Source organism: Paenibacillus sp. YN15, assembly GCF_003285005.1.
GTDB lineage: Bacteria > Bacillota > Bacilli > Paenibacillales > NBRC-103111 > Paenibacillus_AR.
The window spans coordinates 57672-101309 of the sequence record NZ_QMFA01000024.1 but is presented as its reverse complement, the minus strand read 5'-3'; the positions used below and the strand labels follow the sequence as shown (position 1 = coordinate 101309).

Genomic DNA, 43638 nt, shown 5'->3' with positions numbered 1-43638 from the left:
TGGATGTCGTATAACTATTATTGCACGACATCCTTCGATTGTCCTATAAAAAGATGGAGAAACTTGGATGGCTTAAGGTTGTGTATTTCCCTGTGATCACATTTTCTGGATAATAAATACTTCTTTGGCGCAGGAGGCGGCAATGAACGGGAAAATATTGGACTTCAGAAAGAAGAGCCGTGTGAAATACCAGGATGATGCTTTGGCAAACCTATTGGCTATCTTAAAAAGAAAACATTCGGAAAACTATCATCATTCCGTCCGAGTGGGGAGAATCGGCCAGGCGTTGGCCCATACTCTGAAGTTTAGCCAAGAGGATCAGGAGAAGCTGCTGCTGGGCTGCCTTCTTCATGATATCGGCAAACTGATGGTGCCGAATGATATTCTCGACAGCGACAAACGTCTGACGGAAGACCAGTGGCGTATTATGAAGCTTCACCCGATTATCGGGACGGAGTTGGTCTCAAACCTTCTTCCTTTATCCGAGGACATTCTCGGCATTATCCGCCATCATCATGAACGCTGGGATGGAACCGGTTACCCCGCCGGTTTGAAGGGGGAGGAAATCCCGCTGAATGCGCGGATTTGCGCTGTGGCCGACGCTTTTGACAGCATGGTATCCCACCGGCCCTACAATAACCGCAAAAGTTTCGACGAGGCGCTTCAGGAACTGCAGGAGCATGTGGAAACCCAGTTCGATACCGCTATTGTGATTAAATTCAGCAGCATCCTTGGCTGCATCCGGGATATTTATCCCCAAGGCGGGGAGAGCAAACGGACTACTTTTTGTGAAGAGGGATGACATATGCAGGCGGTTCTGAAGGAGCAGTACGTGCAGTTCAGCATTCATGAGGAAAATTACTCCATTCGGATATCGGGCATCCATGAAATTATTCGTATGCAGACCATTACTTCCATACCCAATTCGCCGGGATATTTGAAGGGAGTGATTAATCTGCGCGGGGCGATCATTCCGGTGATCAGTCTGAGAAGCCTTTTTCTGATGGAAGAGGTGGAGCCGACCAAGGCCTCGCGCATCATTGTGGTGAATTACCGCGATAAGCCAATGGGGATTGTCGTGGACAAAGTAGACAAGGTGGTGGTATTCTCCAAGATTCATGAAGCCCCCTCCCAATACGGAAGCGGGAGCATGGCATGTATTTCCGGAATCGGCATTGCCGCCGGCGAATTAGTCGGCATCATAGACCTGGATAAAATGCTCCTAGAGACTTAAAAAACCATTGCAGATACAACAAGGAGTGAAAAACATGATGTGGTTTGCTAACATGAAGACGGGTACAAAGCTGATTTCATCCTTTTCAGTATTGGCGGTTATTGTCGCGGTAGTGGGGTTGTTCGGGTTGATGAATTTGAGCAAAATCAATGAAAGTCTGGATGACATGTACATGAACCAGCTGATGGCGGTGCAATCCCTGGAGCAGATCGACGGAGCCATCCAGGAGGCAAGGCATGAGCTGCGCAAAATTTATATGGTGACAGAGAAGGAGCGCGCCGGAGTCAGAGACGGGGCGCTAAAGCTGTTGGATGACGCGGACAAGGGGCTGCAGCGCTTTAGGCAAACGGAGCTTTCCGCCGCTTCCGCCGACGAATTGCCGGTGCTGGAGAAGGCGCTGGCTGAATACAGGACGATTTACTTGAAGGCGGCTCAGGAAGGGCTCGACAATAATCTGGAGCGTATGCTCGAAATGATTGACGGGGGAGAGATCGGGACCGTCCGGACCAGAATGCTCGATTCGCTGGACAGGCTCCGGCAGATCAACAATAACGAGGCGCAGCATGCCCGCAATGATGGGGTGGAGCTGTACACGGATTCCCGCAATTTGACCATAGGCGTGATTATCGGGGCAGTGTTCCTCAGCGGATTATTGGGCTTGATCATTTCCCGGGCCATTTCCAACCCGTTGAAGAAGGTGATGGTGATTGTCGGCGATGTGGCCGGGGGCGATCTCCGCCGCACCTCCGATATCCAAAGCAAGGATGAAATCGGACAATTGGCCCAGGCGGTGGACAGCATGGTGCTGAGCTTGCGCGGAATTGTCGCCGCCATTCTCGCCAACGCCCAGAATGTGGCGGCTTCCGCCCAGCAAATTTCCGCCAGCAGCGAGGAAATTGCCGGAGGCAGCGCCAATCAAGCGGAGGCGGCCCAAAGCATCAGCGAGCTGTTTAAGGAGCTGTCGGCGGCGATCCATTCCGTGGCGGCGAATACGGAGCAAACCTCCGAATTGGCGGAGGAATCCATCCGTTTGGCTATGGAGGGCAGGGACGTGATCCAGTCGTCCATGACATCGATGGAGGCCGTCAGTACCCAAATGGCCAAGCTGGAGGATGATTCCCACAAAATCGGGGAAATTCTCGACGTGATTGAGGATATTGCCGACCAGACCAACCTGCTGGCCTTGAATGCGGCCATCGAAGCGGCCAGGGCAGGGGATCAGGGGCGCGGGTTTGCCGTGGTCGCCGATGAGGTCCGCAAGCTGGCGGAACGCAGCCGGGAAGCCACCAAGCAGATCACCGGCATTATCCGGGTGATGCAGGACAATACCCGCCAGAGTGTGGCTACGGTGCAGGAGAGCGGCAATTTCTCGAAGCAGTCGGGCAACTCCTTCCATCATATCTCCAAGATGGTGAACGACGCCGGCGCCAAAATTTCCGAAATCGCTGCAGCCAGCGAGGAGCAGGCGGCCCAAAGCGCCAATGTGCTGCATGCGGTAGAGAATATCTCCGCCGCGACGGAGGAGGGGGCGGCAGCCAGCCAGGAAATGGCGGCAACGGCCCAGTCCTTGTCCCTCTTGGCGGATGAGCTGCAGAAAGCCGTTATCTGGTTCAAAATGCCGGCGGCTTAGCAGAGCGGCAGTTCCATACATAAGCGCTATCCCTATTGCCGGGAGAAGCGCTTTTTTTACCACATCAGAATGTTTAAGTTCTTTACAGCGCTAAAGCGCGTAAGATAAACATTCTGATTGGCGATAAAAACTTCCGCTAAACGCGGTCGCTCATCTTCGAGATACTCCGATAGGAGTTTTTCTCACAAGTTTTTCTCACGAAACGAATGTCTGTTCCATCCCCCTTCCAAATGATATACTTGTGATGGATTGAACCATTCACAACCGGGAGAAGAAAGCCATTATGGAGAATATGCATATCCGCAACAAGCTGGCTCTTTTGCCGNTATGCATATCCGCAACAAGCTGGCTCTTTTGCCGGACAAACCCGGCTGCTATCTGATGAAAAACAGCGAAGGCGCCATCATTTATGTGGGCAAGGCCAAGGTGCTGAAAAACCGGGTACGGTCGTATTTCACCGGCAGCCACAACATCAAGACCCAGAAGCTGGTAGGCGAAATTGCCGATTTTGAATATATTGTCACCAAGAACAATATGGAAGCCCTGATTCTGGAATGCAATCTGATCAAGCAGTACCATCCCCGCTACAACGTGCTTTTGAAGGATGACAAGACCTTCCCTTATATCAAAATCACCCATGAAGCCCATCCGCGGCTGGAGGTGACCCGCAAGGTGCTGAAGGACAAGGCCAAATATTTCGGCCCGTATCCCAATGCCTACGCCGCCCAGGAGACCAAGAAGCTGCTGGACCGGCTGTATCCCTTGCGCAAGTGCAAGGTGCTCCCCGACAAGGTGTGCCTGTATTATCATCTGGGACAATGCATTGCCCCATGCGAGTATCCGGTGGCCGAGGGGGAGTACGAGCGGATGACCGGGGAGATTGCCCGTTTCTTAAACGGCGGGCATGAGGCTATCCGCGACGAGCTGGAGAAGAAGATGCTGGAGGCGGCGGAGGAGCTGAATTTTGAGCGGGCCAAGGAGCTGCGGGACCATATTGCCAATATTGACGCCGTGATGCAGAAGCAGACCATTACCACCATGGACCTGACGGACCGGGATGTCTTCGGCTATTGGACGGACAAGGGCTGGATGTGCGTGCAGATTCTGTACATGCGCCAGGGCAAAATGATCGAACGCCGGGCTACGGCTTTCCCTTACTACGGGGAGGCATATGAGGATTTCCTGACCTTTGTGACGCAGTATTACAGCGAAAATCCCGCCTTGCCCCGGGAGATTTTCCTGCCGGCCCAGGAGGCGGATGAGACCGCCGGGGGTGACGCGCCGGAGCAGCCTGCCGATGCGGCGTCCGATGAGCAGCTGGATGTGAAGCAGTCGCTGGAAAGCTGGCTCAAGGTAAAGGTGTACGTGCCCCGCAGAGGGCCCAAGCGGAAGATGGTGGATATGGCCTGCGACAATGCCCGCGTCTCCCTGGAGGAGAAGTTTAAGCTTATCGAGCGGGAGGAGGAGCGGACTGTCCGCGCCGTGGAGAACCTGGGCAGCTGGCTGGGCTCGGATGCCGTGCGGAGGATCGAGGCCTTCGACAACTCCAATATCCAGGGCTCCGATCCCGTCTCCGCCATGGTGGTGTTTACCGACGGCAAGCCGGACCGCAAGGAGTACCGCAAGTACAAGGTGCGCACCGTTCAGGGGCCGGATGACTACGAAACCATGCGCGAGGTGATCCGCCGCCGCTACGAGCGGGTGCTGAAGGAGAATTTGACGCCGCCTGATCTGGTGGTGGTGGACGGCGGCAGAGGGCAGATTGCCGCAGCCGTGGATGTGCTGGAGAACGAGCTGGGCCTGTATATTCCCGTATGCGGGCTGGTGAAGGACAACAAGCACAAAACCGCCCAGCTTATGGCCGGCGACCCGCCCGAGGTAATTCCCCTGCCGCGGGACAGCCAGGAGTTTTATCTGCTGCAGCGCATCCAGGATGAGGTGCACCGGTTCGCCATTACCTTCCACCGGGAGACCCGGGCCAAATCCATGATCGCCTCCCAGTTGGACGCTATCCCCGGTGTAGGCGAGAAGCGGCGCAAGGCATTATTGAAGCATTTTGGCTCCCTCAAAAAAATCAAAGAGGCCGGAATTGAGGATTTCCGGCCCCTGGGAATCGGGGAGAAGCTGGCCCGCACTATCCTTGCGGGACTCCATAAGGAGGCTCCCCCGCTTCCGGAGAATGCAGCTGCCGAGGACCTCCAAAGCGCGGATGAAGATAACGGATAAGGAAACCGATCAGCACCGGCAGGATGATATAGAAAATGCCGGCCAGGATGTGGGGCAGCGAGGGCTGCTCCACCATCAGATAGATGGACATCAGCAGGCTGTCCATGATGGCATGGGCGAACACGGCGGTGAAAAAGCCGTAGCGCAGAAATACGTAGCCGAAGATGATGCCCAGCACGGTTACCTCCATCAGCCGGGTATAGCTGGGGAAGATGGAGTAGCCCGTATGGCCCAGCCCCCAGATGAAGCTGGAGACCAGCACCGCGGGGAAGGTGAAGCGGAACAGGCGCTTCAATACGGTTACGCCGAATACCCGGTAGATGGCCTCTTCCATAATCGCCGCCACCCAGGCGGAAGCGGGGAACAGCACGGCCCATTTCATGTTCCAGGTGGATTGGGAGGGATCATTGATGGAGAAGGAATCGAAGGCCAGGCCCGCAAGCAGAAAAGCCGCCTGCTGGATGCCCAGAATGAACAGGCAAATCAAGTAGCCCCGGCCCATGCCATAAAAGACATCCCGCCCGAACTCAGGGTCCCGCCAGCGCGGCCATAACCGCAGCTTCAGGCGGCGGAGCTGCTCCTCGCCGGACAGGAGGCTGAACCAGACGGCCAGGGCCAGCAGCAGGGCCAGCGCTGCAATAATGATGTTCATAATTATCCAGGCGATGGCCTCCATGGTTGACGATGTGGTTTCCGCCATCAGCATCGCCTGGGTCACATTGAAGTTCTGGATCAGGAACAGCGCCAGGAAGATGCCGGTGAGCAGCAGCCCTCTGGACCAGGTAACCCGTTTGCGGTTCACAATGGCCAGAACCAGCGCGGCAATTCCCATCACAGCCGTGAACCCGAGGAAGCCAAAGGAGGTCAGGCGGACAATCCGCTCTTGCTCTCCAATCCAGTCCATATAGGTTTGCGGCAGCTGCAGCCCGGGATTCACCGCTACTGCCCGGTCGCCGCTGACCTTCACCGTAACGGCAAAAGGAGCGTCGCCGGCCGTCAGGGTTTGGGAGATGAAGGTGAAGCTGACGCGCTTTTGAGAGGCGGCGGGGTCGTCGTCGGGTTGGAGATCCTGGGGATTGTAGCCGGCTTGGGCCAACGCCTCCGTTGCCAGAGCCAGACCTTTGGCGGAGGCTGCTTGCAGGGGCTGTCCCGGAAGCAGCTCCCAACCCAACACCTCCGGCTTATCCAGCCCTACCTTCAGCCGGAGCTTCTCTCCGTTGGGTAGATTGGCGGTCACCAGCCAATAATCCAGGAGCATGTACTCCGCCAGATTTTGCTCATAGGCTTCCTTCAGGTTATGCTTGGTGATGAAGCCGCTGGCGTATTTGTCGGACTGAAGCGCCGCCTCCGGCAGCTCCGCCTTCAGGTTCAAGCGGCTTGCGGCGTATTGCAGCGCGGCTTCGCCGGCTTGCTCCGGCTTCACCGCCGGGGTTCCCAGCCCTTCCTCCGCCGAACTGCCCTTCAGCGCGGAGAGCGCAATGTTGGAGCCAAAATAGAGAATAATTCCGAGAACAGCAAGCATAATCAGTTTTTTATTCCATTGGATAGGGATCACGGGAGGGTTCCTCTCTCATCTGAATATAAATTTCGGCTAAGTCGAAGGCCAAATTCTTGAAGGGCTTAAAAAAGTTTCTGCCGCTGATGCTTACGAAGCCAGCTTCTTCGGGGCGCTTCAATAGGAGCTTTATTTAACATATCACAGCAAGCAGGCGGTTTCCAACTGCCGGGAAACAGGATAAGGAGCATAACTATGAAGAAAATGCAATATGCAGTAATCGGTTTGGGCCGGTTTGGCTCCAGTCTCGCCAAGGAGCTGATGAGCCTGGGCTACGAGGTGCTGGGCATCGATAAGCGGGAGGCCAATGTGGACGACATGAGCGGCATACTGACCCATACGGTGCTGGCCGACTGGAACGATGAGGAGGTCTTCAGATCCTTGGGTCTCCGCAACTTCGATTGTGTGGTCATCGCCATCAGCGAGGATATCCAGGCCAGCATCCTGGCGGCCATTCTGTGCAAGGAGCAAGGAGTGAAGAAGGTGGTGGCCAAAGCCATGTCCGATCTCCATGGGCGGGTGCTGGAAAAGATCGGGGTGGAGCGGGTGATTTTTCCGGAGCGGGACATGGGAGTACGGGTGGCGCATCTATTGGCTTCGCGCAGCCTGCTGGATTACATCGAGCTGTCCAATCATTACACCATCGCCGAGCTGGCCGTACCGCCCAAAATCTCCGGCAAAACCCTCCGGGAGCTGAATTCCAGGGAAAAGTTCGGCTGCACCATTTTGGCCATCAACAGGCCTGGAGAGGTGATTGTGTCGCCGTCTGCGGAGGACCGCGTATATGAAAAGGATGTTATGGTGCTGATCGGCACCAATCAGATGATTGAGCGCTTCGAGAACGCCATTCATTGAAAAGTCCGACCGGCGGCGGCCAAGTCTGCCGCTGCGGCGGGAAGGGCCGCAAACCTCCAGGGCAGCTCCACCCCTTTGCTGATGCCGATCCGCGGCGTGGCGGTCCAGGGCAGGGAGGCTCCCGGCAGGATCATTAGCTCCTCCTGTCCCGGATCAGCCAGATCCAGGCCGTTGGCAGTTAAGTTGATGCCGAAGGCGGCCGTCAGCTTGCCCGGGCCGTTCATCCACTGTTTTTCCGGCGCGTTGGGGCGGTTGGCGCGGAAGTGGGTTTGCCCCTGCAGCGGGACGGCTGCCCGGAGCAGCACAGCCCCCGGCTGCCCCTCCTCCTCTGTCACCACATTCATGCAATGATGCATGCCGTAGCTGAAATAAACATACAGCCTGCCCGCTTCCCCGAACATGATCCGGTTGCGGGGAGTTTGGCCCCGGTGGGCATGGCTGGCGGGATCATCCGCCCCCCGGTAGGCTTCCGTCTCCGTAATCACCGCCGCCGCTATTTCCTCCCCGAATCTCCGCGCCAGAATGCAGCCGATCAGGCTTTGGGCCACCTCCACCGTATTTGTACAGAAAAACTCCTGGCCCAGCCGCTCCATATCCTTCACACATCCTCTGTTTGAAAATGACCCGGTCCGCGCTGACAGCCGGACTAGGTTAGGTAGAACTCGCAATCGGCAGAGCCGATTTGCTGCGGGGCAGTTCCCGCGTTATCGCATCCGCAGCCGGGCCGGGCTCTGGAATAGCGGAAAATTCTTTCCGCTATTCGGTTTCGCCGCGGTACCGGCCTGGATAGCGGAAGCATCTTTTCTGCTATTCGGGTTGCGCGGCCATGCTGGCCCAGATAGCGGAAGTCTCTTTTCCGCTATCGTCCCGCAGGCGGGGGTTAAGGGTGGCAAAAGGAGGCGATAGCGGAAAACACCCTTCCGTTATTGCGCGATTTGCTTGCTTCCGCCTGAAATAGCGGAAAGTCCCCTTCCCCTATCTGCTGCTCCTCTGCCTGGCCGGCCGCGTTGGCGACATGGACACTTGCAATGATGTTATATAACGTTACATGAACGGAGCCGAAAACTGCAAAAATCCTGCAATAGAGTGTCCAATGAGCGGGATTACCGCCTCTCCGAATTGAAAAGGCTTTCCTGAAAAGCCCCATTTTCCAGTCTTCAACTCGCACTATTTCTCGCAATCCCAAATCAATGTTCGTTTTTTAAAGCGTATACATCTAATTGAGAAGCTATATCAGTAGAGAAAAACAGCAAAACCCGAACGTTTGAAAATAATGAAAGGGCTTCACGGCACATTTATGTTATATAACCTAACATAAATTATGTCCGATTTTTTACAAGTCCGCTTTTTAGCGGGAAAACCGTTGACCCTTGGGGAGAGCCGGAGTAAGATGTGATTAATCAAGCAAGAGCTTATGTGTTAGAAAAACTAACATAAACAAGGAGGTGGTTGAATGGAACCGATCGGTTTTCGTCATCCCTGCTATGACGAAGACGCACATCATTATTTCGCCAGAATGCACGTGGCGGTGGCGCCGGCCTGCAACATCCGTTGCAAGTACTGCAACCGCAAATACGATTGCGTCAGCGAAAGTCGTCCTGGTGTAGTCAGCAAGGTGCTAAGCCCCGAGCAGGCTTGCGCAAGCGTGGAGGAAACTTTGCAGACGCTGCCTCAGCTGACGGTCGTCGGCATCGCCGGACCGGGGGATCCCCTGGCTAATCCCGATGCCACATTCACAACCTTCGGATTGCTGAACGGTCAGATTCCCGGACTCAGCCTATGCCTCAGCACCAACGGCCTGCGGCTTGCGGAATTCGCCGATGAGATTGCGGCGGCGGGCATCAACCATGTGACCGTCACCGTCAATGCCGTTGACCCTGAGGTTGGCCAGCACATCTATGATTGGGTGGCCGACAAAGGAAAGATTTACCGCGGCAAGGATGCGGCGAAGCTGCTTATCGAACGCCAACTGGAAGGCATCAAGGCCATGGCGGAGCGGGGAGTCGGCTGCAAAATCAACTCGGTGCTGATCCCCGGCGTCAATGACGGCCATCTTCCGGCAGTTGCGGAAAAGGTCAAGGAGCTGGGAGCCTTCACCCACAATATCATGCCCCTTATTATATCACCGGGCAGCCCCTACGAGAAAGCCGGCATGAAGGAGCCTTCTCCGCTCAGGGTGCTGGAGGTGCAGGAGAAATGCGCCGAGGTACTGCCCATCATGCGGCATTGCAGGCAATGCAGAGCGGATGCGGTGGGGCTCTTGGGGGAGGATACCAGCGTAGCGGACAAGGGTAAACGCAGCACCGCCGTGAAGCGGGTATATACCCCGGAGCAGCGGGAGGAGAAGCTCAAGGAGCTGGATCAGCTGCTGGAGGCCAGGCGCTCATCCAAATCGGCTGTGGTTCACAAACCCGGAACCCCGTCAGTCAGGGTGGCGGTGGCCACCAGAGGCGGAGGCAAGGTCAATGTCCACTTCGGCCACGCCAAGGAGTTCCTGATCTATGAAGTGGCAGGCAAGAGCATCAAGCTTCTGGGCGTCCGCAAGGTTCAGGCCTATTGCAACGGCACGGCGGACTGCAGCAATGCCGACGGCAAACGGACGATTCTCGGCGACACGGCCACTATGCTGGCCGATTGCGAAATTCTCCTCTGCTCGGGAATCGGGGAATCGCCAAGCCTCAGGCTGAAGGAGAAAGGGATTGCTACCGTGGTCCGGAAAGGCGATATCGACGAATTGCTTTTGGAAAGTGTCAAGTTCCACCAGTATTTTGCCGGAGGCTGCGGCGGTGCGATGACCGTATCGTGAGCTAACGCAAGGAAATCCAGTGAATCAGGCCTTATTTTATTAATAAAAATCAGAATATTCAAAAAATGGAGGATGAACATGATGGCAAAAAAACTGAGACAAATCGCATTCTATGGTAAGGGCGGCATCGGCAAGTCCACCACCTCCCAGAATACCCTGGCCCAATTGGCTACCACCTTCGGACAAAAGATCATGATTGTCGGCTGTGATCCCAAGGCAGACTCCACCCGCCTCATTCTGAACACCAAGGCGCAACAAACCGTTCTCCACCTGGCAGCCGAACGCGGCACCGTGGAGGATCTGGAGCTGGAGGATGTGGTGGCTCCCGGCTTCGGCGACATCCTGTGTGTGGAGTCCGGCGGTCCGGAACCGGGCGTCGGCTGCGCAGGCCGCGGCATCATCACCTCCATCAACTTCCTGGAGGAGCAAGGCGCTTACGAGGATATGGACTTCGTATCCTACGACGTATTGGGCGACGTTGTATGCGGCGGTTTCGCAATGCCCATCCGCGAGAACAAGGCTCAAGAAATCTACATCGTGTGCTCCGGTGAAATGATGGCTATGTACGCAGCCAACAACATTGCCCGCGGTATCCTGAAATATGCAAGCACCGGCGGCGTCCGTCTGGGCGGCCTGATCTGCAACTCCCGCAAGACCGACCGCGAAGATGAGCTCATTATGGAGCTGGCCCGCCGTCTCAATACCCAAATGATCCACTTCGTGCCCCGCGACAATGTGGTGCAGCACGCCGAGCTGAGAAGAATGACCGTTACCCAGTACAACCCGAACCACGGTCAAGCCAACGAATACAAGCAACTGGCCGAGAAAATCCTGTACAACGATATGATGACCATCCCTACCCCCATCGAAATGGACGAACTGGAGCAGCTCCTCATCGACTTCGGTGTGGTGGAGGATGAAGAAACCGCTCTGAAGAAGCTGGAAGAGAAGGAAGCGGCCGGCCAATAAATAGCGATGGGAGCCCGGGGCTTAGCCCGGCGGAGAACGGATTGCCCCGGCAGCTCCCGCATACGAGAGGGGAGGCGTACTGATGAGTACAGCTATGGACAAATTGACCGTGGAGACGCGCAAGAAAATCGTGCAGGAAGTGCTTGAGGCATTTCCGGAAAAAACAGCGAAAGACCGCGCCAAACACTATGAAGTTGCAGAAGCGCCAACCATTGAAACCGGCAAATGCGCATTGAAATCCAATACCAAATCCCGCCCCGGCGTAATGACTGCCCGCGGCTGCTCCTATGCCGGCTCCAAGGGTGTGGTATGGGGCCCCATCAAGGATATGGTGCACATCAGCCACGGTCCTGTGGGCTGCGGCCAATACAGCTGGGGCACCCGCCGGAACTACGCCAACGGAACCCAAGGCGTTGACGTATTCGGGGTTCTCCAGGTAACCAGCGATTTCCAGGAGCGCGACATTGTATTCGGCGGCGACAAGAAGCTGGAGACCATCTGCCGGGAAATCACCAATATTTTCCCCTTGGCCAAAGGCATTTCCGTGCAATCCGAATGCCCGGTTGGTCTGATCGGCGATGATATTGAGGCTGTAGGCAAGAAGATGGCCAAGGAGCTGGCCATGCCGGTTATCCCGGTGCGCTGCGAGGGCTTCCGGGGCGTCAGCCAATCCCTGGGCCACCATATCGCCAATGATGCGGTGCGCGACCACCTGCTGGGCAAAGGCGAATTCGAGGACACCACTCCTTACGATATCAATATGATCGGCGAGTACAACATCGGCGGCGACACCTGGGCCTCCCGGATTCTGCTGGAGGAAATCGGCCTCCGCGTCATCGGCCAATGGGCGGGCGACGGCACCATGAACGAGCTGTCCATCTCCCACAAAGCCAAGCTGAACGTCCTGCACTGCTACCGTTCCATGAACTACATCTGTACGACCATGGAAGAGCGCTACGGTATTCCCTGGATGGAATACAACTTCTTCGGACCGACGAAGATTGCCGAGAGCCTCCGCGCCATCGCCGCACATTTCGACGATACCATCAAGGAAAATGCGGAGCGTGTCATCGCCAAGCATCAGGCTGAAGCCGATAAGGTGATCGAGAAATACCGTCCCAAGCTGGAAGGCAAGAAGGTGATGCTGATGGTTGGCGGTCTGCGCGCGGGCCATACCATCGGAGCCTACGAGGATCTGGGCATGGAGGTCATCAGCACCGGCTATGAGTTTGGCCACAAGGATGATTACCAACGGATGATCAAGGATGTTCAGGAGGGTACCATCATTTATGATGATCCCACCGCATACGAAATGGAAGCACTGGCTGAGAAACTGGGCACTGACCTGGTCGGCGCAGGCGTTAAGGAAAAGTATGTGTACCACAAGATGGGAATTCCCTTCCGTCAAATGCACTCATGGGATTACAGCGGACCGTACCATGGCTACGACGGCTTCAAGATCTTTGCCCGCGATATGGATATGGCCATTAACAGCCCGGCCTGGAATCTTGTGAAATCGCCATTTTAGGAAAAGGAGGGGAAAACTATGGCAAATAACGAGATCGAATACAGAGACCATAATACATTGTTTGAGACGGCCCCCTATGTGGAATCCGCCGAGAAGAAAAGAGTGTTTGAAGCAGCCTGCTCCCGCGAGCAAGCCAAGGAAATCGAAGAATTTCTGAAGACTCCCGAATACCAGGAAATCAACTTCGCCCGCAAAGAAACGGTGATCAACCCCGCCAAGGCCTGCCAGCCGCTGGGTGCGGTGCTGGGGGCGCTGGGCTTTGAAGGCACGCTGCCCTTTTCCCACGGCTCCCAAGGCTGCATTGCCTACTTCCGCAGCCATCTGGCCCGCCACTTCAAGGAGCCTGTGCCTGCCGTTTCCTCCTCCATGACGGAGGATGGCGCCGTATTCGGCGGCATGAAGAACCTGATCGAGGGTCTGCAAAACGCTACCGCTCTTTACAAGCCCAAGATGGTGGCCATTCATACCACCTGCATGGCCGAGGTTATCGGCGACGACCTGAATGCCTTCATCGGCAACGCCCGCAAGGAAGGCGTCATCTCCGAGGACTTCCCGGTTGCCTACTGCAATACTCCCAGCTTCGTAGGCTCCCATATCCTGGGCTACGACCATATGATCAAGGGGATTATCAGCTACCTGACGGAGCGCCACGGCGACCTTCGTCCGGCTGATGCGCCCAAAACCGAAAAGCTCAACCTGATTGCGGGTTTTGATACCTATACGGCGAATTTTGCGGAAATCAAGCGCATTTTGGAGCTGTTCGGCGTGGAGTACACCTACCTGGGCGACCACAGCGACAGCCTGAACTCCCCGGCGGACGGCAACTACAAGTATTACTACGGCGGCACCAAGCTGGCGGATGTTCCTCTGGCTCCCGGAGCACAAGCTACCCTGGCCCTGCAAAAGTATTCCACCAAGAAAACCCGTGAATATATTGAGGAGTCCTGGAAGCAGCCGACCTCCGCGGTTTATTCGCCCATCGGCATTACCGCCACCGACAAGCTCCTGAAGGAAATCTCCCGGATCACCGGCAAGCCGGTGCCGCAAGAGCTGGTCAAGGAACGCGCTCAAGTGGTGGATGCCCTGACCGACTCCCATCCGTACCTGCACAACAAGCGCGTGGCGCTGGTGGGCGATCCCGATCTTCTCTTGGGCCTCATCTCCTTCTGTCTGGACGTCGGCCTTGAGCCGGTGCATATTCTGTGCTCCAACGGAGACAAGGAGTTTGAGGAAGAAGCCTACGGGCTTCTGAAGGCCTCGCCGCACGGTCTGGACGCCAAGGTTTATGTGGGCCATGACCTGTGGCATCTGCGGTCCCTGCTCTTCACGGACCCGGTTGACTTCGCCATCGGCAGCACCCATCTGAAGCAAAACTGCAAGGCGGCGGGCATTCCGCTGGTCCGCATCGGCTTCCCGATCTTTGACCGCCATCACCTGCACCGCTTCCCCATTCTGGGCTATCAAGGCGCTCTGCACGTGCTGACCACAGTGGTCAATACGCTGCTCCAGCAGCTGGATGACCAAGTGGAGCCCCACAGCTTTGACTTTGTAAGATAACGGAACGTAAAGCGATTTGCGATAGCCGAAAAAAAGCTCCAGCCGCCAACCCGCCACGGGTGGCGGCTGATGGCAAATCAAGGAGGGGATTATCGTGGGCACAATTGAAAAAACGGGATGGATTCCCGAGCCGGATTGCCAGCACAGCACATCGGCGAAAAAAGGCTGTCCGAAGCCTAAGCCGGGGGACTCGGCAGGAGGCTGCTCCTTCGACGGCGCCCAGATCACCCTCCTGCCTATCGCGGACGCGGCCCATCTGGTTCACGGGCCGGCCGGCTGCGCAGGCAACAGCTGGGAAGGCAGAGGCAGCCTTTCCTCCGGGCCAACCCTTCACCGCTACGGCTTTAATACGGATTTGACGGAGCAGGACATCATTATGGGCGGTGAACAAAAGCTGCGCCAGGCGATTGATATGATCGTGGAGCGGTTCCGTCCCCCGGCCGTGTTTGTGTACTCCACCTGTGTGACGGCTTTGACCGGCGAGGATTTGGATGCGGTATGCTCTGCGGCCTCCGCCGAGTGCGGGGTTCCCGTTGTGCCGGTTCACAGCCCGGGTTTTGCGGGGAACAAGAATTACGGCAACCGTCTGGCCGGCAATGCCCTGTTCAAGCATGTGATCGGCACTGCGGAGCCGGATGAAGGCACGCTGACGCCTCTGGATATCAATCTTATCGGAGAGTACAACATTGCCGGCGAGCAATGGGATATCGAGGAGCTGCTCGGCAAGGTTGGGGTTCGGGTGTTGTCCCGGATTACCGGGGACGGCCGCTTCCAGGATATCCGGTATGCCCACCGGGCCAAGCTGAACGTGGTGGTCTGCAGCAGGGCGCTGATCTCGCTGGCCCGGAATATGAAGGAAACCTACGGCGTCCCTTATGTGGAGGCGTCCTTCTACGGAGTCAAGGAAACCAATTTCTCCCTGCAGCAGATTGCCTATGAGCTTCAGAACAGTGAACTCGATGAACGGGTCGGCAGGCTGATCCGCCAGGAAGAGGATGGGTTGGCGCGGGAGCTGGCGCCCTACAAGAAGGTTCTCCGCGGCAAGCGGGTGGTGCTTTATACGGGAGGCGTCAAAAGCTGGTCGGTGATCAGCGCCCTTCAGGAGCTGGGCATGAAGGTAGTGGGAGTCGGCACCAATAAAAGCTCGGATGAGGATATTTCCCGGATCAAGGAGCGGGTGGGCCATGAGGCGGAGCTGATTCCCGAGGGCGGCGCCGCCCGGATTCTGAAGGTGGTTCGGGACCGCAAGGCGGATATCATTGTAGCCGGCGGGCGGAACATGTACGTATCCCTGAAGGAGCAAATCCCCTTTCTGGACATTAATCAGGAGCGGCATGTGGCGTATGCGGGTTATGCGGGGCTGCGGAGAATGGCCAGGGATTTGACGGCCGCTTTGGAAAATCCGGTATGGAAGCTGGTCAACCGTCCGGCGCCATGGCAGGGGGGAGAAGCCTATGGGATGGAAATGTAGCGCGAAGCCGGTCTCCATCAATCCGTTTAAAACCGGGCAGCCTATGGGAGGCGTTCTGGCGCTGCAGGGCTTTTACCGGTCCATGCCGCTGATTCACGGGGCGCAGGGCTGCTCGGCCTTTATCAAGGCCATGATGACCCGGCATTTCCGCGAGCCTGTCGCCTCCCAAACCACGGCTCTTCAGGAGTTCAATGTGATTTTTGGCGGGGGCAAAAGTCTGAGGGAGGGACTGGATACGGTTATTGAAAAGCACCGTCCGTCCCTTGTTGCCGTTTTGAGCACGGCTCTCACGGAGGTGGCGGGAGAGGATGTGGAGGGGGAGCTCCGCCAATACCGCAAGGAGCGGGGGGTGAAGGATACCCTCCTGGTGGCGGCGTCCATCCCTGATTTTACGGGATCGCTGGAATCCGGCTATGCCAAAACCACGGAGGCTGTCATCAGCGGAATTGTGGATCTGGCCAAGGATGAGCGTCCCCGCAAAAAAAGCAAAAGCCGGGTCAATCTGCTGGTAGGCTCCCACTATACTCCGGCGGATGTGATGGAGCTAAAGGAGATCATTTCCTCCTTTGGACTGGAGGTCATTGCCCTTCCGGACATCTCCACCTCCTTGTCCGGGCATCTTCTGACCGGCCATACCCCCTTGTCCCGGGGCGGGCTGCCGTTGGATTATGCCCGGCATCTGCTGACGGCGGAGGTCACTATTGTGGCCGGAGAAAGCATGATACCGGCTGCGAAGCTGCTGGAGGTGGAGGCGGGCATTCCCTATAAGGTGTTCCCCGGTCTCATGGGGCTGCAGGCGACGGACCGGCTGTTTGCCTATTTGGCATCCCTGAGCCGCCAGGAGGTGCCGGTGCGCTACAAGTGGGAGCGGGAGTTTCTCTTGGACAGCATGCTGGACGCCCATTTTGTTTATGGCGGCAAGCGCGTGGCCATGGCGCTGGAGCCTGACCATCTCTACAGTATGGCGGGCTGGCTGAAGGAAATGGGGGCTGTTCCGGGCGGGCTGGTGGCTCCGGTGGTTTCCCCGCTGTTTGACCGGATGGAGGAGGAAGTGGTGATTGGGGATTTAGGCGATCTGGAGGAGTTGGCGGAGCGCTGTCATGCGGATGTTTGGATCAGCTGCTCCCATGGCGAGCAGGGGGCCGGCCGGCTGGATATGCCGTTTTATCCCTGCGGCTTCCCCATCTTTGACCGGTTCGGGGTTTCCATGAATGTGAGTGTGGGCTATAAGGGCGCCACTCAATGGGTGAACGGACTGGGGAATGTACTGTTGTCGGGCGAGAGGAGGATTCATGCGTGAAGGTGGCATTTGCGACAGAAGACGGAAAACGGGTGGACTCCCATTTTGGGCGGTGTATGGTTTTCTCTGTATTTGAAGTGGATGAGAAGGGTTATAAATGGCTGGAGGCCAGAGGGGTTTCCGAGCAAAGTGTCCAGGTGGAATCGGAAAAAAACGAGAGACGGGTGGAGCTGGTTAAGGATTGTACGCTGCTGTTTATCTGCCAGATCGGTCCCTCGGCGGCGGCCAAGGTTACCCGCGCAGGCGTGATGCCGCTGAAGGTGGAGGAAGGAACAGAGGTTGTTGGCCAATTGGAGCGGCTGCAGGCCATGCTGGCCCATAAGCCCCCATTGTGGCTGGTCAAGGCTATGCGCAAAGCGGAGGAGGAGGCGTAAATGCCGGAAAACACCGCAACACAAGCCGGATCAACAGGCAGCGAGGGTTATCCGTTCATCAACTGTGTGCTGAGCATTCTGGATTCTTACGACAAGTTCGGACTGTGGGCCCGGAAGCCCAAGGAAGAGCGGTTGAAGAAGTATTTCCTGTTGGACTCGGATGCCTTCAAAGGAGCGGATACCCTGTGCGGCGCCGATTCGGCTCCTATCAGAAGGCAGGCGACGGTCTTTTTTCAGGCGGTGGCCATGGCACTGGAGATTCGGACGGGAACCCGCATCGGCAGTATTGTGGAGATGGATGATGAAGGCTTGGGCCGGGCGGTGGTATACAGCGGCAGGCTGGTGCTGGCGGTTCGCGGCTGGCGGCAGGGGCAGTTCGGGTTTACCTCCATGGAGAAGGCTGTGGAGGAGGGCGAACGGTTTATTGCGGCAGGTATGGAATGGCTGGAGAGATACCCGGAGATCGCGCAATTGTAACGGATAACGGGGAGGATTTCGGATGGAGAAAGAGAGTGGGACGTTTCAGGAGGATATGAGCCCCTTCGCCAGACAGCTGAAGCTTGTGGGCGAAGAAGGGCAGAAGCTGCTGGAGAAATCTACGGTGTTTGTGGCGGGTATCGGAGGGCTGGGCGGCACGGCGGCGCTGTATTTGGCTGCGGCAGGTGTGGGCAAGCTGATTCTGGCCCATGAAGGCATCATCAAGCCCCCGGATTTGAACCGGCAAATTCTCATGGATGCCTCGCGGATCGGAGAAACCAGAATTCCCTGTGCGGTAGAGAGCATTAAGCGGATCAATCCCCGTGTGGAAATTGAAGCTTATCCGGAGCGGATTACGGTAGACCGGGCTGTGGAGTGGGCGGCTGCCGCGGATATTGTGATTGATGCCCGCTATGATTTTCCGGAGCGGTACGCCTTGAATGAGGCTTGCCGGCAGGTGGGGACGCCCATGGTGGAAGCGGCCATGTACGCCTTTGAAATTTCGCTGTCCGTTATCGTGCCGGGTCAAACCCCTTGTCTGGAATGCCTGTATCCCATAAGGGATGCCAATTGGGAGCCCTTGGGCTTCCCGGTGCTGGGGGCCACCTCGGGCATGGCGGGCACCATGGCTGCGCTGGAAGCGGTGAAATGGATTACCGGCATCGGCCAGCCTGCTGTCGGCGAGATGGTGCGCATCAATACCCTGGATTTGAGCTCCGTCCGGATCAAACTGGAGGATACCCCATTATGTCCCGCATGTGCGGAGAGGAGGCATATTCATGCCGGAATACATCAAATTGCCCGATAAGGCAATGGAAGTGGAAGAGTTTCTGGACTACTGCGGCATTCCGTATACCGCCGAATCTCTGGAGGGCAAGCGGATTCCGGTGATGCTGCGGTTCCGGTTCTATCTGGAGGCGGTGGAGCTGGAGGGCAAGGTAACGGCGGAATCCACGGAGGAGGAGCGCTTCGCGGCCTTGCGCTGGTGCTTGGAGAAGGCCTACAGGGACCTGGGGGGCGACCGGTATGGCGGCCAGGAGCTGGCCTCCTGGTCGTCGGGCTGCTTCGGCACCTCGGCCTGCGCTTCGTGCAAAGCGGGCTGCAATTAGGCATTAGGCGGAGCGGCCATAGGGGAGCGATGAAATTAAGCCGGGACTAAGGCAGCAGCCTGGCAACAGTGAACGGCGCGAGCCGCATTGTCCGGTTAACGTCCGGATGATGCGGCTTTTCTCAACCGGCGGTTAGGGAAAGCCGTGCCATTTCAAATTGAAAACGCTTAATGTGATGATAATGTTAATTTACATGACACGATTTCTGCCAAAGTTAAAAACATGGAAAAGAGGGATTGAGTTTAAGTATGTTACAACTTATTATAATTAAATATAAGTAGTTATAGTTTATGTGGGTTTAGGCATGGAATGCAGCAGCGGGTTCCCAAAAAAGGAGGGATTGTGATGCCGAAAGAAGGCGCAAATTTGTTTGTCGAACCGGCTTGCGAACATAACTCGCAGGAGCATAAGGGCTGCTCCCGGCCGAAGCCGGGCGAATTGATTAAGGGCTGCGCTTTTCAGGGCTCACAGGGCGCTTTGCTGCCTGTATCCGACTCCGCCCATCTGGTGCACGGCACGCCAGGCTGTCTGGAGAACAGCTGGGGGATGCTGCTGCGCGGCTCCTTCGGCGTTTCGTTGACGAAGCATGCCTTCACTACCGCCTTGACCAAGGAGGACATTGTGCTGGGGGGAGAAAAAAAGCTGCTCCGGGCCATCGGCTACATTGCCGAGCAGTATCATCCCCCTTGTGTATTCGTGTATGCCACCTGCATTACCCTGCTGGCCATGGAGGACTTGGATGCTGTTTGCACGGAAGCCGAAAAGCGCTGGAAGCTTCCGGTGATCGCTGTTCATAACCCAGGCTTTGCCGGCAGTATGAATATGGGCCACCGGCTGGCGGGGGAGGCGCTGTTCGAGAAGGTGGTCGGCGCCGGAGCGGGCAAGCCGGAGAAGCCGGCGGCCTACGGGATCAATTTGATCGGAGAGCATCATTTCGCCGCGGAGGGAATGGAGATTGAGGCGCTTCTGTCCAAGGTGGGCATCCGCGTTCTGTCGCGGATCGCCGGGGAGTGCACCTACCAGGAGCTGAAGGACGCCAATTGCGCCAAGGTCAATATGCTGGTTTGCAGCCGCTCCATGCTTACCCTGGCCCGGAAGATGCGCGACCGCTTCGGCATTCCCTATTTTGAAGGCTCCTTCTACGGCAGCAGGGAAATCCGCTTCAGCCTGCGCCAGCTGGCCTACCATTTTCAGGACGCCCAGCTGGACCGGAAGATTCACCGGTTTATCCGCAAGGAGGAGGAGCGCCTCAAGAAGGACATCGCCCTCTCCTTCCGGGAGCTAAAGGGCAAGAAGCTTGTTCTTTACACCGACGGGTCGGAAAGCTGGGCTTTTCTGTCCGCCCTGCAGGAGCTGGGATTGAAGGTGGTGGGCATCGGCACCAACAGGAATGCCCAGGAGGATTTGTCCCGGATCAGGGAACGGGCGGCTGCGGATACGGTGCTGGAGAAGGAAAGCGATGAGAGGAAGGTGCTGAAGCTGTACCGGGAAAGACGGGCGGATCTGATGATCGTCTCCAGCCGCAACGCTTATGTGCCCTTGAAGGAAAAGATTCCGTTTCTCGATATTGACCAGGAGCGGGCCGGCGCCTATTCCGGCTATGCGGGCATAAGGAGGATGGGACGGGATCTCCTGGATGTGCTGGGGCAGCCTGTATGGCGGCTGATATACCGCAAGTCGCCTTGGGAGGGGGATGGCTATGGAGCTGAGTTTTGAACAGCGGGACCGCCCCTTGGCCATCAATCCCTTCCGGGTCAGCCAATCCCTCGGCGGTGTGCTGGCGCTGCAGGGCATCTTCCGCTCCCTGCCGGTACTGCATGGACCCCAGGGCTGCGCCGAATCCATCCAGACTGTTCTCTCCCGGCACTTCCGGGAGCCTATCCCTCTGCAGAATATCGCCATGCAGGAGTACAATCTGATCTTTGGCGGGGAAAAGACCATTCATGAGGTGCTGCAGATTGTCTTCACCAAACATAATCCGGATGTGGTGGCGGTGGTGGGCTCCTCCATGACCGAAGCGGTGGGGGAGGATTTGCCCGGTGCGGTCCGCTCCTTCCGCAAGCTTCATGAGAAGATGCTGCAGGACAAACTTCTTCTTGAGCTGTATCTGCCGGATTATGAGGGCTCCCTGGAGTCCGGCTATGCCCGGATGACCGAGGCGGCGCTCCGGGAGCTGGCTTCCCGGTACCGGGCAGGGGGCAGCTCCAAGGCCCGGCGCAAGGACAGGATCAACCTGCTGGCCGGCTCCCATCTCACCCCGGGGGATGTCATGGAGCTGAAGGAGATCATCTCGTCCTTTGGCCTGGAGGTGATTGTTCTGCCCGATTTATCCTCTTCTCTGGCCGGCCATCTGCTGGTGGGCCATATGTCCCTCTCCCGCGGCGGCGTTCCTCTGGATTATCTTTGGGAGATGGCCGCCTCGGGCTTTACGCTGGCTGTCGGCAGCAGCATGGAGCCTGCGGCCAGGATTTTGGAGGAGGAGTTTGGCATTGGATACCACATATTCCCAAGTGTGTCGGGGCTGGAGGCCACGGATGGATTTTTCGGCTTCCTGCAGCGGTACAGCCGCAATGCAGTGCAAATGAAATACCGGTGGCAGCGCCAATTTGCCCTGGATTGCCTGTTGGATACCCGGGCGTCCTTCCGGGGGAAGCAGGTTGTGGCCGCTTTGGAACCGGATCATTTGGTTTCCGTGCAAGCTTGGCTGTGGGAAGCGGGAATCAAGGCTTTTTCGGCGGTGGTGCCATTTTCCACTTCTGCATTGGAGCTGGTGAAGGGAGATACGATTGAAGGGGATCTCCAGGATCTGCAGCTGATGGCCAACCGGGGGGCGGATTTATGGATCAGCAACTCCTATGGAGAGCATGTGGCCAAGGAGCTGGGCATCCGGTTTATGCCCATGGGCTTTCCCGTGCTGAACCGCTACGGCTCTCCATATTCCGTCAGCCTGGGATACCGGGGGATGGCGGACCTGCTGAACAGTCTGGGCAATGTCCTGATGAATGGGGAGCGTGTGTAGCCTATGAAGGTGGCGTTCGCATCCATGAAGGGCAAGTATCTGGATTGCGTGTTTGAGGATTGTTTTTCCTTTTCCGTGTTCGACTTTACGGCGGAGGGGTACCGGTGGCTGGAGACGCTGACCCTTCCCGGCTCTGCTGCCACCGATGGGGAAGGGGGAAGCGGGGGGGCGGTGCGGCTCGGGCTTCTTAGAGGCTGCAAGCTTTTGTTTGCGGCGGAAATCGGCAATGAGGCCGCCCGCAGGATGGCGAAGGCGGGAATTATGGTGCTGGAGACGGCGCCGGGGGCGGAGGTTATCGGCCAACTGGATAAGATGCAGACCATGCTGAAGGAGCGTCCTCCCCTTTGGCTGGCCAGGGCGCTGCTGCGTTCCTCCACAGAGGAGGAGAACGGAGGGGAAAGGATTTAACCGGAGAGGGGGTGACGCCGGCATTGACGGCGGCCGAGAAGAAGGGTTATGGAATGCAGTTGATTTTTATCCTAAAAGAGGAGGATGGACGGGAATGAAAATGGTGCGGGCAATTGTCAGACCGGAAAAAGTGGAGGATGTGGTAGGCGGACTGGAGGATGCGGGGTATTATTCCCTGACCAAGCTGAATGTGTTTGGACGGGGCAAGCAAAAGGGCATTACTCTGGGGGAGGTCCACTATGATGAGCTGCCCAAGGTGATGCTTCTGATGGCGGTGGAGGATGAAAGCGTCGAGGAAGTGGTGAAAATCATCAGCTACAAGGCCTACACCGGGCATTTCGGCGACGGCAAGGTGTTTATCAGCCCGGTGGAGGAAGCCATTACCGTGCGCACGGGCGCCAAGGGTCTGTAGGGCGTCCGGCTGCGCCGGTTTCCGGCCAACCAAGCACCAAGTGCGGTGAAATAGAGCGGAGGCGAACTGTATGAAAGAGTTGATTGTCATCATCCGGCCCAATAAAATGACTGCCACCAAGGAGGCCTTGGACACGTTGGGTTATCCGTCCATGACGGTGTCCCCGGTGCTGGGGCGGGGCAAACAAAGAGGAATTGCCGGAGAGGTGAAGATAACCTCGGAAAGTGTGCTGGCGGCTGCGGCCAATTCCGGTACGGGGATGAAATATATCCCCAAGCGGCTGTTGAACCTGATTGTCCAGGATGAGGATGTGGATCTGGTGGTGAACACCCTGATCAAGATCAATCAGACGGGGCAGGTGGGAGACGGGCGGATTTTTATCTGTCCGATTGAGGATGCGCTGCGGGTTAGAACAGGCGAAACAGGCGTCCGGGCCATCATTTAGCGCCGGGAAGAAGGGATTACTGTGAGAATACACTATTTGCAGCATATTGCGCTGGAGCATCCCGGCAGTATTCTGGATTGGGCCGGAAGCAAGGGCCATCCGTTATCCTGCACCCGGTTTTACCTGGAAGAGGAGCTGCCTGCCCCGGAGGATTTTGATCTGCTGGTGATTATGGGCGGGCCGATGAATATTTACGAGGAGGACCGGTATCCTTGGCTTGCTGCGGAGAAAAAGCTGATCCGGGCTGCGGCGGAAGCGGGCAAGGGAGTGCTGGGCATCTGCCTGGGCAGCCAACTGATCGCCGATGCGCTGGGAGGTGAGGTAACTGCCAATCCCCTGCCGGAAATCGGCTGGTTCCCTGTTTTCTGGAATGAGGCTGCGGCGGCTGATCCGTTGTTTGCCGGTTTTCCCCGGGAATCCGTGGTGTTCCATTGGCATTATGACACCTTCAGCACGCTGCCTCCCCAGGCGCGGCTGCTGGCGGAAAGCGCGGGCTGTCCCCGTCAGGCGTATGTGGTGGGGGACCGGGTAGTGGGCTTTCAGTTCCATCTGGAAAATACTGAAGAGCTGCTCCGGGGCTACGTGGAGGAATGCGGCGGGGAGTTGGTGAAGTCGGACTTTGTCCAGACTTCGGAGGAGCTTTTGGCGCATCCGGAATATGCGGCCCAATGCAACGGCTGGATGGTGCAGTTTTTGGACCGGCTGGAGGAGCGGATCATGGGAGGAGGCAGAGAATCATGATGGAGCATGTGAGCTATGCCAAGCGGGATTGCCGCGACCAGGACAAAATCAATGCGTTTCTCGCCGCTTCCCGTGTGGGCGTGGTCGGGATTGCGGGAGACGGCTATCCCTATGCGGTGCCGGTGAATTACGTCTGGCACAAGGGCTGCATCTATTTCCACGGCATGGGCTCGGGGAAAAAGCTGCGGCTTGTGGCGGATAACCCGAAGGTGTCCTTTACGGTTTACCGGGAGCACGGGACGGTAACCGACCCTGTGCCCTGCCATGCAGATACCTCCTACTTCAGCGTCATGGTGTTCGGCGAAGCGGAGCGGGTGAAGGATTTCGCCGAGGCGGCGGAGGTGCTCCAGCAGCTTCTGGAGAAGTTCACGCCGGGGTTCTACAAGCAGCCCATGTCGCCACGGATGGTGGAGGGCTACCGCTCGGCCATGGACGGCAATGCGGTCTCCGTAGTCCGGATTCGGCCTGTGCATATTACCGCCAAGGAGAATGCGGCAGAGCCGGAGGCGCTGTTTGGGCATCCGGGCGGAGCAGGCGCAGGGCACCCTGGCGGTCATGCGGGGCATCCGGGAGGAGCGAGTGCGGGTCATCCGGGAATGGGTATGGGACATCCTGGGGGTCATCCGGGCGGGCATTCTGGCGGTTGATGTGCGTGCGACAGTGAAATATCCGGCAGGAATGCCGGGAAAGGGGAGATGGGCGATGGGGGGTTCTTTGGATTCGGAAGCGCTGCTGAAGGGATTTTGTATTAGCTACGATCCTGTTCTGCTGGCCAGGCACCGGGTGATGTTTGCCATTCAATTGCGCAAGTATCTGGCGCATTACAAGTGTATGAACGAGGAGTTTGCCGTTGGGGAGGACGGGGAGATCAACCGCGCCCATCCCCGCTATGGCCTGATCCGCTCCTGTGTGGCTACCGCCTGGGCGGAGATCGCCAGCGAGGAGCGGCGCGTGAGGTTTGCGGAGCAATATGGCGGGAGCTGCGGTTCCGGGGCCTGCGGCTCCGGCTCCGCAGGCGCATCAGCCGCTTGCAGTCCCGGTTCCTGTGCGCCGTCCGCTTGCGGGGCGCGGGCGCCGGGGCTGCGCAGCAGCGGCGGTTCTGGCTGCGGCGGCGCTTAAGCGGCTCCGCTGCCGCAAGTGTTTATGCTCCCGGTGATCGCCGGGAGCTTTTTGGCGTGGCGCCGCTGGATCAAACCGGCGGCATGCCCCGGTGCGTTTCTAACGGGAGCGTGCTGCGGTTCTGTCCCTTCACAGTAGACATTTTGCGAATTTTGTCTTTCATAAGGTGGACATGGGCAGAACAGCTCTCTCCTCCCCTACTTTGCACAAAAAACACAATATACGGGAAATGGACTCTGTTCAACCACTATATATGGACATGCACTCCGGAGCGGCCTCTATAGCCGCAATGTCCACTTTCCAGCGGACATTCGGGAGAGTTTTGTCCTTCTGATGCGCACAAAACCTGGAAACGAAAACCCGGAGACGGGAACCCGGTTTTTGCGCTCCCGCTGCATTGGCCGAATGCAATTATCCTGCGACTGCGGGAAGCGAATGGGAAACGGCTCGCTTCTTGACAAACGCAGGTTGTCAAAGGAGGCCGATGGGCGTTTATCTCCGTCACAGTTGGGCGGACAGAGAAGCCGTTATTTTCCGCTTCTGGCCCGTTTTTCGATTTTCACGGACAGACGTTCCGTTATTTGGCTCCAGAAGCATGGATTTCCCCCCGCTTGTTCACCATTAACGGAACGTGAGTCCGCGAGGGAGAAAAAAGGCGGATTTTGGCGAAATAGCGGAACCACAGTCCGCCAGTCCGTCAAACTCAAACGTCTTCATAAACGTCACCGCAGCTCCAAAGGACGCCGTCAGGTGTTTTTCTTGGCGTGCTCCAATGAGATAAACTGGGTCATGGCGGTGATGCCGGACTCCTTCAAGAGTTGCTGGGCCCCCGGACCAATGCGAATGAACGGGGAAATCCTGAAATTGCAGTATTGATTCCAAAAAGCTGCTCATGAAAACGTAATGCAAACTGCGGGTTGGATCATATTTGAAAGGATATGTAAGTTAATCTGACACAAACTTTGAATTTATTGTTTTTGACCATACAAAACAGCACTGATTTATTGACGATTTATCAGGATAGAAGATAATATAACACTAAACCTATTCCTTAACGAGATGGAAACAGGAGAAAACCTAACATTAAGCTGGAGAGACGGCCGTCGGAATCATGGGGAAGAAACAAGAGAAAAACCTTCCTCACAGAGTCGGAGGTGAAAGGAGCAAACTTTTCGCAAGGAAAGGAAATTCGCAAGGAAATCAAACCAGATTCGTTCGCATTTAAAATTCAGAAAATTCTAAAAATTGAGAGGAGAACACTCACATGACCAGAAAAATCGCAATCTACGGCAAAGGCGGCATCGGCAAGTCCACCACGCAACAAAACACGGCTGCGGCAATGGCTTATTTTCACGACCAAAAGGTATTCATCCACGGCTGTGATCCCAAGGCCGACTCAACCCGGATGATTCTCGGGGGCATGAACCAAAAAACGCTGATGGATACCCTGCGGGACATCGGCGCCGAAAATGTAACCACAGAGAAGGTGGTTAACACCGGCTTTAAAGACATTCGCTGCGTAGAATCCGGCGGCCCCGAACCGGGCGTAGGCTGTGCCGGTCGAGGCGTTATTACCGCCATTGACCTGATGGAGGCCAACGGCGCTTATACCGAGGACCTGGACTTCGTGTTCTTCGATGTATTGGGCGACGTGGTATGCGGCGGCTTCGCCATGCCGATCCGGGATGGCAAGGCCCAGGAGGTGTACATCGTGGCCTCCGGTGAAATGATGGCCATCTACGCAGCCAACAATATCTGTAAAGGCCTGCTGAAATACGCCAAACAAAGCGGCGTGCGTCTGGGAGGCGTCATCTGCAACAGCCGGAAGGTGGACCGGGAGCGGGAGTTCCTGGAGGAGTTCACCGCCGCCATCGGCACCCAAATGATTCATTTTATGCCCCGGGACAATATTGTGCAAAAAGCCGAGTTTAACAAAAAGACTGTAGTTGAATACGATCCGGAATGCAACCAAGCATTCGAATATAGTGAGCTTGGCCGCAAGATCATCGAAAACAAGAACTTCGTGATTCCGAAGCCGCTGTCTATGGATGCTCTGGAAGAAATGGTTGCCAAATACGGTATTGCTGATTAAGGGAGGAACGAGACCATGCCTTATCATACATTTAAAGTGAGCGAATGTATCCCTGAGAGAACGAAGCATGCGGTTGTAAAGGGTCCCGGCGAGGATCTGTCCATGGCTCTCCCCCTTGGTTATTTGAATACCATCCCCGGCACCATCTCCGAACGCGGCTGCGCCTACTGCGGGGCCAAGCACGTAATCGGCACTCCCATGAAGGATGTTATCCATATCAGCCATGGTCCGGTGGGCTGCACCTACGACACTTGGCAAACCAAACGCTACATCAGCGACAACGACAATTTTCAGTTGAAAAACACCTTTGCCACCGATATGAAGGAAAAGCACATTGTATTCGGCGCAGAGAAGCTGCTGAAGCAGAATATGATCGAGGCCTTTAAGGCTTTTCCCAAAATCAAACGGATGACCATCTATCAAACCTGCGCCTCCGCCCTGATCGGCGACGATATTGACGCCATTGCCGCAGAGGTGATGGAGGAAATGCCTGACGTGGACATCTTCGTCTGCAACTCTCCGGGCTTCGGCGGCCCCAGCCAATCCGGCGGCCACCACAAGATCAACATCGCCTGGATCAACCAGAAGGTGGGCAATGTGGAGCCTGAGATTACCAGCGATTATGTGATCAACTATGTGGGGGAGTATAACATCCAGGGCGACCAGGAAGTGATGCAGGACTATTTTAAGCGGATGGGTATTCAAATTCTCTCCACCTTTACCGGCAACGGTTCCTATGACGAATTGAGAGGAATGCACAGAGCGCATCTGAACGTGCTGGAGTGCGCCCGCTCTGCCGAATATATTTGCAACGAGCTGCGGGTACGCTACGGCATTCCCCGCCTGGACATTGACGGCTTCGGCTTTGAGGCCTTGTCCGCATCGCTTCGGAAAATCGGTCTTTTCTTCGGGATCGAGGACCGCGCCGAGGCGATTATCAAGGAGGAAACCGAACGCTGGAAGCCGGAGCTGGACTGGTACAAGGAGCGTCTGAAGGGCAAGCGGGTCTGCCTCTGGCCGGGCGGCTCCAAGCTGTGGCATTGGGCCAACGCCATCCATGAGGAGATGGGGGTGGACGTTGTGTCGGTTTACACCAAGTTCGGCCACCAAGGCGATATGGAAAAAGGGATTGCCCGCTGTGAGGAAGGGGCGCTGGCCATCGACGACCCCAACGAGCTGGAGGGGTTGGAGGCTATGGAGACGCTGAAGCCGGACATTATCTTCACCGGCAAACGTCCCGGCGAGGTGGCCAAGAAGATCCGCGTGCCGTATCTGAACGCCCATGCCTACCACAACGGGCCGTACAAGGGCTACGAGGGTTGGGTCCGTTTTGCCCGGGACATCTATAACGCCATCTATTCTCCCATCTATCATCTGTCGGGGCTGGACATCAGCAAGGATGAGTTTGACACCGATGTGCAGTTCGCCACCCAAGCGAGGCTCTCCGATGCCGGATTAAGCGAGGAAGTACGCAGCTCCACGACGCTGCGCCAATATACCGGCGGCTTCGATTCGGTAACCAAGCTGCGGGAGCGGGATTACCCGTATATGAAGAAGCAGCCCGAAGGCGCAAAGGCGTAGCCGCAACCGTCAACGGATATTTATAAGGAGGGCCCGACCCATGGATGAAGCGGTTAAAAAAGCGAGAGTCGCCCAGCTTGAGGACTATATTATGAAAAAATGCCTGTGGCAGTTTCATTCCCGGGCCTGGGACAGAGAAAAGCAAAACGAGGGTATCTTGACGAAAACCAAGCAAATTCTGTGCGGCGAGCCGGTGGAAAAGGACACCCCCGCAGACAGATGCTACTGGGTAGACGCTGTTGTATTGGCAGAGGCTTATCAGGAGCGGTTCGACTGGATTGCATCCGCCACCAAGGACGAAATCAAGGAAGTGATGGCGGCGCTGAAGGAGCGCATCGACTTCCTGACCATTACCGGCTCCCTCAATGAAGAGCTGAAGGTGAAAGCATATTAACTCCAACCCAATTGAATCGGAGGGAACCCTATGAGTTGTGAAGTGATCCAAAAAGACCGGGCAGGCGTCATCAATCCGATTTTTACCTGCCAGCCTGCGGGAGCGCAATTCGCCGCCATCGGCATTAAGGATTGCATCGGTATTGTGCATGGAGGGCAAGGCTGTGTCATGTTTGTCCGCCTCTGGTTTTCCCAGCACTTCAAGGATAATTTTCTGATGGCCTCCTCCTCGGTCCATGAGGACGGCGCCGTGTTCGGAGCCTTGAACCGGGTGGAGGAAGCGGTGGATGTGCTGCTGATGCGCTATCCCGATGTGAAGGTGGTCCCCATTATTACCACCTGCTCCACGGAGGTCATCGGCGACGATGTGGACGGTGTTGTCACCAAGCTGAACAACGGCTTGCTGAAGGAAAAGTTCGCAGGCCGCGAGGTGCATCTGATTCCCATTCATTCCCCCAGCTTTGTGGGCAGCCATGTGACCGGGTATGATGTGGCGGTGAATGATTTTGTGCAATATTTTGCGGAAAAAAGCGAGCCTAACGGCAAGCTGAACCTGATTACCGGCTGGGTGAACCCCGGCGATGTAACCGCGCTGAAGCATCTATTGAAGGAAATGGATGTGGAGGCTACCGTGCTTTTTGAAATCGAAAGCTTCGACTCCCCCATTCTGCCGGACAAAACCGGCGAATCCCACGGCAGCACCACCATTGCCGATCTGCAGGGTACGGCCAATGCCCTGGGCACTATCTGCCTGAACCGTTATGAGGGCGGCAAGGCGGCCAAATATCTGGAGAATGAGTTCGATATCCCCACCATCGTCGGACCGACTCCCATCGGCATTCGCAATACGGACGCTTTCCTGAAAAATGTGAAGAAGCTCACCGGCAAGCCGATCCCGGCAACGCTTGTGAAGGAGCGGGGCATTGCCATCGACGCTCTGACGGACCTGGTGCATATGTTCCTGGCGGATAAGAAGGTAGCCATTTACGGGCATCCCGACCTGGTGATCGGCCTGGCGCAATTCTGTCTGGACCTGGAAATGAAGCCGGTGCTCTTGATGCTGGGGGACGACAATGTTAATTATAAGAATGACCCCCGGATCAAGGAGCTTCAGGAGAATGTCAAGTTCGACATGGAAGTGGTGCTGAACGCCGACCTGATGACCCTGGAGGAGCGGATCAAAAGCAAAAAGGTGGAGCTGGACCTGATCCTGGGCCATTCCAAAGGCCGGTTTATCTCCATCGACAACCAGATTCCCATGGTCCGGGTGGGCTTTCCCACCTATGACCGGGCGGGCCTGTACCGGCATCCCATAGTGGGCTACGCCGGGGCCATCTGGCTGGCGGAGGAAATGGCCAACCATTTATTTACGGATATGGAATACAAGAAGAACAAGGAATGGATTTTGAACGTGTGGTAAAAGGGCCCGGCCCAAAGGAGGCGGAACGTATGACCATGCTGGAGCTTATGCGGAAGGAGCCGGATTATCAGGCCTTCGAGGAAAATTACGGGGATGCCCTGGGCTACCATCTCCGGGCGGAGCAGTTCCGGCGGAGCGGCCAGCGCTTCAGTCTGGTGTTTAATGTGGGTGCGGTGGCTCTGGAGCGGTATCTGGTGGCCATGTGCCACTTGTATGGAGTGATGCCCTTAAACCATAACTTTATTTGCCTCCTGAACGCCGTTGAACTGGTGACGGAGATTCCGCGGGAGCTGAACAAGGAAATCCGCTCTCTCGATTTTATCTTCGGCATCTGCTCCCTGGACGATTACTTCCACGGCGAACCCACCCCCAAGGATGCCGAGCGGGTGCTTGCCATGTGCGGCGAGGTCCGCGGGTTGTTTGATCTGGAGCGGATGGCCGCCATCCGGCAAACCGCCGCCGCAGCGGAGCTGGCTGAGGCGGATCGGGCGGAGGCTTGAGTGAGAACTTAAGCGGAACCCATCAATATGCCCCTCTCTATGCCGTCCTTTGGACGGCTTTTTTACATAAAGACACCTTTTTCGGTTGAAATAGTCACCTGTGCCGCCGTTGGCTTGGAACGTAATGTTAAATAAATTAACACAAATGAGTGAAAAATATGTGAAAACAGGGTTATTTCCCCATTTCCTGATTGACGAAAACAAAAAAATTTGCGTATCATGGATAAATAATATTGAAATCACATTATATATGTTAGATAATATAACATAAAGGAGAGATCACTCATGAAGCCCATTAAATTTTGCGATACCACATTGCGGGACGGAGAGCAGGCGGCGGGTGTAGTGTTCTCGCCGGAGGAGAAACGGGAAATTGTGCGCCAGCTGGCCAAAGCCGGAGTGGAGCAGGCGGAGATCGGCATTCCGGCCATGGGTGAGGAGGAGCGTGCAGTGATCCGCTCCATTGTCGACATGGGTTTGCCCATCCAGCTGTCCGCTTGGAACCGGGCCTTAAAGGAGGACATCGACGCCTCCCTTCAGACCGGTGTAAGCTGGGTGCATCTGACCATTCCCACCTCCGATTTGCAAATTAAAGCCAAGCTGCATATGAACCGCCAGGAGATTGTGACCATGATCCGCAGGGCGGTGGGTTATGCGCAGCAGTTCAATCTGGGGATTTCGGTGGGATTTGAGGATGCTTCCCGGGCGTATACCCCTTTTTTGGCGGAGCTGGTGCTGATTCTGTACAGCGACGGCATCCGGCGGTTCCGCTATGCCGATACGGTGTCGATGCTCCAGCCGGTGACGATGCGGGAGAAGATCCGGTCCATTCTGGGGGAATGCCCCGAGGATGTGGAGCTGGAGGTTCATTGCCACAATGACTTCGGCATGGCGACAGCCAATACCCTGGCGGCTTTGGAGGCGGGAGCCCTGTGGGCCAGCACCACCGTTACAGGCATCGGCGAACGGGCAGGCAATGCTTCCATGGAGGAGGTTGCCTTGGCTTGGAAGCATTTGTACGGCGGCCGCACGGGACTGGACACCATACATTTCAAGGAGCTGGCGGAGCTGGTCAGCGCCGCGGCGGGACGGCCGCTGCCGTTGGCGAAGCCTATTGTCGGGCCGATGGTGTTTACCCACGAGTCGGGCATCCATGTGGACGGCATGCTGAAGAACCGGGAGACCTACCAAAGCTTTGATCCGGTAGAGGTTGGAGCGGAGCACCGCTTTGTGCTGGGCAAGCATTCCGGCTGGAAGACGGTGGCCCATATTCTGCGCCAGAAGGGCATCCGCCCGGAACGGGAGCTGAGTGGTGAGCTGATGCGCGAGGTGCGGCTGGAGGCGGACCGGAACAAGCGGCTGATCGAGCCGGAGGAGCTGATGAAGCTGCTGGAAGGCGTGCGCAGCACCCGGACAGTGCCTGCGCTGGAGGACGAGGAGTAGAAGCCGTCCTCCCGAAGAGGGGAACGGACGGCTTGGAATCGAAACGCGCGCCGATACGGCAAATTAATAACCGCCCGCAAGGCGGTTTTTTAATATGCAAAGAATTTATGAGTTTCGGCCATGCCGAAAAATCTTGAGGAAGGGGAACCTTTCTCAAAGTCTCAGAAAGTATATACGGGGTCCGCTAGGCTCCTCCGAGGGCAGGCAGTAGAGTAGGTGCGAGGGCAGGCCATTTTCGCGTGCAGGGGCGGGGGGGGGATGCAGTGATCCATCGAGTAAACCGCCATCTCGACGCACGTGGGATCGCCTGCCCACCTGCCACAGCAAACAAAAAAGGATCGTCAGGGTTTAGGCCCCGACGGTCCTTTTCCTTGCCTTGGCAGAGCAGCGGGCTGCGCCTGCCTCAGGCTGACACCTCCGCCGCAACCGGCTCGCCGGAGGAGGTTCCCCTTGACGAAGCCGAAACGGTGCGGTAGTAATACGCTTTGCACACAAAAAACATCGATATGCCACCGGCAACTATCAGCACGCCCAGGAGCCCGAACAGCCACTCCCCGTTCAGCTTGCTGAGCACCAGGCCGCCAAGCAGAGGGCCCAGGAAGCGGGACACCTGCCAGTTCATGCTGTAGAAGCTGAAGTAGAAGCCGCGCTCCTCGGCAGGCGCGATCACCGACACCAGCTTTTGGGAGTGGGGGCCGTTCATCATTTCCCCAATGGTAAACACGAACTCCACGGCGAACAGCAGCACCACCCATGGGGCAAAGCCGTATCCCAGGGCCACTAAGGCGAACATGGTGTATGCCGCTCCCATCACCCGGTGAAGGGGCATATTGGCCGTTTTGCGGGCGATCCAGATCTGCAGCAGAATAACCATCAGGCCGTTGAAGGTCATCAGAGAAGCGAAGATGGTCTGGTAATTGGTAAACCGCGACTGCAAATGAAGCGGGAAGGCGGATTCCACCAGCGCGTACAGAAGCGTTACCGGCATGGAGGAGAGGGTAATGGACACCAGCAGCTTATGCCTTCTCAACCAGCCGGGAAAGCTGAAGGGAGTGGGCTTTCCGGACGCCGGCCTGGCAGCAGCGTCTTCTGCAGCCGCGGAGGTTTGCGGTTTGGCCTGCAGCGTTTCCGGCACCTTCCACCAGACCAGGAGGGCGTAAATCCCGGTGGTGACTGCACAGGCGAAGAACACCATGTGCATATTCCAGTTGAAAAGCAAGAGCCCCAGCAGCGGTCCTGCGGCAGCCCCCAGGTTCAAGGCGGTATGGAACAGGGCGAATACCTCGGGCCGTTTATCCTCGGGCACCACATCGCTGACCTGGGCATTGGCGGCCGGATAGAACAAGGCATGGCCCATGCCGCTGAAGATGGAAATCAAGGCATAGTGCCAGACGCTGGTTGCCGTCATAAAGGCGAGCATGGACCCGCATTGGATGACGAGCGAAGCCAGCATAACCGGCTTCCGGCCTACTCTGTCGCTGAGCTTGCCGGCAAACAGGCCGACCAGCATCCCCACAAAGGGGGACAGAGAGACCACCAGCATGGACAGGAAAACGTTGCCCTCCAGCTGGCCGTAGAGGTACAGCACCAGAAATGGCCGCATCATAAAATTGGTGACGGAGGTCAGTGCCGTTCCGATGGCGCGAATCCAGATGGCGGCGTCATAGGTTTTCCAAAGACGGTTCATGTTAGCTGTGAATTTCATGCAAAAAGTCCTTTCCCAAACATTCGTTCCCTTATTATACGGGGATTCGCAGAAAGTGGGAAGAGGAAAATTTTTTATAACCAATTTATCTGGGTGGGATGGAAATCGGAGAAGTCTTGATAAAGATAGGTACCATTCTTGGTGCGGATTTTTGTGATATCATATAAACCATAAGCATTCAAGGAAGAGTGGAAATAAAATGGGTATATGCCCAATACTGATAAAAGGCTCGCGGGAGGAAGCAAGTGCATGAACTCGCACCGTGTTGTGAGGAATTTGAAAACTGCCGGCAACATCGGCGGAAATGGAGGAACACTTATGGGCGACAGCTTAATCCCGAATAGCGCAAACGCTTTCGACGAGGTTGTTTCCATCATTGACAATGCCCGCGAGAGCGCGTTCCGGGCCGTTATGTCGGCATAAAGGGCTTTTCACCCCAAAACATTTGGCGAATGAAGCAATTTTATGAAACGTATTGCGGCAAAGAAAAACTCTCGCCACTGGTGAGAGAAATTAGTTGGACAAACAATGTTCTGATAATGATGGCGGCAAAAACTGATGAGGAGCGAGAATTTTATCTTACTCTCTCGGCGAAAAACAAGTATTCAAAGAGGGAACTGGAGCGTCAAATAGACAGCGCCTTGTTTGAACGCACGATGCTGTCGGATATCACCAACAAGCTGATAACTGAACGTAATGAGGGTTTGACCGCCCTGCGGGACAGCTATGTGCTCGAATTTCTGGACTTGCCGGAAAATCATAAAGAAATGGATTTGCGAAAAGCCATTGTCGGTAATTTGAAAAACTTTATCTTGGAATTCGGTAAAGACTTTGCCTTCGTAGGTGAAGAATATCGCGTTCAGGTCGGTACTACCGACTTTAACATAGATTTGCTGTTTTATCATCGCGAACTTCACTGCCTTGTGGCGAAAGAATTGAAAATCGGCAGATTTAAGCCGGAACACCTTGGTCAGCTTGAATTCTATTTAGAGGCTCTTGACCGTGATGTTAAGAAGGCAGACGAAAATCCAAGCGTAGGGCTTGTCCTCTGCACAAAAAAGGATGCGGCAGTGGTTGAATACGCCTTGAGCCGCAGTCTGTCTCCTGCCTTGATTGCAGATTATAAACTGCATTTGCCCGATAAACACATACTCGAAAGCAAATTGCGTGAGTTGACGGAGCTTGCCGAAAACTCTGTCGGCGAAGACGACGAATAACTACACTCCTTGAGAAACCATCCGTTTGCCTTTCTTCAAACGGCTTTCCTGTTCCGGCGAAGGCTTAAGCAGGAGCAGAACGGCCAGACGGACCAGCGCAATGGCCAGGAAGCAGCCCCATATGGGAAGAACCAGCAGGAGGACGCCGGACAGCAGTCCGCCCACGGCATTGCCCCCATTCATCAGCAATTGGAAATCGGAGAAGAAGTCCATCTCTTTTTTGTGGGTTTGCGCTTCCTCCATCATTACCGAGTTGGTGGAAACCTCCGTCACCGCGGCGCATCCGCCCAGGATCGCCTGCAGCACTACCAGCGCGGCGTAATGGCTGACCTTGCCGTAGGGCAGGATCACCAGCGCCATGCCCATCAGGGCGGTGGCGTAAACCCGCATGGCGCCGAAGCGTTCGATGGCCCGCCGGGTCACCGGCATCAGAATGGCGGAGAGAATGCCTGATGCGATTACGAAAAAGGCAATGTCCGTATTGGACAGGCCCAGTTTTTTGACGTGGTAAATGGTAAACAGAGGGGCCACCATGGCGATGCCGATGTTGTTCATGGCCATCCACCACAGCTTGCGGTTGCACTCCTGGAAAGGCCGGACCATGTGCAGCCGGATGGGCTTTTTCTCATGGGGGGCCAGGGTGGCAATCAGATTCATGCCGGTAAAGGTGGCCAGGCAGCCCACCAGCATGGAGATGGCGTAATTCTTCGGAAAAAACTGCTGAGTGGCGTCCAGGGCATAACCGATGCCGTAGCTGCCCACCACCAGAATGACAATCCCGATCAGCTTATTGTTGCTGAACAGCTTGGGGAAGTCCTCTTGGGGCACCACGCGGCGGAGAATGGCAGGCTGCTGGGCGCCGGTAATCATGACGGAGACGGCGTTGAGCCCCCAGAAGAAGAGCAGCACCGGAATGGGATGGGGCAGCAGCACGGAAACCGCCATGCTCAGGAAGGCAAATTGCCGCACATAGCCGCTGGTCAGATAGACGCCCCGGGTCACCGGCAGCTGCCGGGTCAAAAAAGCCAGAGACAAGGCGCAGAACAGCGGAGGAAGGGAATTGGAGAGCGCAATCTGAAAATCCGTAGCGCCCAACCGGGCTATCAAAACGGGCAAAAAGGTGAAGAATGCTACGCTTTTCACATTCTGAAGGGCGGCATCCAGGTAAATGCGTGTTGAAATTTTCATGATGGAATTTGTCCTTTCCTGCCCGTACTTTTCCGCATGTAAAGAAATTGTGAAACGCTTTACTAACAGCTTACTGGGGTTTCACTCTTCTTTACATGGACATCCCAACCAAAAAGCATGGATTTTTTTGCTCTGGGGAATGGGTGTAATGTAAGCGGCAAGCAATGTCTGTTATTTGCATGGAAGTGCCTGATTGGTGGGGAATAGCGACATAAATTGTCTGCTATGAGCTTCATTTTGCTCTGAAACCCGGCTTTTCCCGGAGCATAAGCAACATTTTATGTCGTTATTTGGCTCAAAAGAGGCCGTTTTCTAAAATAAGCAACATTTGCAGTCCGCTATCATTCCGCAGTTCACCAATCCCGCCATCCGCAGTTCACCAATCGCGCCGTCCTCGTCCCCGACCGGAAAAACTCCGGGCTTGCATCGCTGCCGCACATTGCATATAATAGACGGTAAATTCATATCCCATGAATGCGTTGACGGAGAAGAGTAAGCGATTTGCCGCCGGACAGGGAGGGAGCGCCGGAGATTGAGAGCGCCCCCGCGTGACGGAACCGCCGAAGTTCGCTCCCGAGCAGTCCCTTGAACCAACGGGCTAACCTCCCGTTTCCAGTAGAGCGGACCGGACTCGATCCGATACATCGAATAAGAGTGAGACGCGACTGCTCCACCGTTTGCTGCGGGGAGGAGCATCAACGCCCGGCTGCTATGCCTATGCCGTCGTTGCGTGCGCGTCTAATAAGGGTGGTACCACGGCTGCTTCGTCCCTTGCAACGGGATGAGGGGCCTTTTTGTATTTTTCCAAATGTTGTGAAAAGCTGTCCGGGATTAATCCGCTTGGGGGCAAAGAACCAGATTGATGGAGGGATTCGCGTGAAGGAAAGATTGGAGGCTTTGAAGAAAGCCGCGCTGGAAGAGCTGGAGAGCGCAGGCGGACTGCAGGCGCTGAATGAGCTGAGAATCAAGTATCTCGGCAAAAAAGGACCGCTGACCGAAATTCTGCGGGGAATGGGCGCCTTGAGCGCCGAAGAGCGCCCGGTGATCGGGCAGGTGGCCAATGAGGTAAGAAGCGCCATCGAGGGGATTTTGGCCCGCAAAACGGAGACGCTGGAGCAGCAAGCCACCGACAGCCGTTTGGCCGGAGAAACCATCGACGTTACCTTGCCGGGGCGTAAATCTCCGGAGGGAACCATCCATCCCATCAGCAAGGTGATCCAGGATATCGAGGATATTTTCCTGGGTATGGGCTACAAGGTGGCGGAGGGTCCGGAGGTGGAGCAGGACTATTACAACTTCGAGGCGCTGAACCTGCCCAAGAACCATCCGGCCCGGGACATGCAGGATTCCTTCTATATTACCGAGGACATTTTGCTGCGCACCCATACTTCCCCGGTCCAGGTACGCACCATGGAGAGAATGAAGGGCGAGGTGCCGCTTAAGGTTATTTGTCCGGGCAAGGTTTACCGCCGGGACGAGGATGACGCCACCCACTCCCACCAGTTCACCCAGATTGAAGGCCTGGTGGTGGACAAAGGCATCCGCATGAGCGATCTCAAAGGGACGCTGCTCCAGTTCGCCCGGGAGATGTTCGGGCCCGACGTCAATGTCCGTCTGCGCCCCAGCTTCTTCCCGTTCACCGAACCCAGCGTGGAAGTGGATATCAGCTGCTACCAATGCGGCGGCGCGGGATGCCGGATGTGCAAGCAATCCGGATGGATCGAGATTCTGGGAGCGGGCATGGTGCATCCCCGGGTGCTGGAAATGGGCGGTTATGACCCGTCCGTGTACAGCGGTTTTGCCTTCGGCATGGGGCCGGACCGGATTGCCCTGCTGAAATACGGCGTGGACGACATCCGTCATTTGTATACCAACGATCTGCGCTTCCTGCGCCAGTTCGGTCGGATTTAGGAGAAGGGAGCGAGCAGAATGAAAGTATCGTATCAATGGCTGTCCCAATATGTGGACGTGAGCGGATATACAGCCGAGGAGCTGGCAGAGAAGCTGACCAGAAGCGGCATCGAGGTGGACGGCGCGGAGAACCGCAATTTGGGGGTTACCGGCGTGGTTGTTGGCTATGTGGTGGAACGGGTGAAGCATCCGGACGCGGATAAGCTGTCCGTCTGTACCGTGGATGTAGGCAGAGAAGAGCGCCTGCAGATCGTCTGCGGGGCAAAAAATGTAGCGGCGGGCCAAAAGGTGCCGGTAGCCGTGGTCGGCGCGAAGCTCCCCGGAGACTTCCAGATTAAGCGGGCCAAGCTGCGCGGCGTGGAGTCCATGGGCATGATTTGCTCCGCCAAGGAGCTGGGCTTGAATGACAAGCTGCTGCCCAAGGAAATCCAGGAGGGCATTCTGGTGCTGCCGGAGGAAACGCCCATCGGCGCCGACATCCTGGAGGTGCTGGCTATCGAGGACAAGGTGCTGGATCTGGATCTGACGCCCAACCGTTCCGATTGCCTCAGCATGCTGGGAGCGGCTTACGAGATCGGCGCCATCCTGGGACGTTCCGTGAAGCTGCCGGATTCCCGGGAAGGGCTGACGGAATCCGCTGCGCCTGCGGAGGATGTTCTGAAGGTCACCATCAGCGCAACCGAGGAATGCTTCCACTACTCGGCCCGCCTGATTGAAGGCGTCACGGTAGGCGACTCTCCCCTGTGGTTGCAAAACCGCCTGATGGCGGCAGGCGTCCGTCCCATCAACAATATCGTGGACATCACCAACTATGTGATGCTGGAATACGGGCAGCCGCTTCATGCCTTCGATGCGGACCGGATTGCGGGCAGCCATATCGATGTCCGCCTAGCCCGTCCCGGCGAGCGTCTGACCACCCTGGACGACCAGGACCGGGAGCTTGCCGAATCCATGCTGCTGATCACCGATGGCGAAGGAACGGCTGTGGGCATTGCCGGCGTAATGGGCGGAGCCAATTCCGAGGTTCATGCCGGAACCACCCGGATTATTCTGGAGTCCGCCAAGTTTGCCGGAAGCACCGTCCGCAAAACCTCCAAGCAGCTGGGCCTCCGTTCGGAAGCTTCCATCCGCTTCGAGAAAGGCGTCAATCCCGAGTATGTGATCCCGGCACTGGACCGGGCTGCGAGTCTGATCTGCGCTTTGGGCGGCGGCGTCAGCGCCAAGGGAACCGCAGAAGCCCGCACCGAGGAGTTCGCTCCTGCGGTGGTGGACATTACCCTTGCCAAAATCAACGGCTACCTGGGCATGACCCTGGCTCTGGACGAAGTGAAAAGCATCTTCGACCGGCTGGGCTTCCCGTACAGCGCCGATGGAGAGCTGCTGCGGGTAACTGTTCCGCAACGGCGGGGAGACATCACCCGCGATGTGGACCTGATCGAGGAAGTGGCCCGGCTTTACGGCTACGACCATATTCCCGCCACCCCCATTACCGGCGTCACCACACCGGGCTCTCTGGACAAGGGGCAAAAAATCCGCCGCTACACCCGCCAGGCGCTGTCGGCCGCCGGTCTGCAGGAGGCGATTACCTACACCTTCACCCACCCGGACAAAATCGCCCGCTTCTCCGGAAGGTATGCGGATGCGGTGCCTGTAGCTTTGGCCCTGCCCATGAGCGAGGAGCGGAGTGTGCTGCGCACCAGCCTGATCCCGCATCTTTTGGATACGGCGGTTTATAACCGCAACCGGAAGCAGGATGATGTGGCGGTTTTTGAAATCGGCAAGGTGTTCCTGGCTGACGAAAAGGAACTGAAGGCCCAGCCGGTGGAGCGAATGCTATTGTCCCTGCTGTGGACCGGAAACCGGACGGCCATGTCCTGGACCGGCAAGCCGGAGAAGGCGGACTTCTATGATCTGAAGGGCGTCCTGGAAAGCTGGCTGTCCGGCCTGGGGCTGGCGGAAGCCGTTGTCTGGCGCTCCGCTTCCCCGGCAGGCTATCACCCGGGACGTACGGCGGAACTGGCGCTCTCCACCCCGGACGGGGAAAAGGTACTGGGCACAGTGGGCCAGCTTCACCCCGCATTGGCCAAGGAATGGGACCTGGACGACACGTATATCGCCGAGCTGGAGCTGGACACCATTTCCCAATATGCCGACTTCACCGTGGTCTACACCCCGATTCCCCGGTATCCCTCCGTGGCCCGGGATGTGGCCGTGGTAGTGAACGCCCGTGTAACCGCAGGCGAACTGACGGCCAAAATCCGGGAGATCGGCGGCGAGCTGCTGGAATCGGTGCAGGTATTCGACCTCTACACCGGCGAACGGCTGGGCCGGGACAAGAAGAGCATTGCCTTGTCCATGGTATTCCGCCATGGGTCGCGCACCCTGACGGAAGAGGAAATCGCAGCCGCCTACACGGCGGTGCTGTCCGGTCTGGAAGCGGGCTTTGGAGCGGAGCTGCGGAAGTAGTCCGGGACTTCGCTATTGGCGGCAAGAGCCTGCGGCAGGGGTTATTTTATCCGTGGTTAGCGAAATTTTATAGCGAGAAGGAAATCGGTCCGGTCTTATCGAAGTGTAATAGACGATAAGTCCGGCCTTTTTCCTATTTTTCCGGACCATTTATCCCGATTTGCCCTATACGTAAGGAGGACCCCACGATGGACGGAGCCGAAAAAAACCGTATCACCGTTGATATATTCGGTACACCCTATAAGATGGTTGGCAAAACAACCCCCAGCTACATGAAAATGGTGGCGGCTCATGTGAATGACCACATGCACCGGATTGCCGATTCCAACGGACGGTATGATACCCCCCGGATCGCCGTGTTGGCGGCGGTGAACATGGCGGACGAGTTCTACCAGATCCGCAGCGAGCTGGAAAAGGTCTGGGACGATTTGACCCGTTCCCGGAAGGAAATTGAGGAGCTCCAGGCCGGCCGGACCGAGCTGGAGCAGCTGAAGCAGGAACGGAAGGCGGAGGAGGAAGCCAAGAGCGCCCTGGAGTTTCAGGTGAGAGGCCTGCAGCTTCAGCTTGAGGAAGCCGCCGTGAAGCTGAAGGATGCGCTGGCGGCCGCCCGGCTGGAGGAGGAAAAGAAGGCCGCCGCCGAAAGAGCGCAGCTGGAATCCCGTTACGGTGAGGAAATCAGCCGGCTGCACAGCCAGGCGGAAGCGCGGGAGAGCCTCTACACCCGCCAGCTGGAGGAGCTGAAGCAGCTGCATGCGGATGAAATGAAAGCCTCGGAGGAGCTGTGGGAGACCCGGCTGCAAGAGGCGAAGACGGAGCTCGACGCCCGGCTGGAAGCGGCGGAGAAGGAATGGCAGGAGCGCCTGGAGGAAACCGGCCGGATCTTAAATGCCAAGCTGGAGGATTGCGACCGCAATTGGCAGGCGGCTTGGGATGAGCGGGAGCTGGGCTACAAGGAGACGGCGGCCGCGGCGGAAGCCAAGCTGGCGGAGCAGGAATCGGTCTGGAAAGAGGAGCTGGAGGCGCAGGATGCGCTTTGGAAAGAACAGCTGGAAACCCAGGAGGCTATCTGGAGCGAACGGCGGGAGGCGCAGGAAGCCGATTATAAGGAACGGCTGAAAGCCCAGGAAACGGATTGGAAGCGCCGGTTCGAAGCGCGGGAAGCGGAATGGAAGAACCAGTTGGAAGCGAAGGAAACGGATTGGAAGCGCCAATCTGAGACGCGGGAAGTTGAATGGCTGGGCCGGTTTGAAGCGCAAGAAGCCGAGTGGAAGGGCCGGCTGGAGGCGCAGGAGGCCACGCTGCAGGAGCAGCTTGTGATCCGGAATGCCGAATGGCTGGGCAGGCTGGATGCCAAGGAGAAGGACTGGCAAACAAGGCTGGAGGCCTCGGACCGGACATGGGCCGGTAAGCTTCGGGAAGCGGAGCGCACATGGGAAGAGCAGCGTTTGGAGATGGAGCGCACATGGGAAGAGCAGCGCTTGGGGATGGAGCGCGCCTGGAATGAGCAGCGTGCCGAGTTGGAGCGCATGTGGGAAGGAAAGCTTTTGGAGGCGGAGCGCGCCTGGGAAGGAAAGCTTCAGGAATCGGACCGTTCCTGGGAGGACAAGCTCAAGGAAACCCGGGATCGGCGGGATGAGGAGCTTCTGGGGATGCTGGAGGAGTCGGAGGCCAGACGGAGGCTTGATGCCATCCGCAAGGACGAGGAGCTGAAGCGGCTTGCCCAGGAACGGGAGAGCGCCGAGACGGACCGCCGCAAGCTGGCCGGGGAAGCGGACGCCCTGCGGCGGGAGCTGGCCCTGCTGAAGGAGAAGGATGCGGGCCGCCAGGAGCAGGATCATCGCCTTATGGCGGAGCATGAGAGCCTGAAGGAAGAGTACGAGAAGCTGAAGAAGGAATACAACGAATGGCTTGAGCTGGTTTTGGAAAAGGAATAAGGCGGGTGAACATGAACAAGCTGGATCTCGCCGTCCTGGTTTTGGGTCTGTTGGCTTTTGTGCTGGGTTACCGCCGCGGCTTTGTTCTTCAATTGGTGTCGTTTCTGAGCCTGGCGGTGGCCTGGATCGCCGCCTATCTTTTCTATGACGATCTGGCCCCTTATGTAGGCCGGCTTCTGCCGGTGGAGGCTTGGGTGGACAGCAGCAGCTATTCCTCCTGGCTGAAGGGGCTGCGGCTGGACCAATATGTAATCGGCGCGGTTTCCTTCGCGGTGCTGGTGTTTGGCGTGAAGTTCATTCTGACTGCCGCGGGCCATCTGCTCAACGTATTGGCCAAGGTGCCGGGGCTTAATTTAATCAACCGCTGGTCCGGAGGAGCGTTGGGGCTGGCGGAAGCGGCGGTGCTGGCCGCAGTGGCCATTCAGGTGATGGCCGTTCTGCCGTATGAGTCGGTGCAGACCCTTCTGGCCGGTTCCCGGGCGGCGGAGTGGTCCATGCAGCAGGTATCCGTATTATTTGCCAAAATGAAGGAGCTTCCTTAAGGACATGATTG

The 43638-nt window shown here is 56.8% G+C and carries 38 protein-coding genes; 34 read left to right on the top strand and 4 right to left on the bottom strand.

All coding sequences use genetic code 11. The features are described from left to right. Nucleotides 1-142: 142 nt before the first annotated feature. The 4 genes from DQG13_RS18870 to uvrC all read left to right on the top strand — a co-directional run bounded on the left by DQG13_RS18870 (nucleotide 143) and on the right by uvrC (nucleotide 5090). Nucleotides 143-802, top strand: coding sequence for an HD-GYP domain-containing protein (locus DQG13_RS18870; RefSeq protein ID WP_258525756.1), 660 nt, complete (start codon nucleotides 143-145; stop codon nucleotides 800-802). A gap of 3 nt (nucleotides 803-805) precedes the next feature. Continuing rightward, nucleotides 806-1234, top strand: a complete 429-nt coding sequence (locus DQG13_RS18865; RefSeq protein WP_113021335.1) for a chemotaxis protein CheW — start codon at nucleotides 806-808, stop codon at nucleotides 1232-1234. A gap of 34 nt (nucleotides 1235-1268) precedes the next feature. Continuing rightward, entirely contained in the window at nucleotides 1269-2864 is a 1596-nt protein-coding gene (locus DQG13_RS18860; RefSeq protein WP_113021334.1) for a methyl-accepting chemotaxis protein, read from the top strand. Nucleotides 2865-3191: 327 nt separating this feature from the next. Beyond that, nucleotides 3192-5090, top strand: coding sequence for an excinuclease ABC subunit UvrC (gene uvrC / locus DQG13_RS18855; protein WP_113021333.1), 1899 nt, complete (start codon nucleotides 3192-3194; stop codon nucleotides 5088-5090). On the opposite strand, the gene DQG13_RS18850 is transcribed toward uvrC, so the two are convergent. Continuing rightward, on the bottom strand, nucleotides 4999-6645 hold the full coding sequence (locus DQG13_RS18850; protein WP_113021332.1) for a CPBP family intramembrane glutamic endopeptidase: 1647 nt from the start codon (nucleotides 6643-6645) through the stop codon (nucleotides 4999-5001). The two genes, uvrC and DQG13_RS18850, sit on opposite strands and share 92 nt — an antisense overlap. Before the next feature lie 195 nt (nucleotides 6646-6840). Here DQG13_RS18850 and DQG13_RS18845 point away from each other — a divergent pair, with 195 nt between their 5' ends. Next, nucleotides 6841-7500 carry a potassium channel family protein gene (locus DQG13_RS18845; RefSeq protein WP_113021331.1) on the top strand — a complete coding sequence of 220 codons (660 nt, stop codon included), beginning with the start codon at nucleotides 6841-6843 and terminating at the stop codon, nucleotides 7498-7500. Here the strand turns inward: DQG13_RS18845 and DQG13_RS18840 are convergent. Further along, entirely contained in the window at nucleotides 7494-8093 is a 600-nt protein-coding gene (locus DQG13_RS18840) for a DNA-3-methyladenine glycosylase (RefSeq protein WP_113021330.1), read from the bottom strand. The genes DQG13_RS18845 and DQG13_RS18840 overlap by 7 nt on opposite strands. An 860-nt stretch (nucleotides 8094-8953) precedes the next feature. Here DQG13_RS18840 and nifB point away from each other — a divergent pair. The 24 genes from nifB (at nucleotide 8954) to nifV (ending at nucleotide 32664) form a co-directional block, all read left to right on the top strand. Beyond that, a complete protein-coding gene (gene nifB / locus DQG13_RS18830) occupies nucleotides 8954-10306 on the top strand; it encodes a nitrogenase cofactor biosynthesis protein NifB (protein WP_113021328.1) in 1353 nt (450 codons plus the stop codon). Nucleotides 10307-10384: 78 nt separating this feature from the next. Further along, nucleotides 10385-11275: a nitrogenase iron protein gene (gene nifH, locus DQG13_RS18825; protein ID WP_181592838.1), complete on the top strand. Its 891-nt coding sequence runs from the start codon at nucleotides 10385-10387 to the stop codon at nucleotides 11273-11275. Nucleotides 11276-11357: 82 nt separating this feature from the next. Next, nucleotides 11358-12803 (top strand): nitrogenase molybdenum-iron protein alpha chain, encoded by a 1446-nt coding sequence (gene nifD, locus DQG13_RS18820; protein ID WP_113021327.1) that lies wholly within the window; start codon nucleotides 11358-11360, stop codon nucleotides 12801-12803. 18 nt (nucleotides 12804-12821) lie between these two features. Continuing rightward, nucleotides 12822-14360: a nitrogenase molybdenum-iron protein subunit beta gene (nifK, locus tag DQG13_RS18815; RefSeq protein ID WP_113021326.1), complete on the top strand. Its 1539-nt coding sequence runs from the start codon at nucleotides 12822-12824 to the stop codon at nucleotides 14358-14360. 94 nt (nucleotides 14361-14454) lie between these two features. Further along, on the top strand, nucleotides 14455-15831 hold the full coding sequence (gene nifE, locus DQG13_RS18810) for a nitrogenase iron-molybdenum cofactor biosynthesis protein NifE (protein WP_258525755.1): 1377 nt from the start codon (nucleotides 14455-14457) through the stop codon (nucleotides 15829-15831). Continuing rightward, the gene (gene nifN, locus DQG13_RS18805; protein WP_113021325.1) at nucleotides 15815-17131 is read left to right on the top strand and encodes a nitrogenase iron-molybdenum cofactor biosynthesis protein NifN; all 1317 of its coding nucleotides are present in this window, start codon (nucleotides 15815-15817) and stop codon (nucleotides 17129-17131) included. The genes nifE and nifN (DQG13_RS18805) overlap by 17 nt, the downstream gene beginning before the upstream one ends. Then, nucleotides 17128-17505, top strand: a complete 378-nt coding sequence (locus DQG13_RS18800) for a NifB/NifX family molybdenum-iron cluster-binding protein (protein WP_113021324.1) — start codon at nucleotides 17128-17130, stop codon at nucleotides 17503-17505. The genes nifN (DQG13_RS18805) and DQG13_RS18800 overlap by 4 nt, the downstream gene beginning before the upstream one ends. Continuing rightward, complete coding sequence (locus DQG13_RS18795) at nucleotides 17506-17982, top strand: DUF269 domain-containing protein (RefSeq protein WP_113021323.1); 477 nt, start codon at nucleotides 17506-17508, stop codon at nucleotides 17980-17982. It begins immediately after the preceding gene. Nucleotides 17983-18004: 22 nt separating this feature from the next. Continuing rightward, nucleotides 18005-18790: a HesA/MoeB/ThiF family protein gene (locus DQG13_RS18790; RefSeq protein WP_113021322.1), complete on the top strand. Its 786-nt coding sequence runs from the start codon at nucleotides 18005-18007 to the stop codon at nucleotides 18788-18790. Then, a complete protein-coding gene (locus tag DQG13_RS18785; RefSeq protein ID WP_113021321.1) occupies nucleotides 18762-19091 on the top strand; it encodes a nitrogenase-stabilizing/protective protein NifW in 330 nt (109 codons plus the stop codon). Before DQG13_RS18790 ends, DQG13_RS18785 begins: the two co-directional genes overlap by 29 nt. A gap of 345 nt (nucleotides 19092-19436) precedes the next feature. Further along, nucleotides 19437-20807, top strand: coding sequence for a nitrogenase component 1 (locus DQG13_RS18780; RefSeq protein WP_113021320.1), 1371 nt, complete (start codon nucleotides 19437-19439; stop codon nucleotides 20805-20807). Next, nucleotides 20791-22110 (top strand): nitrogenase iron-molybdenum cofactor biosynthesis protein NifN, encoded by a 1320-nt coding sequence (gene nifN, locus DQG13_RS18775; RefSeq protein ID WP_181592837.1) that lies wholly within the window; start codon nucleotides 20791-20793, stop codon nucleotides 22108-22110. Before DQG13_RS18780 ends, nifN (DQG13_RS18775) begins: the two co-directional genes overlap by 17 nt. A 3-nt stretch (nucleotides 22111-22113) precedes the next feature. Continuing rightward, nucleotides 22114-22518 (top strand): NifB/NifX family molybdenum-iron cluster-binding protein, encoded by a 405-nt coding sequence (locus DQG13_RS18770; RefSeq protein ID WP_113021318.1) that lies wholly within the window; start codon nucleotides 22114-22116, stop codon nucleotides 22516-22518. 94 nt (nucleotides 22519-22612) lie between these two features. Beyond that, nucleotides 22613-22930, top strand: coding sequence for a P-II family nitrogen regulator (locus tag DQG13_RS18765; RefSeq protein ID WP_113021317.1), 318 nt, complete (start codon nucleotides 22613-22615; stop codon nucleotides 22928-22930). 70 nt (nucleotides 22931-23000) lie between these two features. Beyond that, nucleotides 23001-23375, top strand: coding sequence for a P-II family nitrogen regulator (locus DQG13_RS18760; RefSeq protein WP_113021316.1), 375 nt, complete (start codon nucleotides 23001-23003; stop codon nucleotides 23373-23375). 21 nt (nucleotides 23376-23396) lie between these two features. Further along, entirely contained in the window at nucleotides 23397-24116 is a 720-nt protein-coding gene (locus tag DQG13_RS18755) for a type 1 glutamine amidotransferase (protein ID WP_113021315.1), read from the top strand. Continuing rightward, nucleotides 24113-24763, top strand: coding sequence for a pyridoxamine 5'-phosphate oxidase family protein (locus tag DQG13_RS18750; RefSeq protein ID WP_258525754.1), 651 nt, complete (start codon nucleotides 24113-24115; stop codon nucleotides 24761-24763). The genes DQG13_RS18755 and DQG13_RS18750 overlap by 4 nt, the downstream gene beginning before the upstream one ends. Then, nucleotides 24696-25235 carry a hypothetical protein gene (locus DQG13_RS30850; RefSeq protein ID WP_113021314.1) on the top strand — a complete coding sequence of 180 codons (540 nt, stop codon included), beginning with the start codon at nucleotides 24696-24698 and terminating at the stop codon, nucleotides 25233-25235. The genes DQG13_RS18750 and DQG13_RS30850 overlap by 68 nt, the downstream gene beginning before the upstream one ends. Before the next feature lie 1264 nt (nucleotides 25236-26499). Then, on the top strand, nucleotides 26500-27327 hold the full coding sequence (gene nifH, locus DQG13_RS18740; RefSeq protein WP_113021313.1) for a nitrogenase iron protein: 828 nt from the start codon (nucleotides 26500-26502) through the stop codon (nucleotides 27325-27327). 15 nt (nucleotides 27328-27342) lie between these two features. Next, a complete protein-coding gene (gene anfD, locus DQG13_RS18735) occupies nucleotides 27343-28908 on the top strand; it encodes a nitrogenase iron-iron protein, alpha chain (RefSeq protein ID WP_113021312.1) in 1566 nt (521 codons plus the stop codon). Between the two features lie 40 nt (nucleotides 28909-28948). Continuing rightward, nucleotides 28949-29302 carry a Fe-only nitrogenase subunit delta gene (anfG, locus tag DQG13_RS18730; protein WP_113021311.1) on the top strand — a complete coding sequence of 118 codons (354 nt, stop codon included), beginning with the start codon at nucleotides 28949-28951 and terminating at the stop codon, nucleotides 29300-29302. Between the two features lie 30 nt (nucleotides 29303-29332). Beyond that, complete coding sequence (gene anfK / locus DQG13_RS18725; RefSeq protein ID WP_113021310.1) at nucleotides 29333-30721, top strand: Fe-only nitrogenase subunit beta; 1389 nt, start codon at nucleotides 29333-29335, stop codon at nucleotides 30719-30721. 29 nt (nucleotides 30722-30750) lie between these two features. Continuing rightward, on the top strand, nucleotides 30751-31221 hold the full coding sequence (locus DQG13_RS18720) for a hypothetical protein (RefSeq protein WP_258525753.1): 471 nt from the start codon (nucleotides 30751-30753) through the stop codon (nucleotides 31219-31221). Between the two features lie 285 nt (nucleotides 31222-31506). Next, the gene (gene nifV, locus DQG13_RS18715) at nucleotides 31507-32664 is read left to right on the top strand and encodes a homocitrate synthase (protein ID WP_113021309.1); all 1158 of its coding nucleotides are present in this window, start codon (nucleotides 31507-31509) and stop codon (nucleotides 32662-32664) included. A 403-nt stretch (nucleotides 32665-33067) separates the two neighbouring features. Here nifV and DQG13_RS18710 read toward each other — a convergent pair whose 3' ends face one another. Then, a complete protein-coding gene (locus DQG13_RS18710; RefSeq protein WP_258525752.1) occupies nucleotides 33068-34369 on the bottom strand; it encodes an MDR family MFS transporter in 1302 nt (433 codons plus the stop codon). Between the two features lie 452 nt (nucleotides 34370-34821). On the opposite strand from DQG13_RS18710, the gene DQG13_RS18705 reads away from it, so the two are divergent. Continuing rightward, a complete protein-coding gene (locus DQG13_RS18705) occupies nucleotides 34822-35586 on the top strand; it encodes a PDDEXK nuclease domain-containing protein (RefSeq protein ID WP_113021308.1) in 765 nt (254 codons plus the stop codon). Here the strand turns inward: DQG13_RS18705 and DQG13_RS18700 are convergent, their stop codons facing one another. Next, complete coding sequence (locus DQG13_RS18700; RefSeq protein WP_113021307.1) at nucleotides 35587-36774, bottom strand: MFS transporter; 1188 nt, start codon at nucleotides 36772-36774, stop codon at nucleotides 35587-35589. A gap of 876 nt (nucleotides 36775-37650) precedes the next feature. Between DQG13_RS18700 and pheS the strand changes: the two genes are divergently transcribed. From pheS to DQG13_RS18680, 4 genes are all read left to right on the top strand, one after another. Next, nucleotides 37651-38685, top strand: coding sequence for a phenylalanine--tRNA ligase subunit alpha (gene pheS / locus DQG13_RS18695; protein ID WP_113021306.1), 1035 nt, complete (start codon nucleotides 37651-37653; stop codon nucleotides 38683-38685). A gap of 18 nt (nucleotides 38686-38703) precedes the next feature. Next, a complete protein-coding gene (gene pheT, locus DQG13_RS18690) occupies nucleotides 38704-41151 on the top strand; it encodes a phenylalanine--tRNA ligase subunit beta (RefSeq protein WP_113021305.1) in 2448 nt (815 codons plus the stop codon). 188 nt (nucleotides 41152-41339) lie between these two features. Next, nucleotides 41340-43085 carry a cell division protein ZapA gene (zapA, locus tag DQG13_RS18685; RefSeq protein WP_113021304.1) on the top strand — a complete coding sequence of 582 codons (1746 nt, stop codon included), beginning with the start codon at nucleotides 41340-41342 and terminating at the stop codon, nucleotides 43083-43085. Nucleotides 43086-43096: 11 nt separating this feature from the next. Further along, nucleotides 43097-43627 carry a CvpA family protein gene (locus DQG13_RS18680; RefSeq protein WP_113021303.1) on the top strand — a complete coding sequence of 177 codons (531 nt, stop codon included), beginning with the start codon at nucleotides 43097-43099 and terminating at the stop codon, nucleotides 43625-43627. Nucleotides 43628-43638 lie beyond the last annotated feature (11 nt).

Excerpts from the sequence above, each read along its gene's own strand:
- nifV (WP_113021309.1), top strand. The coding sequence starts at position 31,507 with ATGAAGCCCATTAAATTTTGCGATACCACATTGCGGGACGGAGAGCAG.
- DQG13_RS18760 (WP_113021316.1), top strand. The coding sequence starts at position 23,001 with ATGAAAGAGTTGATTGTCATCATCCGGCCCAATAAAATGACTGCCACC.
- DQG13_RS18795 (WP_113021323.1), top strand. The coding sequence starts at position 17,506 with ATGCCGGAAAACACCGCAACACAAGCCGGATCAACAGGCAGCGAGGGT.
- DQG13_RS18720 (WP_258525753.1), top strand. The coding sequence starts at position 30,751 with ATGACCATGCTGGAGCTTATGCGGAAGGAGCCGGATTATCAGGCCTTC.
- DQG13_RS18700 (WP_113021307.1), bottom strand. The coding sequence starts at position 36,774 with ATGAAAATTTCAACACGCATTTACCTGGATGCCGCCCTTCAGAATGTG.
- zapA (WP_113021304.1), top strand. The coding sequence starts at position 41,340 with ATGGACGGAGCCGAAAAAAACCGTATCACCGTTGATATATTCGGTACA.
- nifD (WP_113021327.1), top strand. The coding sequence starts at position 11,358 with ATGAGTACAGCTATGGACAAATTGACCGTGGAGACGCGCAAGAAAATC.
- DQG13_RS18710 (WP_258525752.1), bottom strand. The coding sequence starts at position 34,369 with ATGAAATTCACAGCTAACATGAACCGTCTTTGGAAAACCTATGACGCC.
- DQG13_RS18780 (WP_113021320.1), top strand. The coding sequence starts at position 19,437 with ATGCCGAAAGAAGGCGCAAATTTGTTTGTCGAACCGGCTTGCGAACAT.
- DQG13_RS18870 (WP_258525756.1), top strand. The coding sequence starts at position 143 with ATGAACGGGAAAATATTGGACTTCAGAAAGAAGAGCCGTGTGAAATAC.
- DQG13_RS18680 (WP_113021303.1), top strand. The coding sequence starts at position 43,097 with ATGAACAAGCTGGATCTCGCCGTCCTGGTTTTGGGTCTGTTGGCTTTT.
- nifK (WP_113021326.1), top strand. The coding sequence starts at position 12,822 with ATGGCAAATAACGAGATCGAATACAGAGACCATAATACATTGTTTGAG.
- nifB (WP_113021328.1), top strand. The coding sequence starts at position 8,954 with ATGGAACCGATCGGTTTTCGTCATCCCTGCTATGACGAAGACGCACAT.
- DQG13_RS18750 (WP_258525754.1), top strand. The coding sequence starts at position 24,113 with ATGATGGAGCATGTGAGCTATGCCAAGCGGGATTGCCGCGACCAGGAC.
- nifH (WP_113021313.1), top strand. The coding sequence starts at position 26,500 with ATGACCAGAAAAATCGCAATCTACGGCAAAGGCGGCATCGGCAAGTCC.
- DQG13_RS18790 (WP_113021322.1), top strand. The coding sequence starts at position 18,005 with ATGGAGAAAGAGAGTGGGACGTTTCAGGAGGATATGAGCCCCTTCGCC.
- nifH (WP_181592838.1), top strand. The coding sequence starts at position 10,385 with ATGATGGCAAAAAAACTGAGACAAATCGCATTCTATGGTAAGGGCGGC.
- nifN (WP_181592837.1), top strand. The coding sequence starts at position 20,791 with ATGGAGCTGAGTTTTGAACAGCGGGACCGCCCCTTGGCCATCAATCCC.
- DQG13_RS18705 (WP_113021308.1), top strand. The coding sequence starts at position 34,822 with ATGAAGCAATTTTATGAAACGTATTGCGGCAAAGAAAAACTCTCGCCA.
- DQG13_RS18765 (WP_113021317.1), top strand. The coding sequence starts at position 22,613 with ATGAAAATGGTGCGGGCAATTGTCAGACCGGAAAAAGTGGAGGATGTG.
- DQG13_RS18860 (WP_113021334.1), top strand. The coding sequence starts at position 1,269 with ATGATGTGGTTTGCTAACATGAAGACGGGTACAAAGCTGATTTCATCC.
- DQG13_RS18845 (WP_113021331.1), top strand. The coding sequence starts at position 6,841 with ATGAAGAAAATGCAATATGCAGTAATCGGTTTGGGCCGGTTTGGCTCC.
- anfK (WP_113021310.1), top strand. The coding sequence starts at position 29,333 with ATGAGTTGTGAAGTGATCCAAAAAGACCGGGCAGGCGTCATCAATCCG.
- anfG (WP_113021311.1), top strand. The coding sequence starts at position 28,949 with ATGGATGAAGCGGTTAAAAAAGCGAGAGTCGCCCAGCTTGAGGACTAT.
- uvrC (WP_113021333.1), top strand. The coding sequence starts at position 3,192 with ATGCATATCCGCAACAAGCTGGCTCTTTTGCCGGACAAACCCGGCTGC.
- DQG13_RS18785 (WP_113021321.1), top strand. The coding sequence starts at position 18,762 with ATGCCGGAATACATCAAATTGCCCGATAAGGCAATGGAAGTGGAAGAG.
- DQG13_RS18840 (WP_113021330.1), bottom strand. The coding sequence starts at position 8,093 with ATGGAGCGGCTGGGCCAGGAGTTTTTCTGTACAAATACGGTGGAGGTG.
- DQG13_RS18770 (WP_113021318.1), top strand. The coding sequence starts at position 22,114 with ATGAAGGTGGCGTTCGCATCCATGAAGGGCAAGTATCTGGATTGCGTG.
- anfD (WP_113021312.1), top strand. The coding sequence starts at position 27,343 with ATGCCTTATCATACATTTAAAGTGAGCGAATGTATCCCTGAGAGAACG.
- DQG13_RS18865 (WP_113021335.1), top strand. The coding sequence starts at position 806 with ATGCAGGCGGTTCTGAAGGAGCAGTACGTGCAGTTCAGCATTCATGAG.
- nifN (WP_113021325.1), top strand. The coding sequence starts at position 15,815 with ATGGGATGGAAATGTAGCGCGAAGCCGGTCTCCATCAATCCGTTTAAA.
- pheT (WP_113021305.1), top strand. The coding sequence starts at position 38,704 with ATGAAAGTATCGTATCAATGGCTGTCCCAATATGTGGACGTGAGCGGA.